Genomic DNA, 57,671 nt, shown 5'->3' on the forward strand with positions numbered 1-57,671 from the left:
TCGGCCTGACGTAAACCACGAATTTGTGTTCGTAGTTTTTCCGAAACAGCAAGACCAGAAGCATCGTCACCGGCAAGGTTAATCCTTTGCCCAGTGGAGAGGTTCCTCATGGTCTTATCTACATCCCATTGTGTAAACTTGAGAGCACGATGTGATTGAATCGCACTCATGTTGTGATTGATAATCATTGGCCTACACTCCTTTGTGTATAACCAAGAACGGTATATGTTTCGTTCTTAGCCGGACAATCCCTGTCCGGTGTCAAGGATGAGCTTTCATATTGCCACCTGGCAGGGGAAAGCCGGCTGATTATCTAATTACAACTCTTCAGTTACACTAACCACTCACTTCGTTAACTTTTGTTAACGGAGGAGAGAAAGAACTCCTTGTGGACGAACATTCGCCTGAGCTAACATAGCAGTTCCAGATTGAACTAAAATCTGGTTCTTTGTGAAAGCCACAGTTTCTTCTGCCATATCCGCATCACGGATCCTAGACTCGGAGGCTTGGGTATTCTCATAAGCGTTCATGAGCCCTTTTGCAGCATGCTCAAGACGGTTAAAGTAAGCACCTAAGTTTGCTCTTTGTTTGCTAATGCGTGTTAACGCAGCATCCAAAGTTCCGATCGCATCGTTTGACTTGTCAGCAGTTGACAAAGACAAGAGTTCTCCACTTTGACCTTTAAGATTAAGTGCGCGTGCAGTCATTGTTGCAATGAACACTCTTTCTCTTTGGTGTTGGTTTGGTCCAATATGGAACCACATGGAGGTTGCTCTAGATCCACGAGCAAAATCACCTTGAAGCAAATTCATTTTATTGAATTCAGCTTGTGAAGCAATTCTATCCACTTCGTCGATAAGTTGTGAAACTTCGACTTGGATCATTTGTCTGTCTTCTTCAGTATAAATACCGTTAGACGACTGAATTGCAAGTGTTCGAATTCTTTGAATGATATCATTCGACTCTTGCAAAAACCCTTCCGTTGTTTGGATTAGGCTCATACCGTCTTCGGTATTTCTTTCTGCTTGTCTAAGACCATTCACCTGCGTTCTCATCTTTTCCGAAACGGCAAGGCCTGATGCATCATCACCTGCACGGTTGATTCGCATACCAGAGGATAGTTTCTCCATATTTTTGGAGACTTCCTCGTTTTGGAACTTGAGGACGCGATGTGAGTTGATCGCGGCTAAATTGTGGTTTATGATCATTGGTTTCCTCCTTGAAACTTGATCTGGCAAAAGAGAGAATCCCTTCTCTCTTTGGTTTTTTTGTGTCTGGCTTTCAGGCCCCTATGGTGCCTAAAATCTCTATTTGTTCCCTTTGTATGTCGGTGATCGGATAGAAGAAATTAATTTCAAGAAATCGAATGATTTTTGGAGTTTTTTGCGGTTTATTGCGGTTTTTTGGCGTGTTTTAACGACTTTAGCGTTTTATTTTTTTTAAAAAAAGTTCTAACTTCCCCCATACGATGATCGGCAAATCCCCATTTTCCATAAGTAAATTTTGAAAAATGGGAAAATAAATAGGGATTATCCTAGTTTTTGAGGCAAGAGGGTTATAAAGCGGAAACACCCAAAACAAAAATGTTACGGGCGGCTTGCTTGTGGTGATAAAGTTTCCCAGTGGTAAACAGGACTTGTTTCCCCGGAAAATTGATGTTCGATTGTTTTTAAGTCTTTAAAGTTTTCAAATAAACTTGCATTTAATGCACGTATTGTGGACTCCATGGCAAGGATCCTACGTTTGTTCACAACCTCTTCTGGTTCTTTAGGGCCAGTTTCTGATCCAGCCGAGTAATAGGTAATGGTATCAACAGGAGCATTGGGGTTTTCATCTTCAGAATCCCCAGTTTCTTCCGATTTGGTGCGAGGCAGTCTGTATTTTTCCATCACATCTTGTAAAATTTCTACATTCCAATCGATCACAAGTTTTGAATTTTTTTCTAAAAACCAGGACTGCTTTAATGCAAATCGAATGTCCAAAAGTTTTTTCGGAGAAAAAAGTTTACCATCTTTAGCCAATGCTTCCACAGAATCAAAGTAAGGTGGTGATCCCACTTCACCCACAATTTGATAAATCAAATCGCCTGGTTCATCCCTTTTCAATACCTTTCTGTGGATGGGAATTTGTTCCCCTTCACCATTCGAAATATAAATTACAATTGGTTCTCTGTGATCAAAAGAAGGATAAGAATAGAGTTGGAAAGGAACAAGAAGTCTAAATGGATTTTGTTCTGCTAATATAAAAAAACTAAAAAAGATCAGTAGAGAAAACCAAGAGGCAAACAAAAAGATAAAATCACGAGTTAGTTTGGTTTCTCCCGTTCCGATTTTGTAAAATCGAATGATTAGGTCTTTTATGATTTCTTTTAGAGAACGAAGATATTCTTTAATCTTTTGAAGATGCGTATTCATGGATTCCTTTGATGACACTGCGAGCAATTTTCTTTTGGTAGTTTTTGTCCCGCAAACGTTTGCTTTCCTCAGGGTTTGTCAGATACCCCATTTCCACAAGTACCGCAGGCATAAGGCTTCCTCGCAAGACGGAAAAATCTGCCTTTTTCACACCCCGAGAGGGAATCTCTGGGCTTAAGGCCTTTTCATACTGGAGAGCCACAGCACTTGCCAATTTTTTTGACCGCCTTTGCGTGACACTGGACAACATCTGGGATTGGATCTGGGAGACAACTGGGTTCTTATGTTTTCCCACATACCTGTTTTCCAAAATGGCCGTTTCACGAGCGGCCTCCGTACTTGGACTTTGGGAAAGGTAATAGACTTCAAAACCTGCTGCCTTATCGGAAAGGGAAGCATTACAATGGAAACTAATAAAGACCACATCCCTTGTATCATGCAACATTTGGTTTGCCATTTTGGACCGGTCTTCTAACTCCACAAAGGAATCATTTTTTCGAATCATCTGCACCCGAATTTCTGGATAGTACTTCCGTAAGTACAAATAAGTATAACGAGCCACACCAAGACTTACATCCTTTTCAAAATATCCAGAGGGATCCGAAGTTCCTGGGTCCTTTCCTCCGTGGCCTGCATCAATGACGATGGCTTTTACATTGAGGTTTCGTTTGGGAGTTGGTTCTTTGGGAATGAGAACCCAAAGTTCCGTTTCTTTGAATTGATACCGCACATCATAAGAGATTAGATTGAGTAAAACGGCTTCCACAAGATCCAAAGGAAGATACACATCTTCTTCTTTTTTTAAAATGGCTTTGGGGATTTTGTAAATTTTTCCATCCAGGGTATAAAAACTAGATCCTAGGCGAAATTGTATGTTCCCTTGGGGGGTGTAAATGGAACCAACTCTTGTGAACTTTTTTAATTTGGTGGAAAGTTCGGGCAGAATCGATTTTAAATCAGAAAATGCCACGTAGTTCCCTTTTCCGTAGAGCGGAAGTTTGGCGACTTCAGCAAATACGGAATTGGAAAAAATACAGAAACAAAGAAGGACTAATCTTTTTTGAAGATAGAAAGAATTCGCTGCCAAATCGATAGTTTCTGTTTTTTAGATTTTTTCACTTCGTTGATATCGAAGAGATTTCTTCTTGGATCATTCTTTTGGTAAGATTTCCCTGGCTGGTTTTTCTTATGTTGGCCTTTGCCCTTTCCATCCTTAGGATGATGGCCATGTTTGAATTCATGGTGGGTCATTTTGGCCGGGTGTTTATGATCACCTTCTCCCTCATGTTGGTGCGGGTGTGACATCTTTGCTGGCGGGTGGTGTTTTTCCCCTTTTCCTTTCCCACGTCCACGGTCTCCTGAACGGTTTTGATTTCTATCACCTGACCTGTGTTCGCCGCCTCTTTGTTCTCCCCCTCGTCTTGGTTTCCCACCACGACCACCGCGGTCTCCCCTTTCCCGATCTTGGTATTTTTTTTCACCAGGGATGGCTTCATCGGCAAATACAGGAGTGAACTCTCCCTTAGGAAATTCCAAATACTCTTCACGAATTTCCCCGATCGGAATTTTGGAATTTAGGTAACGTTCAATTCGTTCGAGTTCGGTATAATCTGTTTCGGAACAAAATCCAATGGACATACCCTTTCTTCCCGCACGGGCAGTACGTCCAATTCTATGTACATAGTTTTCTGCATCTTGTGGTAGATCATAATTATAAACTACATCGATATTTTCGATATCGATCCCACGAGAAGCAACATCTGTCGCAATGAGATACTTATACTTTCCTTCTTTAAAATCTCTTAGGAGACGAATTCGTTTTTTTTGGTCGAGTTCAGAAGAAAGCCCTGTGGCCGTGATTCCAAATTTTCGAAGAACCGAAACGATCTTTGGAATGTTCATTTTGTAATTGGTAAAAATGATTCCAAGTCCTTCGATCTCATTGTGTAACAGAGAGTTTACGAGGTAAGGGAGTTTTTCTTCCCGTCCCAAGTGGAGCAAATTTTGGTCGATTCTTTCGGTGATGACTTTTTCTGGATTGATATGGACTTCAATCGGATCATTCAAATACTTACTGGCAAGTCTTACCACTTCGTAACTTAAAGTAGCACTAAAAAGAAGAGACTGTTTTCTATTTTTACATTTGTGAAAAATGTATTTGAGATCTTGGACAAATCCCATATCGAACATTCTGTCTGCTTCATCCAAAATCACTACTTTGATATTTTCCAAAGAAAGGCCATGATTTTTGACAAAGTCAATGAGGCGTCCGGGTGTTGCGACAATGAGACAAGCTTTGTTCCCTAACGCCTGTTCTTGGGAGCGGTAATCCGTTCCCCCGATGATGGTAGCCACACCAAAGTCAGTGAACTCTAAAAGTTTTTTAGCTTCTTCTGCAATTTGAATGGTAAGTTCTCTTGTGGGTGCAAGGACAAGGGCATAAGGCAAAGGTTCTTCTTCTGTCGCAGACAAAAGTCTGTGGAGAGTCGGAAGTAGGAATGCCATAGTCTTTCCAGTTCCGGTTTGGGCAAGGCCTGTGAGATCATTTCCCTCCATGGCAAAAGGAATGGATTTGGCTTGGATGGGAGTGAGGTCTGTGTAGCCTATTTTATCTAGTGCTTTTACAAGAGACTCGTGAAAGGGTAATTCGTTAAATTTCATAATGGATTTCAGTGTTTTAATTTTCTGGCGATTAGTTCGATGGTATCACCATAGGCAAATTGGTTTGCATACAGTCGATACAGCCATTCGGGGAGTTTGCCACGAAGGCCTAAATCCCGGTAGGAGTGATACGACATAGGTCTAACATAGTTCACTTCAAAGCCAAGGATTGACAAGAGTTTTTTCAAAGAGTGGACAGAGTAGTCAAAAAAGTGGTCAGAGGGATGAGTCAAAAACCATTCCTTGGGATTTGTCTGGAAACTGGGGCCAAAACTAGAAGGAACGGCAAGATAAAGATACCCACCGGGTCTTGTCCAAGAGTTGATTCGTTTCCAAATCCCTTCGATGTCTTCGATATGTTCGATGACAAAAAAAGCAGCGATTAGATCAAACGAATCTTTCCAATCCCCTTCTTCCACCGACAAAACCGAAGTTTGGTCTACATCCAGGCCCAGAGTGGATTTTGCATATTCTACTTCTTTCGGAGAAAGTTCGAGGCCCCGTGCGTGGTAACCAGCAGTCCTTGCCTCATCCAAAAAAAATCCGGCAGCCGATCCAATTTCCAAAAGGGACTTATCCGTTGGTTTTGCCCCCACCGATTCCAGATTTTTTAACCTACGTTTTGCCATACCCCGTAAGTTTGGTTCATCTTCGTAATAGGATTTTTTGTATTGGGATTTGTATTCTTCCATAAAGTAACTATCCCCATACTCTCTCTGTTTTGCAGGAAGATACCGAAGAACACCCGTAAGTCGGCATTCTTCGTAATGTTCTGGGAATTCTTTATGGGGTGAAAATTCGAATAAACTCAAAAATACGTTCTCTTTTTGGATTCGAGAGATTTTTCATACTGAGCCCGAGTTGCCCTTTTGTTTTCATAGGCTTCGGTAAGGCTTGGGTTAAGGTCAATGGCTGTTTGGAAACTAGAGAGTGCTCTTTTAAATTCCCCATTTTTAAAATAACAAACTCCCAAATAATTGTGAGCCTTAGAAGAAATGGTAGGCGTCACATCAGAGCGAGTGATGACCGTTAGTTCCTCGATGGCTTTTTCCCGGTCGACGAGAGAACCCGAATCAATTAAAATTTTAGAAAGAACTAACCTTGATTCCATATCTTCGGGATCGATATGAGTGGCACGAAAGGCTTCTTCTTTGGCTTTTTTAGAAAGCCCAGAGTTTCCGCTACTTGCATAATTCAGTGCCAGTTTTCGATGAGCCAATTTAATTTCTTTTGGGTCTTTGGAATTTTCCAAAACATAAACGAGCATCTTTTCTGCGGCCGGATAGTTTTTAGTTTGGATGTACACATCGGCAAGTTTCAATCTTGCTTCATACAGTTCCGGTTTCCAAGCGATGGCTTCTTCATATTCGGCAATGGCTTCTGAATAAAAACGGTTCTCTAAATAATAATCGGCAATGGCAAGTCGTGATGGCACATGGTTCGGATCCAGGGCCTGTGACTTACGTAGGGACTCAATGGCCATCGTTGGTTTTCCCGCATGTAAATAGGTTAGGCCCAAATTATAATAAGCCGATTGGTTTTTAGGATTTAAGGACAGTGCCCCTTCAAAAGCAGTAATACTTTCCGAATACCGTTCCATCTCATCTAAGATGATCCCAAGATTTACATAAGCGGTTTCCGAATATGTATCCCCTGGGGTGAGACGAATGATCCTACGAAACAAACTTTCTGCTTCGACAAGTTCTCCTTTTTTATAATAGAGTTCCGACAAAGCAAAAAGGGAATCCACATCACTGGGTTTGAGTAACAAAGCTTTTTTTAAAGCCGTGATGGCCATATTGGTTTGGCCCATCGATAGGAAGGCGTCTGCAATATAACGATACACTTCTGGTTCGTTGGCATTGGAATCGAGGGCTTTTTGAAAGTATTTGGCCGCTTCTTCTGGCACTTTCTTTTTTAAATACACCAAACCTAGGTTATAGTAAGATTTGGCATCGTTTGTTTTCAAACGAATCACTTCTCTGAAATAAAACTCGGCCCTATCATAATCTTCTCTTTGGTAGAAGATGGTACCAAGATGGCCATAAGATAAAACGGCTGTTTGGGAATTGGGTGCTGTTTGTACTACCTTTTGGAATTCAGAAATGGCCTCTGCAATATTTCCTTGTTTTAAATAACTAATGGCTAAGTTGTAAGTAAGGGTGACATCTGCCGGTGCCAAAGACTGTCCTTCTTTGTAGGCTTCAATGGCACTGGCCGGATCCCCAATCTCTTGGAATAAATTTCCTTGGAGGAGTGCCACACGGTAATCATTCGGAGCAATTTCTTTGGCTCTTTCCGCAGCACGCCTTGCTTCTTCAAATTTCCCTGCATGTTTGAATGCGAGGGATAAATTATAAAATGCAAAATAGTTTTTGGAATCGTATTGGATGGCTTTTTCTAATCGTTCAATGGCATTGATATAACGACCGGCTTCATCATACATCACCCCAAGAACGGTGAGGGCAATGGATTTGTCTTCGTCTGAGCCTGGTGAATTTAAAAACTCTTCACAAACATTTCCCACTCGGTTCACATAACGGTTGTGATAGGCATTGAGACATGCCGCCAGTTTGGGATTTACCGAATCATCTGGAAGGTAAGGTTTATCCACAAGAAGGTTTAAAGCTTTTTTATCAGTGGGGAGGTTCTTTAAGGCTTTTGCGATTTCTTCTGGATTCTTTTTTTTCTCCAGATACCACCAGTACCCGGCGGTCAAAAATCCAAGGACTAGGGCAACAAGGAAGGACCAAAACAGAAAAGATAAAACAGGACGGCGGGCGGTGGTTTCTGATTCGTAAGTGGTTTCTTTTTCACGACCCAGGTTCCGTAAGTATGGATCTTCCTGGTAATAACTTGGCTGTGAAGACTGCTCTTCAATGCGAAACCGGTTTTTTTGGATGGGATCCATTCTTTTTATTATTTGGGATTTTTCGCTACGATCTCCTTCTTATAGAAGGCATCCAGTAGACCGTTGATGAACTGGGCTGATTCATCCGTTTCAAATTCTTTCGTGAGTTCCACCGCTTCATTGATGACAACGGGGGCCGCAAGGAAAGGTTCCTTTTGCAAACTAAGGATTGATAAACGTAAAATACAGCGGTTGACCACGGAAATACGCGAAAGTTCCCAATTCTCCGAATACTTCTTGATTAGAGTATCGATGCTTTTTCGATTTTCGACCACTCCTTTCACAAGAAAGACAGCATAATCCTTTTCTTCACGAGTGATTTTTTTGTCATACCAATCGAATTTCATAGCTCGGTCCGGATCGGTTCCGACGAGGTCAATTTGGTAGAGGCACATTAGGGCAAGACTTCGCCCGCGGTGTCTAGAACTCATCCGATCTCTTTGAAAAGATTTGCCATTTCAATGGCTGTGGTGGCTGCTTCGTATCCTTTGTTTCCCGCTTTGGTACCGGCTCTTTCAATGGCTTGTTCAATGGATTCTGTGGTGATGACACCAAAAATCACAGGAACAGATCCGTCCGCTACCGATCCTACTTTTGCTGCTTCCCCAGAAACCAAATCATAATGCGAAGTGGCCCCACGAATCACAGCGCCCAGGCAAACGATGGCAGAGAATTGGTATTTTTTGGACCCAAGGACACGTTTTACGGTTTGTGGGAGTTCGAAGGCACCGGGAACATAGATGACAGTGACATCGGAATCTGCGATTCCATGTTGTCTGTATGCATCTTTTGCCCCTTTGAGTAGAGACTCAGTAATGAATTCATTAAACTTTGAAACGATGACACAATGTTTTTGTCCGTTTCCGATGCGGGTGCCTTCCAGAGTAGCTGTCATGTATCCAAAATCCTAGGGGGGTGTTATTTCGCAAGACGAATGACAAGGGTAATCTTTCCGTCAGGATTTTCTACTACTTCAAACCCGTCTCGTTCGAGAGCTTTTTTGGCTCGGTAGATCGCTAGATTCACAACATTGGTTTTTTCTTCCTGCAGTTTTTCTGATTCCCGGTTCATAGATCCCCTCTCCCCTTAAAGTTCGGAAGCCCGACCATCCAATCTTAAATACCAATGGCTTTACAAGGTAGAATTGTTTTCCTCTTATGTCATATAGGAAGAAAATGAAGAAAAAGAAATCTATAAAGAAGGCCAAAAAAAGGAAACCGGTAGTGTATACCGAAAGTGACTTTATCGTAAAACCTTCTTCTGTTCCCAATATTGGAATGGGACTATTCACCAAACAAACATTATACAAGGGAGATACCGTTGGTTATTACATGGGTAAAATCATTACCGATGAACAAGCGGAATCAAACAAATACGTAGACTCTAAATACCTACTTTGGATCTGTAAAGACTGGTGGATTTATGGGGAAGGACGTGAATCCAATTACACCCGTTATATCAACCACTCCTCAAAACCCAATGCGGAACTCATCACTTCTGTCAGATGGAAAACGGCTAGGTTCAAAGTGTTAAAAACAATCCCGGAAGGTGGAGAAATATTTTTTGATTATGGAAAAGACTACTGGGACAATGTGGACTTCAAACCGAAGTAAAGGGATGTTTTGACCAAAACGAATCGTTTGGTCAAAAGAGAAAATAAACAAACGGTCTAAAGAAGACCGTTATTTCCAAAAGAAGTTTTAGTGGAGGTTTTGAGAGCATCAGAAGCTTCCAAAGCTTCCGTATAACGGATGACAGAATCATCCATCCGAAACACTCCTTCCGTTGTTTCTTTGTGCACAAAGCGGCAAACCAAAAGATTAGCAGCAAAGAAAAGGACTGCAAGAACCAAGGGGAAACGATACGAATTCGACATAAAACCCTCCGATTTAAGTTAAGCCTCTTACCCGGCCCTTCCCAGGCAAGAAATTTTTAGAAGAATTCTAATAGAAATCTTCGATCCGGATGTCGGGAAAGGCATTGTTTTCTGTTTCTGCTGCCGTAAGGATCCCCTCATCCACCTGGCCGATTAGCATTTCCTCCAAAGAGAGAAAGAGATTGGTGTGCACATTGGTACGTCGTACTGCATAATCCACCATCGTTCCTGTTTTCATGATAAAGGCCCAGTCGCTACTTTGTAAAAGTAAGAGTTCCCTTCCCATTTGTTTTAAAATTCGTTTTTGTAAATCCGTTCCAGTGGAACCGAATTCATGAGCCCGCTTGTGCATCCGAATGCTTAAAGAATGGATGAGTGGATAAATCCAATCATTGGTTGGATTGAGCCATACCTCTCCATAACCATTTTCCCCCCAACTGGACATTTTCATTTCCACTGATTGGACCCTTGGGAGGGCACGAGCCGCTTCTAAAGGATGAGACAGTTGGATGGTGTTTTGGTTGAAGTGGATTTTTTTAAATAAAAATTCAATGAACTGCGGACCTTCATACCACCAGTGGCCGTACAACTCGGCGTCGTATGGAGAAACAATGACAGCTTGTTGTTTGTTTGATTCAAATAAATGTTCCGCTTGGCGGATGCGGTTTCTTAAAAAATCTTCTGCATGATTTCCTGCCGCTTCCATCGCCCAGTCCGGATGGTAGTATCCTTTTTCCTGGGTTTTGCCTGTGATCCGATAGTATTTGATACTGGTATTGATCCTGACTCCATTGGAATTTAAATAAGGAGAAATATCCTCCCAAGGAAGGTCATGGCCAATGTCCCGATAGTACTCTCTGTACCGAAAGTCGCCCGGGTAACCGTCAATGGAGCTCCAAACTTGTTTGCTACTTTCCGGATCTCGTCCAAAAGCAAAAACCCCATACCCAACTTCCACCGGAGCATAAACACCAAATTTTGGTCTGGGACTTGCATGTGTGATTCCATGAGTGTCGACAAAAAAATACCGAAACCCTTCCCGGTCCAGTTCCTCTTCTAGTTTTTGCGTGTACCCACATTCCGAAAGCCAAATCCCTTTGGGATCTCTTCCCCAAATGCGCCGGAATGTCCTTCGTCCATTTTTCAATTGAGAACGAAAGATAGAAGGTTCCGAATCATAAAAAGGAAGGAAGGCATGAGTGGCTGGACTTGTCATCAGTTCCAATTCCCCCGATTCCACAAAGGGAAGAAAACATTTGGTGAGGTCGCCATCCTCTTCTTCAAAGATGGATTCTGTATCCAAAAAATGTTCCAAGTATCGGGAAGCTAAGTAATGGAGGTGCGGGTCTTTTGCATTTCGTTTGGTTTCCTCTTTGGCAAGTGCGATTAGGTTTTTTATGTATTTACGAAATCCATTTTGTAAATAGGGATCTGTCAACATCAGAGAAAGGGTAGGAGTAAACGACATGGTGATCCGGAAACGAACGGATTCTTTTTTTAGATTCCGAAACACTCGGATGAGAGGAATATAGGTTTCGAGGATGGCTTCGTTTAACCAGTTTTCTTCGATAAAAGGTGTGTCGTATCCTGGGTGTCTAACAAATGGTAGGTGGGCATGCAAAACAAAAACCAAATGCCCTTTTAAAAAATGATTCATTACAAAAGTCCTTTTCCAGATCCAGAACCATTTCCAAAACTTGATGAGGGTCGGTTTGGGTCTCGATTGGGATCACCTTGGTCACTATTTCTCGGATTCACATAGAACTCAGAGGCATTCCCATCTTTAAAATAATACTCTTCACTTCCGGCAGATTTTGCCACAAGTCCCATGCTGATCCATTGGGGATGGATCCATTCTTTATCCAATCGAAATGATTCTGTTCCCCCAGGAAGATCCTTTCCCGATGAATGGAGAGTGGAAACTTCCTTTTGGTGAAAAGAAACAATGATAGAAGTTTGAATCTCTCGTACTGGAAACATAAATTTTAAGTAGTACGATTCGGTAAAGGGTAGAAGATCGTAAAATTCTGTTCGTTCACTTCCAAAGATATTTTTGTATTCAACCTTCAATCGAAATCGAAGTCCATCGGTAGAGGGAGAATCCAAATCAGTTAAAAGATTCTTCAAAGTTTTTTCAGAGAACTTCCAAAAAACAAAGGCTTCTTTTGGGGTACGCACAAGAACACGAATGAGATCTTCCTGCAAAAATTCAGGGTGTTTGGTAAATCTGGAATCGTTGTAAATGGATGGAACAGGCGACTTTAGAGGAGAATTCTCTATTTTTTTCGCTGTTTTTTTAGGAGCGGCTTTTACCGTTTTTTTAGCTGCAGTGACACTCGTCTTTTTCTTTTTGGCTGCAGTTTTATTTACCTTCCCATCCTTTTGATCTTCACTTCCCATCCTCCAAGCTTAAAGACGAGAAACACTCACCTTCAATTCTTTTTTATTTGACGTTTGCTTTTTTTCTAAAATACAATCAATCCATACCAAATTGGGACAAACTATGAAAATCAATTATACCTGGAAACATCTAGATCGATCCGAAGCCGCTGAAAAATACGCGGACGAAAAATTAGAACGAGTATCAAAATACGTTCAAAAAATTGTATCCTGTGAAGTATCATTTGAAGCAATTCATGGAGAAATCCACTCTAACATGAAGTTACATGCTGATGGCAATAATTTCAACGCACACAACCAAGACAAAGATGTATATGTTTGTATCGATGGATTGGAAGATAAAATTCTTTCCCAAACAAGCAAACACCACGATAAAAAAAGCCAACACTAACTCTTTTATGATTCAGAAGTCGGAAGAAGCACTCACCTATCTTTCTAATGGTGAGTTTGAAACTGCAAAATCTCTTTATTCCGTACTTCTGGACAGGGACCCACTTGATTTAGCCTCCATCAGCGGTTTTTACATTGCCAGTTTTTGGGACCATAGACTTGATCTAATTCTAAAAACAAGAGAAGGAAAAGATAGAGGAAAACTTCTGCTCGGGTTATTTGCCGATTTTGAATCCGAAATTCGAAAACGTGGGTATCATACCACTGATAGTTTTTTTGCCACCCAAGACTGCATCTTAAAAGAAGCACGAGACCACCTAAAACTTGCCTACCAATGGGAAGGAGCCAATGCTCTCGACAAAGATCTGTTACGTGACCTTGCGGCTTGTCTCATCAAAATACAAGATTATGGAATGGCTTTGGAAGTATTACTATACGGCGGAAACAAACAATCACCAGTCCTCCACTACTACCTTGCCGAAACACAAGTGATGACGGGAAATGAAAGAGAGGGAATGGAAACCTACCGAACCGCATTTTTAAATGACCCCCAACTTTTTCCCTATACCATCGTTCGTTGGCCACCCCTTCTTTCTCTCATCCAAAAGGCAAGTGAGATCACCTCAAAAGAAGAAGAGATGAAGGAACTCGTCCCTGTCCTTGCATGGAGAGAAGGACTCTTTCACCCTCCTTTGAAAAAGGATGAAACAACCATTCAAATTTGGTTTTCTGAATTAAAGAGGCTTGCTGATAGTAAGGAAAGAAGTGGAGGGAGTTTTCGTCTGGAAGCGAGGATGGAACAGTTCGCTTTGGCCATCCTCCATTCGGCTGACGACATCCGTTCCCGCGATGCCGTCCAATTTGCCAAAGGATTTGTTTAGAAGTTTATCTTTCTACAGATTCGATGAGAAGTCTTAACTCATCTGCCGAAGACTCTCTTCCTGTTTTTTCATAATACAATTCCAATTCCCTAAGTCCATACACTGCTCCCGGAGCAGATCGCAAACGATCGAGTAACACACGTTTTTGATAGGATTCATTTAGATCAAGGCTTGTTGGTTCGTATTGGTAGTTGTTTTGTTCGATCACAACTCCCGCTGTATCTTGATTTCCCGGAAGATTTGGTTCTTGGGAAGTCCGGTTGGCAAGGACAAAGACAAGGCTTAAGGCCATAACAGCAGAGAAGGAATATTGAACCGTTCGGTTTTCGATTAAGTCTCGGAAGGTGAAGGAGATCTTTTGGTTGGGTTTGTCGATGGTGACAGATTCGAGGAGGTTGAAAAGGCGGGTGTCAAAGTCTTTTGACATTCGGGGAAGGATGGTGTCTTCCTTTTCCTTCACCTTTTGGAAAAGAGAACAAATCTTATTTTCCAAAACCACATTGTCTGTATCCTCAGGAAATAGACCCGGATATTGTGAACGAAACCAATCTTTTAAATTCATAAACTTATTTTTCAAAGAACCCTTCTCCCTTTTCGTCTTTCTGGATGAGGTGCTTTAAAAACTCCTTCGCCTTGAAGAGACGACTCTTAACAGTACCTACATTACATTCCATGATCTCGGCAATTTCATTATACGAAAGATTTTCGAAATAACGAAGTTCCAAAACCTGTTTGTAGGAATCTTCTAAGAGTGCAATCTTATCCATTAGATAACGAGACTCCTCAGAAAGTTCCAATTTTTTTTCATATCCGACACGAGAATCCACAAATTGGTTATCTCCCGAGTCATCCATGGGTTTTTCCCGACCCCGTTTCTTCTTGGCGAGCAAATCTTTTGACTTATTCACCACAATGCGGTAGAGCCAGGTATAAACCCCAGCCTCTGCACGGAAGTTTTGGATGGATTTATAACCAGAAATCAGGGCGTCTTGGACAATATCCTCCGCATCGTCTCCATCTTTTACCATGGAAACAGCTTTGCGGAACAATCGTTCTCGGAAAGGGGACACTAAGGTCATGTAGGCAGTCGGATCCCCTGCTTTGATCTTTTGGAGGAGGATTTTTTCCTTCTCCCGCAGGGTCATATTTTTGCCTTCTAGGGGGCGTGGCATGAGGCCTAGAATTTCGAATCCGAGAATTCTATCAATGTTTTTCGGTTCTTTCCTCTAGGTCTAGATCCGGTGAAACATGGTTTCCAAATCTTTTCTTGTGAGTTTGATGAGAGTGGGCCGACCATGAGGACAAAGGGAAGGGTTTTCACAATACGACAATCGTTGTAAAAGTTCCCCAATGATGGGATCAGAGACCTGGTCCCCTTTTTTAATGGCCGAACGACAAGCCACACATTTGGCCATTTCATCGTAGAGTTCTTTGTCTTCCGGGTCTTTGTGTTTGAACCTTTCCCATAAATCCAAAATGGTTTCGGTTTCTTTTCCTGGATCAATATAAGAAGGGACTTCCCGGATGAGAATGGTGCCTCCTGAAAATGGTTCGAGAGTGATTCCCAGTTCAGAAAACCGATGTTTTTCTTCTAACATCTCTTCGGCTTCTTCTTTTGTGAGTTCCAACCGAATGGGTGTGAGTAGGCTTTGGGATTTATAGGCTTTGGACTTTAGGTCTCGCAAAACTTCTTCGTAACGAATCCTTTCATGAGCCGTATGTTGGTCGATGATATAGAGCCCGTCTTCGGCTTCGGCTAAGATAAAGGTTTCAAATAAAACCCCATAGTGTTTTTTCGGGACAAACAAATTGTGTTTGGTAAGATTCTCACCTAATAAGTGTAAATTGGTCCCAGCACCGATGCCTTCTAGAGAATACCCTTGTCTTCCTTCAATGGAACTTGGCCCAATCAGTGTTTCCCCTTCGGTTTGGAGATTGCCAAACATTCCTTGGCCGACACCAAACCCAAAACCAGGGCCACCGAATCCAGACCCAAACGTTGATTCCCCTCCTCGGTTTTCATAAGGAATGGGCATGGAAAGCCTTCGGCGCATTTCTAAAAATTCCACAGGGGTCGAGGTTCGTAGAACTTCTGTAATCCCTTGGAAAAGAATTCCTGTAATGGTTTCTTCTGATAAAAACCGAACTTCCTTTTTCTGTGGGTGGACATTCACATCCACAAATTCACGAGGGAGATCAAAGAATAAAAAGGCATAAGGAAAGGCACCACTGGGAAGGAGTTCCCCATAACAACGTTTGAGAATTTGTGCTGAAAACTTTAATTCCACGGAACGGTTGTTCACAAAGAAAAATTGTCCCGTGCGGGATGATTTATAAAAATCAGGATGGGAGATCCAACCACGAAGGGTCATACCGTTGCGACTGGAATTCACTGGCAAAAGATGGTCTCGGAGATTTTCGCCGTACACAGATAACACGCGTTCGAGGCCGTCTTCGGGAACTACATTCAAAACTTCCTTTCCATTCTGCAAATACCGAAACCCAATACTCGGTTCAGAGACTGCCATGGTTTGGACGCGTGCCCTATTTTTTTTCTCTTCTCCTGTTTCCGTTTTTAAAAATTTCCGCCTAACAGGCGTATTATAAAACAAATCTTTGATTTCGATTTTGGTTCCGAGAAAAAAAGGAATTTCTTCTTCTTTTACGATTTTTCCTTCATCCACTGTCACACGGTAAGCGGTGCGATTTCCCTCAGTTCCCGATTCCAAAACCATCCGAGAAACAGAGGCAATTGAAGCCAGAGCTTCGCCTCGAAATCCAAAAGTGAAAAGATGTTCTAAGTCATGGAAGTCTTGGATTTTGGAAGTGGCATAACGTTTGATGGCAAGAGGCAAATCCTCTTTTTGGATTCCATGTCCGTTGTCGGAAACAAGGATACGACCAAACCCAGCAGAATCGGTTGCAATTTCGATTTTGGTGGCACCGGCATCGATGGAATTTTCGATGAGTTCTTTTAAGATGGAATGTGTGGACTCAATCACCTCACCGGCGGCAATTTGGTTGATTAAGTCCGCCGAGAGTGAATGAATGATGCCCATAGGACAATCATGGGATAGGGAACCTCCCTATCCAGAAAAAATTACTAGGAATGGCAGGAAGAACAGGTGCCGGAAACCACGATGTCCACGTGTTTCACCTGAAAACCCAAACCTTGCCAATCTGTGTCTGCACTGAGTTTCAAAGGAGGAACATCCAAAATTTTTCCGCAGTCACTGCAAAGCAAATGAGAGTGGTCATCCAAAAAGGCATCATAACGAACCGAATCCGATTCGATATTGAGTTTGTTTACCATCTTGTGTTCCACTAAATATTCTAAGGAATTGTAAACGGTGGCAAAACTAATTTTGTCAGCTTTTCCCCGAACGGATTCAAAAACCATCTTTGCTGTCGGGTGGTCTTTTCTTTCTTTTAGGTCATTAAAAATTAGTTCTCTGTGTTTTGTGAGTGCTTTCATACTATTGCCTTACCCCTAAATCATTCGCAAATTATCAAAGGGTCAAATGGAATTTGGTTTTTAGAATCCTTCCAGAAATTGATATTTGTCAATACGGAGGCTTTATGCCCGCATCCATCGACCAGTTTAAATCTTCACTTTCGCGTTGGGCCAGTGGAGTTTGTGTGATCACTTATGAATCCACAGAGAAAAAAGGAGGAATCACTGTTTCTAGTTTTTCTTCTGTTTCCCTCGAACCGCCGTTAGTTTTATTCTGTTTGGCCAAAGATTCCAGTGCCAAAGAACCTATCGAAAAAGCTGGAAACTTCGTGGTGAATATTCTTTCTTCCGAACAAAAACAAATTTCCGCTGATTTTGCTTCTGGTTCCCTGGACAAAGCGGTTGTTTTGGAAGGACTAAAACCAGGAACCCTCTCCACCGGAGCCCCAGTTTTACCGGATTCGTTGGCCTCACTTGACTGTACAGTGAACCAAACCATCGATGCTGGGGACCACTGGATTTTCATTGGTCTTGTGGAAGCAGTAGTGACGAGAGATGGATCTCCCCTCCTCTATTTCAATCGCAATTATAGAGAACTTGTTTAAGGAATCAGTATGGAAAAAGAGAAAGTTAGTCTGGAAGATGCAAAAGAACACGGACTTACGGAAACTGAATTTGTAGAGATCCAAAAGATCTTAGGAAGAATGCCCAACTCCACAGAGCTTGGAATCTTCTCCGCCATGTGGTCGGAACACTGCTCTTATAAAAATTCAATTTTAAAATTAAAAACCCTTCCCACTAAATCGGATAAACTCCTCGCCCAAGCGGGGGAAGAAAATGCCGGAGCTATGGACATCGGGGATGGACTTGCGGTAGTCTTCAAAATCGAAAGCCACAACCACCCAACCGCCGTAGAACCTTACCAAGGTGCCGCCACTGGTGTTGGTGGGATCATGCGAGATATTTTCACTATGGGAGCTCGTCCCATCACATCACTCAACTCACTTAGGTTTGGTGATCCAAAAGAACCACGTAACAAGTATTTACTCACTCGTGCCGTCAAAGGAATCGGTGACTATGGCAACTCTCTTGGGATTGCTGTGGGAGGTGGCGAACTATTCCTCCATCCTACATTCACTAAAAATCCACTGGTGAATGCTATGACTGTGGGAATTGCTCGCCACGACCAAATGGCCTCTGCTTCTACCAAAGGAATGGTAGGAAACAAAGTTTATATCGTGGGTGCCACCACTGGCCGCGATGGAATCCACGGAGCGAGCTTCGCTTCCAAGGACCTCACCAAAGAATCGGAAGAAAAAAGATCCGCCGTGCAAGTCGGTGATCCCTTTATGGAAAAACTTCTGATGGAAGCATCCCTCGAAGCCATCCAAAAGAACCTCCTTGTGGGAATCCAAGACATGGGTGCTGCGGGAATTTCTTGTGCGACTTCGGAGATGAGTGCCAAAGGAAAAACCGGAATGGATGTGGACTTAAACAAAGTCCCTCTCCGTGAATCGGATATGAACGCTTATGAAATTATGCTCTCCGAATCCCAAGAACGAATGTTAGTCATTCCGGAAACCGGAAAGGAAGAAGAACTTGTTTCTATCTTTCACAAATGGGGACTGAATGCCGTAGAGATTGGAACGGTAACCGGTGACGGAATCCTTCGCATTCGAAAGGACGGAAAACTCAAAGCCGAAATCCCTGCTGACTCACTGGTCCTTGGTGGCGGTGCCCCAAGATATGTGAGAGAAGAAAAAAGACCGGCTTACCTGGATGAGGTGACAAAGTTTGATCCAACAAAAATTAATGACTTATCTAAAGACACGGTTTCCCAAACTCTAAACACCCTCCTTGCTTCTTTAAATATCAGCTCCAGAAGACCTCTCTATGAACAGTATGATACGGAAGTAGGACTTGTGAAAGTGGTAGAACCTGGGGAAGACGGGGGCCTTGTACGCATCCCTGGAACTAAAAAAGGAATTGCTGTCGCCACAGACTGTAACTCGCGTTACACTTACTTAAACCCATACGAAGGGGCTCAAATTGCCGTTTGCGAATCCGCTAGAAACGTTGCCTCTACGGGTGCAGAACCTTACGGGGTCACAAACAACCTAAACTTCGGAAATCCATACATCCCAGAAAACTATTATATCTTTAGTGAATGTGTGAGAGGACTTGGGGATGCCTGTCGTTTCCTTGGACTTCCCGTCACTGGTGGAAACGTATCTTTCTATAATGAATCGCCAGAGGGCCCTGTGTTCCCAACACCTACCATTGGTATGGTGGGAGTGATCGATGATGTAGCAAAAGGACTTCATACCTACCCTCGCACAGAAAATGAAGTTTTGTATGCCCTTGTGGGAGAATTCCAACCTACCATCTCCGCTTCCGAATACCTTTACCGGTTTCATGGCCTTGATACAGGTAAAATTCCAACTGTTTCTCTTGTTAAAGAAAAAGCAAGTATTGACACACTCATTTCTTGTCGCAAAGAAGGACTTCTCACTTCCGCCAAAGATCTGTCACTCGGTGGCCTCCTTGTGGCACTTGCAAAAATTGTGATTTCTGGAAATCGAGGACTGGAAGTAAACCTTGAAGAACTTCAAAAAAGATTCAAACGTCTCGACGAACTTTGTTTTGGTGAAACGGGAGCATCCTTTGTTGTCAGTTTCCTTCCCGCAGACGAAGAAAAAGTCAAAGCGAAATATACCCAAGCGGGACTTGGTTTTACTACGTTAGGTAAATCCAATTCCAAATCTTCCCTTTCTGTCAAAGGAAATGGATTCCAATGGGAATGGACTTCCAAATCGTTAGAAACAGAATTTGAATCCGGCCTGAAAGCTTATTTCGAATAGAAGCCCGCAAAGGGTTTTTGGTTTTTACGAGTTTGGTAAGGATGGTTTGTGCGAATATAGTATCCCCGCCCGATCTGAGGGTGGGGAACTAGACCCGCCACCCAATGGTTCTCCTCTACCACGAACGACCAAAACTTTCCACCCCAATCGACATCTAAAAAAAAATATTTTCTAAAAAGTTCATACTTTCACTCTCTCTGGTTTTCTTTCCTTGGGTGCGCCTCCACTTTGTTAGTGGAGTGAACTCCCATCAAAATGGACCGGGCTACTCCGGGGTCCGCTTTTCGCTCCCGTCCTTTGTCGGTTCCCGCCAAAGGACCAAGCCCTCCGGATCCCTGGCGCGGGAAGAACCCAATCCAATTCAGAAAATTGTCGCTCCCCACCCTAAATATTGTCTTGAAACTTTCCTTTCTCTATCCAAACTTCTGGATTAACTTATGGGTAAATTTTTAATTCGTTTCAGTTTTTTTCTCATCCTCCTCGCCATACTTTTTGCGGGTTATACTTGGCTCACTCTCCAGTGGAGTTACTCCGAGGGAGATCGTGCGGGCTACATCCAAAAACTTTCTAAAAAAGGTTGGATTTGCAAAACTTGGGAAGGGGAAATGGCCCTCGTCACAATGCCAGGGACGATGACGGAAAAATTCTACTTTAGCATTCGGGATGAAGCCATAGCAGAACAACTCAATGGTTCTATTGGCAAACGAGTCGTTTTGGAATATGAAGAACATGTAGGTGTTCCTTTTAGCTGTTTTGCCGAAACTAGCTATTTTGTGACTGGGGTCAAAACCGTCCAAGAGGTTCCTCCCCTATAAGTTTTTCCTCTTGTTTTCTCTAGGGATTACACAAGATCACTAGAGAAAGTAAACCTCTCCCCTAAAACCAAACTCCGATACAAAAAGCCCTCTCACCTCTCTAGGTTTTTCATTACCACCAAAAGCAATTTCTAAATCGACCTCCTTAAGGCCCAGAAACCCCTGGTGTGGCAAATCGAATCAAAATGAAAAAGGTAAGTGACTTACTTTTTCTAACCAATGAAAAAAGAAACTCGCAAACAAATTACACTTTACATATTTTTACTATACATATAAATAGTATACATGAATCTCACGGAATATTCCCAAGTTTCAACCAATGTCTACGAACCCATTCAGAACTGGAACCAGAGAGACCTCGGATTACTGACCGGAGAAAGAGGGATGTACCGGCTGGCACATTTTTGGCAGTATGCCTTGGTTTGTTCCGGGTTTCAGGTTTTTAACCTAGACTGCGCCATTCGATTCAACCCCTTCACCATCGCCGAAGAAACCAGAAAACAAAACCTACAACCAGAACCATTTTTAGAACAAATTAGAGTCCAAAGGGCCTTCACCCCCTATCAGATATTAGATGCAATCCAAATCATATTAAATACAAAAGAGGAGAATACCATTTACTTTCTGTTAGCTCCTTGCAAACAATTTTTAGATGGAGATGTCAAAGAAGATGAAGGTTTATTTTTATTAAACTTAATGTTACAATTAATAAAAAAATTTCCTGGTGAAAATGTTCCACTCCTCATCATCGAATCTTGGACTTACTCGCATAAAAACTTTCAAAATTTTTTCCCAAAACTATTACGCACCACACAAAACCTATGGGAATTAAAAACAGAAGAAGGCCTTTCTCGCATTCGTACAAGAAAAACTTCAATTACAGGAGTATAATATGGGAAGAACCATTGCCCCCTATTCTCGTCAGATGTTACAAATAGAAGAGAACTTATCAGACTTCCGAAGATCTCTTCGCAAACAAGACCAAGATATTTTTGATGATCTCATCAGAACTGCCAAATTACAGGTACAAGCTGGTGTTATGGCATCATTGCCATATCCCATTGATTCCATGATTCTGTCCATGCTCATCGATCTAAAAAAAGAGATGAATGAAATAAAAAAAGGCCTACAAAAAATCCCAGACAAGTGACTACACATTAAAGCCAAAAGACTATGGAAACATTCAAAGGTTATTTGTTTGATATCTACCACTCCGAACAAAAAATCTACCTTTGGCTCAGGTCTGAGGAAGGGGAACTTCGGTTATTTTCTGATGAGTTTTTACCAACAATCTACATTGATGCACCCCAAAACATACTCCAGAAACTAGTCAAACGTTTCTATGAATTAGATGCCTTAGCCGAAATTCCAAGCTACACAGAGAAAACACTTTTTTATGAAAACAGAAGCATTCATGTGCTCAAATTAGTGATCTCGAAACCACAACTCTTACCCAAAATCACAAATAAACTTTTTCATCTCTACGGAAAATACGATATCTATCACTCAGATATCGAAATCACCACAGGTTATATGGTCGAAAAAGACATCTACCCGCTGGCCTATTTAGAAGTAAGTTACGAAACAAAAAATTCCTTAAATCAAATCAAAAGCATTCAATGTTTCACAAATATCACAGACTTAGACTATGAAGTTCCAAACTTTAGAACGGTTTCTCTTTATTTAGAAAAAAGCCATAGAATTCCTCTTGAGAAAAACACACTCATAGTAGAAACACATTCCGACCAGTACAAACTAGACACAAACGATTCAAAAAACTTAATCCAAAAACTAAATCAAATTTTCCAAAAACATGACCCTGATATTGTCCTCACTTCCTATGGTGACCAAATCCTATTTCCTTACCTATTCAAAACCGCGCAAGACAATCACCTAACAACAGAATTCGACAGAGACAAAACAAGCACAATCAGACGTTCGATACAAACGCGAGGAACCAGCTTCAATACCTATGGAACCATTGTCTATAGAGCACCCTCCTATCCACTTTTCGGTCGTTGGCACATTGACTCAAAAAATGGTTTTGTTTATAAAGAAGCCGATCTAATGGGCATCATTGAACTTGCTCGTATTTCTCGTTTACCCATTCAAAAAATGGCAAGAGCTTCTACAGGGAAGGCACTTACCTATATTGAAGTGGATGTAGCATTAAGAATGAACTATCTTGTTCCTTGGCAAAAAAGTGCCTTAGAAGCACCGAAAACAGCCTTAGATTTGTTAAATGCAGACAAAGGTGGATTAGTTTTTCAAGCAGACATTCAAAATGGATTTGTATTAGAAAATGTTGCTCAATTGGATTTTTCCCAAATGTATCCCAAAGTAATGGTCACACACAATATCTCCCCAGAAACAATCAATTGTTTATGCTGCAAAAATGATTCCGAAGTAGAACAAGTCCCTTCTCTTGGATACCGAGTCTGTAGTAAAAGAAAAGGTGTTGTTTCTGAAGCTCTAGCACATGTCATAGAACGCAGAACTCATTACAAAAAACAAATAAAAGATAAAAATCAACCTAACAAAAACTATATAGAACAAAAACAATCAAGTCTAAAATGGATGTTGGTTACATCTTTCGGTTATTTAGGTTACAGAAATGCAAAATTCGGGAAACTAGAAAGCCACGAAGCAGTCACAGCTTTCGGAAGAGAAAAATTACTAATGGCAAAAGAAATTGCGGAAGCCTACGATTACAACTTAGTACATGCCATTACCGACTGCATCTTCATTCAAAAAAAAGATAAATCACCAATCTCAGAAAGTAATCTTTTAGAAATATGTGAAACGATAAAGCTAAAAACAAAAATCACAATGGATGTGGAGGGCATCTTCTCTTGGTTATATTTTCCACCATCGACACAAGATGAAAAAATGCCAGTTGCCAACCGTTATATGGGAAGATTTATCGATGGCAATTTCAAAGGGAGAGGAATTGCCGTGAGGCGAAAAGATTATCCTCGTTACATAAAAGCTGCACAAAATGAAATGATTCAATGGATGTGTCAATTTGAAACAATAACAGAGATGAGATCACGAGAAGATGAAATTTTGGAAATTTTTAAAAAATATGATGTCCCTCTCTCGAAAGGAGACGTCTTTTGGAAGGATCTCCTGATTTTAAGATCTACATCTCAAGATCCAGAAGGTTATCGAGTCGACGCACCGAGTGCAGTGGCAGTCAAAGATTTGTTAGAAATGGGAATTCATGTACAAGCAGGAGAAAAAATACGCTATTTGGTGGTGAATAAAAAATCAGAGCGAAAAGGAGAAAGATACAAAACAGAAGAAAGAATAGAAACCCGAAACTCAGGAAACATCTTAATCTACGACAAAAAATACTACCGCAAACTACTACTCGCTTCATTCAAAGAGATATGGATTGGAATCGCAAACTTCCAAAACTTCAGCGAGCTCATTAGCGATGAACAACTATTACCCTTCAAATTTTAGAACCAAACAAAAGTAAAACAAATCCATTACAATATGCAAATTTACTTTTATTGCATAAATTGAAAAAAAATACTAAAAAACTAAAGATAAAAATAGCCTGTTAGATGAGAATTTCGATAACTTATTTAAAAAACGTTTGCACTCACTCAATTACAAAAAAGACTCAGATTCGTTTTTCCCTCTATGGGACTCAGGGGGCGAAGCTATGCCCTCACCAAACTGAAGACAAAATAACCACTAATCGCCATAAGGCAAAAATAAATTATGTCTCATTAAGGCAAACATTCTACTTAATAGTAGAATGTGGAAAATAAACGAACAACAAATACCAAACTAAATAGCCGGAATATACGAAGAACAAATACCAAAATAATAGTGGATATAAACGTGATACAAAGAACACGTTTATATCAGCTTTAATCGACACGCGATAACACAACAAGATTAAACCACTTCCAGACCAGCAATTACAGTTCGTTATGCGCAAGAGGCTAAAAAATTCATTAAAGAAATAACAAAAATCAAATAGTATTTTCGCTTTTCAGCAGAATGATAATAAGATTATAAGTATCTATGTATTTTGAATGGGACGAAGAGAAAGAAAAAATCAATATAGAAAAGCATGGTCTTTCTTTTTCCAAAGCTTCCCTTGTTTTTGGTGACCCTAGAACAATATATTTACCCGACCCAGACCATTCTGAAGGTGAATATAGAGAAATAGCTTTAGGAAAAATTGAAAATATCACAATTGCCGTTGTTATTTTTGTTGAAAGATCTACAAATTCACAAGAAATTATGAGAATAGTCTCAGCAAGAAGAGCTACCAAGAATGAGGAAGCTCAATACTTTTCCGAAGAGATATAAAATATGAGAGAAGAATATGATTTTTCAAAAGGAAAAAGAGGTCTCTATTCACGAGATATTAATGATTTACATTTCCCTGTATATTTAGAGCCTGATTTAGAAAAATACTACAAAAACATAGCTTCGCAAAAAAATACTGACCTTAGTGTTATTATAAACTCAATCTTAGAAAAAGAAAAAGAGTTACTCGAAAAAATCATTTAAAACAATTTACGTTTTAAACGCCTCCAGCGCATAACAGCGTCTTCCCGCTTCGTTTCGGGACAAGCCCTCACTCGGCCTACGGCAAATTGTCCTCCTGTCACTCGCTCGCATACGCAAGCTACGTGCCAGTCCCTAACGTCCCTTTCAGGGACTCAGGGTCGGACAACTTCGGGAAGACTAGTTCGTTATACGAAATCGCAAAAAACTTATGAACAAAACAAGAATTTCTTTATTACTTATCTTTACACTTTCATGCACACAAAATAGTTCTCTAAAAAATGATACATTAATTAGCCAAGCTGACGCAGATGCTGAATTTTCTCTAATTGTCTACGCAAAACAGCTCGAATACTTCCCTTCACATACCTATTTTGATATGGCGGCAACTATTGATGGAGATTTCGGATGGTGTAAGCGATCAATTCAATATGATAAAAGTGACTTTCGATATTGTATGAGCCGAATTTCCGCTACTTATTTCCCACAAAAGCATCCTTTTGAAATTTACCATGCAATAAAGGGATTTGTAACAGAAAACTGCAAGCTCAGAAAAATAATTCTATTTAAAGATTCTTTAATCAAAGGCGAACTAAATGCATGTAGTGTCCACAAATGGTAATTAAAGTATTTTATATAAAACAACAATTCTAAAAACAACATTATCAACTGATTAAAAAAATTTAATCCTATATAGCGTTTATTTAATAACTTCATTCAAATATATATTATTATTACTTTCACTATCCTTATTACGCTAAATTGTCATCTAACAATAAATGTGAGAGAAAAAAGCTTAAGGAGAGATTAGCAATTGAGGACTTACCTACTACAATTTAAGCTAATATTAAAAAAGTGAGAATCTCAGAGAACTTATTGGATAATAACCTCTTTCTGAAGATTTGCGACTTCGTATAACAGCGTCTTCCCGCTACGTTTCGGGACAAGCCCTCACTCGGCCTACGGCAAATTCCCTTCCGTCACGCTTCTTGCTTCGCAAGAAGACGCGCCGACGCCAACACCTACTTCGTAGGTTCGGCTACAGGGAACTTCGGGAAGTCTAGTTCGTTATGCGCAAATATTCAAAATCAAACTATAATGTTAAGTAAAGCAATAAAATTTCTTAGAAAGAACTCTCAATCACAGTATGTCTTTATTAAATTTATTATTAACCCAATTTTAGGAATTATACTTACTTTACTAATTCTAATTCTATTCTCTCCGTTAGTTTATAAAAAAAATATTCTTAATTTTACTAAATATAAAACTTATACCCCGAAATTAAATATTGAAAACAAATGTGAGAGAAATTTCCCAAATTCTGATTCTAAAAGGATTCAATCTTTTCTAAATTACTTTCAATGTGAGGATCTTTATGATTTTAGATCCCAAACGACTCAATTTTATTACTGTAAGAAAAATATACTAGAAAATATAAATCTGACCGTCACTAATTTCAATAATCATACGAATTTAGAATTTCCAACAGAGTTTGAAAAAAGTTTAAAAATGGAATACTCAATTGTAGATTTTTTCAACAATAAACAAGAATACTTAACACTTAAACTTAGTCTTCTTAATGAACTCGAATCTTCAAAAAACTATCATATAACCGGTTATGACCAAATATATTTCATAGAAGAATTACAAAATAAACACAAAATCGGTTCATTTTTTTATGACTTCGGAAGTAGTTATTACATTAATTACCATAAAAAATTTAATAATAAAAATGAGGCGCAAGAGTTTGTGCAAATAATTGAAAACTATTGTATACAGTGAATATCTGCGCATAACAGCGACTTAACGCTTCGCCTCGGGACTTTCGCCCTCGCTCGGTCTGCGACACATTCCCCTCTGGAACTCCTCTTGCCTCTGGAACTCCTCTTGCCTCTGGAACTCCTCTTGCCTCTGGAACTCCTCTTGCCTCCGCAAGCCTCGTTCCAGTCCCTAACGTCCCTTTCAGGGACTCAGGGTCGGGGAACGTCGTTAAGTCTAATTCGTTATGCGTAACTCCCAAACAAAAGGAAACTAAATGATTTTTGAAATAGAGAATGAAAAATTTAAATCCATGGAATCTTACTCAATAGATCGTGAATTAAGATTAGAAAATCTTATTTCTGACAATGAAAATTCGAATTTAATAAATTACCGGATTTTTGCAGAAGATTTATTGATAATTGGAACTGAAATAAGAACAAAAGAAAAAAAAAGGGCAGATATTGTTTGCCTAGATAAATTTGGAAATATCGTAATCGTGGAACTTAAGAAGGATCAAGCCAAGTTAGGAGTTGAAACACAAGCTCTACAATATTTATCTGATTTATCAAAATATAGAGGCCAGCAATTAATAAATAGATTTTCCACTTCATTTAAAAACCGCACAAATGAAAATTTAGAGGATTGCATAAACTCGTTTTTAGAAAACAGCATTGAAATAAATTCTCTAAATCAATCTCAATCAATAATCCTTGTAGCTAGATCATTTGATCAATCGCTATTTTCAATGGGAGAATGGTTATCTTCAAAAGGAATTCCTTTTAAGTGCATAAAATATCAAATTTATCAAATCAATGATAAAGAATATATTTCATTCTCAGTTGCATTTGATCAGTTGTCAGACAAAAGCAGAAAGTTAAAATTCCTAGATCAGGACTTTAGGAATCCAAATGCATATTGGTTTAATATAGGTTCTTCGGATCAAATTAATTGGGATTTAATGATACAGAAAGAATTCATTTCTGCTGGTTTCGATGGTAGACTCGATGATAGAGGGTATCAAATTTTAAATTCATTTATACCAGGCGACATTATAGTAGGATTTTCTAGTCAGAAAGGAATTGTAGGACTCGCATCAATAACGGAAAAAAGCAAATACAAACTCGTAGAGAGAAATTCCTCAGAGGATTATTGGAATGGAAATCACCTACATAGACTAAGTGTAAAATGGGAACTTGTAAAACCAAATCTTTCAGATGCGATAAAAACATCAGAAATAAAATTGAATCTTGGATTATTTCATCCTATGCAAACTAAACAAAACTTTCCAATAAATAAAATTAATGATCTAAAAAAATTATTTTGATTATGGGAGCTACGCATAACAGCGACTTACCGCTACGCTTCGGCACAAGGCCTCGCTCGGCCTACGGCAAATTCCCTTTCTGTCACTCGTTTGCATCCGCAAACTCCGTGCCAGTCCCTAACGTCCCGTTCCGGGACTCAGGGTCAGGGAACTTCGGTAAGTCTAGTTCGTTATGCGCCATACCTTAACTATTTTTAAGAAATAAAAATAAACTGAATCAATGAACGAAGAATCAAAATCATCCATCTTATTTCATTTTTTTATTTTTTGGACATTTTGCTTTCTAAATGGTTTTTTCAATCCCGCTCTTTCAAAGAATCTTTTCTTGTTCTATATAGTTGAAATTATCTTCTGGGTACTTCTGCCTATATTTACTATCACATACTTTATTTTCTTTTTAAACGTTTTTTCATTTTCAGACTTGGGATTTCATTCCAAACTATTTAAAAGGGAAAGTTACTCTTTCGTAATTATTTTCTCTTTATTTTTCAGCTTCTTTGTTCAAAAATTTTACTTTATTACTTACTCAGTACTTTCTAAAATTTTTACTACAAATTATTTGCAAAACTTTGAATTCCAATCTACAATTCCAAATAATTTTGAAACTGGCATTTTATTAACAATATATTATTCCTTTACTGCTGGATTCGTTGAAGAAATTTACTATCGTGGATTTTTAGCTCAACTTTTTCATATAGACCATAAATTTAATGTTAATTACATTCTAATTTCATCTACTCTCTTCTCTATGAATCATTGGGAAGGCGGAATTATAAACATAATTGATACTTTTCTATACGGATTACTTTTTTCTATTTTCTACAACAAATTCAGGAATATATGGCCTCTTATTATAGCACACATAATTACTGATATAATTGCTTTTTATCCAAAGTAATGAACGATACCAAAGGTACGGCGCATAACAGCGACTTAACGCTTCGCTTCGGGACTAGCCCTCGCTCGGTCTACGACACATTCCTCTCTGGAACTTCTCTTGCCTCCGCAAGCGTCGTTCCAGTCCCTAACGTCCCTTCCGGGACTCAGGGCCGAGGAACGTCGTTAAGTCTAGTTCGTTATACGCCATATTGCATTACTCTTTCCATCAAATGACTATTTTGTTTAACTGAATAAGCAAAAATCTCGTTAAAAAAAGTATCATGAAAGCATTAATTCTCTTTTCGATCCTATTTATAAATATCGATCTCTCAAGTAAACCAATACTAATTGATGGATTAAATAACGATAAAGAATTTATAGAAACTAACTTCATTAGCAGACTGCTTGATTGTATAGCATCTGGTGATAGAAATTGTTTAGATAAAATCACAGCCCAAACTATCTATATTGGCTTTGAAGATATATTATTCAGATTTAATAAGAAAATCACTACCCGACCTAAGTGGAAACGCAGTGACAATCTTTATAATAAAATTGGATTGTTTGAGGATTTTTACCAAATAATTATTACTAAAACTTACGCTCGTGAATATTTTTCAGATACAGGTTTTTTTGAATACGAAATAGAAAATTCGATAAAAGATCTTGCTACCATAAATAGAAAAAATTACTATTGGACACCTAACTGCGGCTTTAACTTAATATTACTAGTCAAAGAAAATAAGAAAAAAGTAGCTTGTGTAGACCTTAACAATCTAGATATAAACCCTAAATCTACAATAGTCTACCAATGTAAAAATTACGAAAAGGAAATAGATTGCAAGATCGTTGGTTTACAATTTTTATAAAAGTTTAACAAACATAAATTTAGTTTACTATTGATAAAAACTTAGACAAAAAGCTGACCAAACTAATTAAATTTTCGATTAAAAAATATATACTATTACAATACGGCGTATAACTTCCGCTAACCACTTCGCGTCGGGACTTGCGCCCTCGCTCGGTCTACGACACATTCCCCTCTGGCACTCCTCTTGCCTTCGCAAGCGTCGTTCCAGTCCCTAACGTCCCCTCCAGGGACTCAGGGTCGGGAAACGTCGGTTAGCTAGTTCGTTATGCGAAATTGGATAAACATTAAGTTATAAAATGAAATTTGTTGAACCAATATGGAATTGTATACTTCAGGATGTAAAGCGACTCAATGTAGGTATGCAAAAATCCTTCAATTTCTTTGAAGAAGGCTCCGGAGCCCAAAGCATACTTTCACTTTCTGAAGATCAAATCGTTAACATAATACAAAAGAACAAAAACTATCTAAATTTACTTTTAACAGAAGCTGGAATTCAACATTATTCTAAAGCGATTAAACACATACCAAAGTATGAAGTCTTTGGATATGGTACAGGTGATTTCGATCTTGTTATCTATGGTCCAACTTACCCATATGAATTAATTTCATTTGAATTTAAAAGAATTAAGGTAGAAGCCTTAGACTATAACAATGATAAAGTCAATAAAATTGGTGGTATCGAAACCCTTTTTAACCAATTGGAAGAAAGAGTAAAAATGGGCTTCCATGCAGTTTATGGTATTATTATAATACACTCAGATTTGAGGGAAAGAAGAACTGCCAATACAATCTTGCGTTCACATACTTTAGAAACTAATCAAAAACTTTTTTATGAAATAAATAGTCTAAAATCATTTCCAACGGAGGCAGGATTGATTCTAATGAAATACGAACAACCAACTGGAAAAGAATCTGCTATTAACTTCAAAGTAGGTAGAGTAAAATTTGCCGAAAAACTTCGACAAAATGACGAAACAAGAGTCAAATTTCAAAATTACCTCAACCAATCCAACTTCGCATAACAGCGACTTAACGCTTCGTTTCGGGACTTGCGCCCTCACTCGGTCTGCGACACATTCCTCTCTGGAACTCCTCTTGCCTACGCAAGCCTCGTTCCAGTCCCTAACGTCCCCTCCAGGGACTCAGGGTCGAGGAACGTCGTTAAGTCTAGTTCGTTATACGCAATAGGTCATAAATTATATCTAAATGAAATGCTACGCAAATTCAAAAGGCAATTGTTCATCAAAATTCTCAAGAGAACATATAATCTCCGATTCTTTACTTCAATCAAAAGTAGGAGTCAGCGGATTTGAGTGGTGCAAAGGTAAGGAAGTTTTTATAGGCAAAGGATCTTTTACTCAAAAAATTTTATGTACTACGCACAATTCTGCCCTTTCACCTTTTGATTCAGAGATGACAAAGTTATTCAAAATACTAAATACATATGATATTCAAAGTAAATCCGGTGAAATCGGATATAAAGAAGAAAATATCCAAGGTGAATTTTTGGAACGATGGGTATTGAAAACTTCAATAAATTTCATTCATTATTATTCTAATGAGGAAAAAGTATTTTTTCACGAAGATACTGTAATTCCATACTTATTTGGTGATAAATTATTTTCATTCCCTTTCGGATTATCGATTACTTTTTCAACAAAAATGAAAGCAGACTTTCAAGGAAAATCACATTTTCAAATCGGAAGCACCATAAGCGAAGGAAATAGATACTTAGATACGGCTATTTTAATTTTTAACGGATTTATCTTTACATTCTACTTACCAACAGAAACAAATTTAGGCCAAGTTGATCTACTAAAACTAAAATGCAGTGGCAAAGTTATAAGCAAGAATGGATTTCTTAATATCTGGCATATTCAAGGTATTGATCATGGCAAAAACAAAATTAAGATTAATTGGAAAGATACGAAATCGAATAGCAAATGACCTACTGCGTATAACAGCGACTAACCGCTTCGTTTCGGCACTTACGGCCTCACTCGGTCTACGACACATGGACTTCTGGCACTCCTCTTGCCTCTGCAAGCGTCGTTCCAGCCCTAACGTCCCCTTCGGGGGCTCAGGGTCAGTCCACGTCGGTTAGTCTAGTTCGTTATACGCAATGTTCATAAATTTAAACTATGAAAAAATATTATAGCTCAAGAAACAAATCATCAACTTTAACAGAAGAAGACTTATATCAAAAAGTTAAAAGTTTATATTCCTTATTTCTTGAAAAAGATTATTTCAAGAACCTTGCGAAGATTACCAAAAAAGGAATTCCACAAGATATAATCCTTGAAGCGGATCTCAAACTATCATTTCAACCATTCCCTATTGAAAAATGGGAAAACGAGAAAATCACAGAAACAAATCTTTTTGATTTAATTGAATATCTTTATGATTACATATCTAAACCGATAGGGTGGAACACACATTTTGATCCAGAATCAGATGAAATTTACGAAGATTATAATTCATACGACCCAGAAAAAGCAAAACGAGAATACTGCGAACTAGTAAATATGTTTCTTAACGACTATGGTAGTGGTTATGAATTATCAGATAAAGGTGAAATACTCTCATTAGGTAGCCCTGTCCTAGAAGGGCTTTTTAAAGCAGAAATAATCCCCTTTGACAAAGAAAATGTAGATAAAAAGATCGAAAATGCTATTTTGAAATGGAGAAGAAGAAATCAATCACTCGAAGATCGAAAGAATATTATACTAGAATTATCAGAAGTATTCGAATGGTTAAAAAAAACAAGTAAGCTCGAATTAGCGCTAGAAAACAAAGATGATTCTATGCTTTTTAATATAATTAATAATTTTGCCATACGCCATCATAATCCAAACCAAAAAAGTAATTATGACAAATCTATATGGTATTCTTGGATGTTTCATTTTTATTTGGCAACATACCATGCGACAATTCGCCTCATAATCAAACAAGATCAACAGCAAAAATGAACACTGCGTATAACAGCGGGGAAACGCTGCGCTTCGGGACTTACGCCCTCGCTTGGTCTACGACACATTTCCCTCTGGCACTCCTCTTGCCTCTGCAAGCGTCGTTCCAGTCCCTAACGTCCCATTCGGGACTCAGGGTCGGGAAACGTCGTCTCCCCTAGTTCGTTATACGAAATTTCGAAAAAAACGAATTATTCTGAAATAAATGTTACACTTGATATAGAAGACGACCTTATCGAATATATTGGGAAAACAATTGATCACTTAATCAGACTAGGGTTTAAATTTCCAACTCTAAGTAATTGGAAAGAAACAGAAATTGAGAAAATAAAAAGAAACAACGAACATTTAAAAACTCTAAATCTTCCCATTAAGGAAGAATTTCTTAAATATTCAAAATCTGATTGGAGAAGAAAATATAGAGAAGACCAAGTTTACTTATATTTCAACATACGAGAAAAAATCCCTTTTGATAAGCCAAGAAAAATAATCTTTTCTAGCAGATTCTCGTGTCCTCCAAATCATGAACTAGGTTTAAAAAATTTAATTTCAAGTATCGAAAACGGAAGAAATTTATTGCCTTTTATGAGTAGAGGAATACTAAAACCGACAGCTCAAGATGGTCTTCTATTCGAATTTGGTATAACGCACTTACATTTAGGTCTTGAACCTGATCAAAAACGACCAGTATTAATAAAAAGTACCAAAGAAGTTGTTTATTGCATTTTTAATGACATCGAAGTATACTTCCTTATCTTAGCAGGTCACGGTCTATGGGCTGATATTGCGTTATTAGAGCTAGTGCAATCGGAATTTCCCAATTTACTCAAGCGCTGGGAATACAATGGTTCTTCTGGATTTAAGAAGCCTTTAGATCCCAAAAAAAGATTAGAATTTCGCAAAGCTGGAGTAAACACTTTGATAGAAGTTAATGGAAAATCTTATTTTCCACTTGGCGGCGGTATAAATTCAGCCGGAACATCTAGCCAATCAATAATGAAAGCTGACCAAATGTTTCAGCATTACAAAGATATTGAAGCACAATTAAAGAATACAATTAAAGAAAACTCTCAGAAAATTCAGGAAGAAAACAAAAGAGCGATTCCAGAATTAAATTTAAAGATGACGGACCCAGATAAATATTTTTTTATAGATTCCAAACGTTCGTTGAAGCTACAAGCAATTGTAGACCCGGAAACTCTTCAAATATTATCTATCAAAAGTGTTTAAGTCTTTTCGAAACTTCGTATAACAGCGTCTTCCCGCTACGTTTCGGCACAAGGCCTCACTCGGCCTACGGCAAATTCCCTTCCGTCACGCTTCTTGCTCCGCAAGAAGTCGCGCCGACGCCAACACCTACTTCGTAGGCTCGGCTACAGGGAACTTCGGGAAGACTAGTTCGTTATTCGCCATATGCCAGAAAAAGGTTTTTTATCATAAGTAAAAGATATGTCAAAATTCCTAATTATAACGCTTTTTATTTCAATATCTATAGCCTATTTTGTTTTTAGGTATTTAAGATTTAAACGCAAACTGAAAAATGAAATTGAAAATTACAAGAAAAATAGAGAATATTTTTCTATCGAAAAATTATACGAAGAGCTAAATGATGAAATTTTTATTAAAAAGGATTTATTCTACAATATTATAAATTGCATTTATGAAGAATTTGATTTAGGAATAGCTGGATACTTAAGATTAGATGATAATCTCGCTACCGACTTATCCTTTATCTGGAAATTTTACGACGAAATGAAAGATATCGAGTTAATTGAGGCATTAGAATCAAATTTTAATATAAAAATTTCCAACATCGACGCAGAAAATGTAAAAACAGTTAGAGATTTAATATATTTGGTGAATAGAAAAATTGTTTAAGATCATTCTATTGCTAATTATTTTTAATTTACAATGCGCTACATCCCCTGGAGCAAAAAAATTTAACAAATATTTCAAAAATAAAAAAAATTGTAAGATAATATTGAACATTAACGGAGAATTAGCATATCATTTTCCTATTTCAGATAAATGCGGTCAGCAAGCTATGAAAATCGGATATTACTATTTTAATAGCTCATCCGAAACTGAGCCGTATTTAAATTTAATTTCAAGCGACTCTGGTATGTTTAAAATCATTTTTAGCCAAAATTACAATGAATTAATTTTAATAGATGCCAGAACAAATAAGCATGATATCTACCAATTGGCAAACGGCGAATAACAGCGACTTAACGCTTCGCTGCGGGACTTACGCCCTTGCTCGGTCTGCGACACATTCCTCTCTGGAACTCCTCTTGCCGCCGCAAGCCTCGTTCCAGTCCCTAACGTCCCTTCGGGACTCAGGGTCGAGGAACGTCGTTAAGTCTAGTTCGTTAGCCGAAATGGAATAAATTTCTAGAATAAAATGTTAAACTTATTCATCGACTCCAATATCTGGTTAGACTTATATCATTTTTCTAATGATGATCTAGTCCAATTTAACAAGCTTTCCGATATGCTTCCTAGTGACATCAAGTTATATTTAACACGACAAGTAGTAAATGAAGTAAAAAGAAATAGAGATTCAAAAATAAAGGATGCATTAAAACAATTTAAAGATATTAACATAAAAGTGCCTAATCTATGCAAAGGTTATGAAGAATTCTCAAATTTAATGGAAAATATCAAATCCTTTAATAAAATGCATAAAGATTTGTGCAATAAAATAGACGCTGATTTTCAAAATCAAAATCTACATGCTGACAAAGTCATTTTAAATATTTTTTCTTCAGCAACTGTTATAGAATACGACGCAACACAAATAAAGAGAGCAAAAGAAAGATATGAACTTGGCAATCCTCCCGGGAAAGATAATTCCTACGGAGATGCATTAAATTGGGAATTACTTTTAGAAATAGTCCCTGACGGTCAAGATATTTTCTTTGTAAGCTCCGATAAAGACTTTAAATCACAAATGAATGATTTTGAATTTAATAGTTTCCTCAAGGAGGAATGGGAAAAAACTAAAAAGTCTCAATTATTTTTTTATTCAAGCCTAAATAATTTCATAAACAAGCATGTAAAGGATATAGAATTAAAATCAGAAGTAGAAAAAAATCAACTTATAATTGCTTTAGCTGGCAGCAGATCATTCCAGAAAACACATCAAATGATAGCCAGTCTAAGCTCTTTCAATTCATTTACAGATGAACAAGTAGATATTATGTTAAATGCAGCTCTTAGTAATTCTCAAGTAAATAATATATTAAACGATGATGATGTTTATGATTTCTTTCGTACACTTATATCAGGAAAAATAACACAAGTTATTTTAGATAAATACAATTCTGTATTGGTAGATTTAAACTTAATTCCACCTAATTCCACTTCGGCTAACAGCAACTAACCGCTTCACTTCGGGACTTGCGCCCTCGTTCGGTCTCCGACACATAGGCTTTTGGCACTCCTCTTGCTTACGCAAGCGTCGTGCCAATCCCTAACGTCCCTTTCAGGGACTCAGGGCCAGCCTACGTCGGTTAGTCTAGTTCGTTATGCGACAAAGTCTAAAACTAGAAACATTAAATGAGAAAAATAATACTTAACCTACTGAATACCATGTTCGCGCTAATTTTATGGCACACATCTTTCTGGACTGAAGCAGGAGTAACACCATTTAACCAAGAAAATTTTCTTCTTAATAAATTCTATTCTATATATCTGTTCCCATATAAAATAGAACTTGGATTTATGTGTGGGATATTAATGATTCTACTCACAGTCCTCTTATCATTATTTCCCGTTGCAAATATAAAAGTAAGACTTACTGAACGAATTTTAGAATTACTAGAAAAACAAGAATTTCAAGCTCGAGGACAGCAATGCAGAATAACTATTTACACGAAATCAAGTTATTTCTCAGTTTTATGGTGTTATGTTTTTCATCTTCTAATTTTAAGATTTAGGCAAATGTGGAAAGATAATGCAATTTTGTATGGATTGCTTAAATTCCCATTCCCTTGGAATGATTATCTCGTAATTTATTCACGATATGGCAATCCTGGGTTTAAAAATAAGGGCACTTTTTTCAAATTCCAAACCACATAGATGAGATAAACGGAATTGTCCCTAATACCTGGTATAATAAAACTACAGTGAATGCCTCGTTGCCGAAATTAAAAAAGAAGCAAATAAGTGAAAAATGGAATAAATTAAGTCCCATTGATAAAAGCAAATTACAACAATATATAACGGAAGGTAAAATAAAAAAGTCAGTAGATATTAGATGTTTCGGTAGACCGTCATCTCATTTCTATTCAATTCCGATTTTGAATCTAGAGCAAGAAATAAATGGAGTTTTAATTTTGGACTCCGACCAAAATCAATCGCCATTTGCCTCAAATGGCAAATTTGCATCTAGAATTTCAACTTATACACGAATTATAGAAAGAATTATTAATAGCTAAGCCTGGGAGAAATCAAATGAGAATGCCGATTGTTTTAGATAAACAAGAAAACATAGAAAACAGTATCCTCGTCGATACAAAAGTTCCTACAAGCGATATACCAATTTACGCTAGGGTAACCTTGTCCGAAAACTTAAGCAAATTACATATACGAATTGAATATGATTCCGAGGAAAGCAAAATAGAAAACATTGATCATGGAAATGTTTCCTATTTAATAGGTAAAATTACAGGAAGGATCTATGGACTTCATATTATAGATTCTAGCAAAACCACCTCTATTGAAATATCAAATTTAATCTCACTATTATTTGAACAATTTAAAGAAGATACTCGAAAGAAAAATAATCTGACACTTTCAATTTCAATTATCACAGAGATACTATCAAAAATATCCGAAGATATTAATCCGTTAAATAAATAACCGACTTCGTCGCATAACAGCGACTTAACGCTTCACTTCGGGACTTACGCCCTCGCTCGGTCTACGACACATTCCCCTCTGGCACTCCTCTTGCCTCTGCAAGCGTCGTTCCAGTCCCTAACGTCCCTTACAGGGACTCAGGGTCGGGGAACGTCGTTAAGTCTAGTTCGTTATACGCAATTAGTCAAAATTCTTATGAAAACAAAAGCAAATAGCAGATTATACATATTCGGAGCAGGATTAAGTCATTCATATAACAAAGATATTTTCCCTCTTACCAATAATCTTATAAAAAAAGCTTTTGATTTAAAGTTATTAGAGAAAAAAGAAACTTTAAGAGCTTTCGTATCTGATATTTTCAATGAATCAATAGACAATATAAACTTTGAAAAAGTTGCATCTTTCTTATATAACAATCCTTTTTCGAGCGAAGGAGAACCTAAACAAACGTATGATCTCTTATATATAGAACTTATAAGTATAATATCATTAATTTATGGAAATCCAAATCTGGTTTCTGCAGATACTGAAAAATGGAAAATCGATACTTTAAATGCATTTTCAACTCATTTTCAAAAATCAGATTCAACTATAATTAGTTTTAATTATGATTTATTAATTGAACATTATTTGCAAAAAAATACTCAATGGAATCCAATATATGGATATCATATGCCATTTTATCCTCCATTTTCATACCAGCCTTACAATGACCATATTCAGCGTATTGGCGGTTCGATTTTAAAATTGCATGGATCTCTCAATTGGGGACTACCTCCAGAAGAAATTCTAAACGCTAAATATGAAAAATTAATATTAGATACTGAAAACTATTCTGAAACTATTTTTAGAACTAAATATGATTCCTTATATTTTACTAATAACAAACTATACCCATATTTAATACCTCCCGTTGCAGGTAAAATTTACGAAAATTTTATAATGAGGAACCTTTGGAGAAAAGCAAAAGCTGCAATGCAAATATATCCAGAGATTCATATAATTGGTTACTCGTTGCCAGAATCAGACACTTCAGTTGAATTTTTATTTCGATTGGGAAGTAAAGAAACAGCTCCATTTGGTGGGCAAAAAATAATACACATTGTTGATCCATGCATTCGTAATGATAAGGAAAGTGAATTTGAAACAATACTTAAAGCTGGAAATTCAAAAAATCTCGTCAAAATACATAAAATGGATGGAATGGAATATCTAAAAAGTTTGAATTATCAAACTGACTAACTGCGTATAACAGCGTCTTCCCGCTACGTTTCGGCACAAGGCCTCACTCGGCCTACGGCAAATTCCCTTTCTGTCACTCGTTTGCATCCGCAAACTCCGTGCCAGTCCCTAACGTCCCGTTCCGGGACTCAGGGTCAGGGAACTTCGGGAAGACTAGTTCGTTAGTTGCAATATCCGAAAAATCTTAATGAAGAAATTAGTTAAAGTGTTTTCCGCTGAATTTTGCAAATCGCTGAATAAGAAATTCAAGAAGAGAAAGACAAAAAGAAGTTAAGACAAGAAGATCAAAAGCAAACCAACGAACGTATTTTTCTTTATTTTTGTCTTTCTACGGGATTACGTTTATAAAAATACGGAAGGTTCTTAAGAAAGGTTTTAGAGGCCTCCATTGCTCTTGGAAGCGGAAAACAAAAGAATTAAATCTAAAGAAAGGAAAGAATTAAGAAATTTAAGAGAAGAATTAAATACGAAGATTAATAAGATTTTTCTTTTCCAATGGAGTTCCTAAGTAAAAATATACTCACGAATAGGCATAAAATTCATTTTCAAATGTAACAGGAGCTTTGTATCCAATTTTGGAGTGCAAACGCTTTCTGTTGTAAAAAACTTCAATATACTCAAATAGAGAAGTTCGAGCCTGTTCTAAAGAATGGAAGTTCTTATGGTTTGTAAACTCTCTTTTTAATGTAGCAAAAAAAGATTCCGCAGGAGCATTGTCCCAACAATTTCCTTTTCTACTCATACTTTGAATGAATCCTTTTGATGTTAGCTGTTCACGAAATTCTCTACTCGCATACTGGCTCCCTCTATCAGAATGGATGATAAGTCCCTCGTTTGGTTTTTGGTTCTCAACGGCATTTTCAAAAGCTCTCATAACGAGAGAAGTTTTCATATGAGTGTCAACAGCCCATCCAACAATCTTCTTTGTGCATATATCTTTGAATTTACATAGATATAGAAATCCAAACAAATAGGGAATGTAGGTAATATCACTCACATAAACTGTGTTTGGTGTTGATACTTCAAAGTTTTGTTCAAGCAAGTTTGGACTAATTGCTTCTTCATGATTTGAATCTGTCGTCACAGGAGGCTTGAATTTCCTAGTTGTAATGGCTTTAATCCCATTTTCCCGCATAATTTTTGCCACCGTGGGTATACTCACCTTAATTCCCCTTGCTTTTAGTTCTTTCTGAACTCTTGGACTTCCGTAAGAAAGTAGATCACCCTTATGGAATCTTCTAATTTCAGATAAGATTTCTACGCTTTTTTGATTTCGAATCAACTTCGATTTTTTCAACCAAGGATAAAATCCCTTGTGTTTTATATCTAATACTTCGGACATCACTTTGATAGAAAAACCACAGGTTTCCCTATGTTCTTTCATAAAAAGATATTTATCTTCTAAGGACTTAAAGTGATGCCCATTGCCTTTTTTAAAATATCCCTCTGCTGTTTTAAATTTTGAACTTCTCTTTCAAGTTCCTGGATCCTCTTGTCTCGAACATCTTGAAAAGATCCTGTCTCTGTTTGATTTTGATCTAGTTCCTTTTTCCATCTGCCTAGTATCCCATTGGGAAGTCCTAGTTCTTCGCATACCAAGTTTTGGGATTTCCCGCTTGATATTAAATATTGAACCGATTCTCTCTTAAACTCTGTTGTGTATTGTTTTCTCCGCTTCATGGCAACCTCTTGTAGTCGTTTGTTGCCTATTGTCGAGTATATAATCTGTTAGGAACTTCAATACGATCTTAGCAAAAATAAATGCACTTATAAGCAAATCCCAAATAATTATAATAGATCTTCAAGAATCCAATACTAATCTATTAAGTGAATTAGGAGTTGCGCTTAACCAAAAAAACAAAAAAATTATTATTATTAAAAACGAAGGCTTCAATAATATTGATAACCTTTTAAATATCCATGATGTAAATAATTTGATGAATGATATTGCAATTATAAGAAAATATAATAATGATTTTTACAATGATTATGAATTCGTTAACCAAATTTCAGATTGGCTTAAAAGATTTGCTGAATCTCTTGCTGAGTCTTTAGAGAAAGAACCAATAAGATTACTCAGCAAAAAAGAATTCAGGGCTGCAACAATTTCAGCATTCTCGGTTCTAGAAGCAGAAACAAACCAGATTATGAATACGCTAGTTAATGAATATCCATTTCATAAAAATACCTATACAAGAATATTTGATTTCCTCTACTCAAGAAAATATATTCAGCTAGAAGAATACACTAAGCTTAAAGAGTATTACAAAATTCGGAACAAATTAGTCCATGGCGATTCAAAAATCTCAAAGGAAGATGCTACAAATGTTGTCAATCTCATTATGAGTATTTTAGAAAAAATAAAAAAGAATTAACTTCGCATAACAGCGACTAACCGCTTCGCTTCGGGACTTGCGCCCTCGCTCGGTCTACGACACATAGGCTTTTGGCACTCCTCTTGCTTACTCAAGCGTCGTGCCAATCCCTAACGTCCCGTTCGGGACTCAGGGCCAGCCTACGTCGGTTAGTCTAATTCGTTATGCGCAAGCATATTTACATTAAATTAAAAATCCAAAGGATAAGAATTATAGAATGTTAAAACCACGATTATTTATAGGGTCATCTGTAGAAGGTTTGAGTGTAGCTTACGCAATCCAAGAAAATTTGAAATTTGTAGCAGAAACTACAGTGTGGGATCAAGGAATGTTTAATTTATCTGAATCTACTCTAGAATCTCTTCTTACAATTCTAGACACATGCGATTTTGGAACATTTGTATTCTCTCCTGACGACTATATAAAAATAAGAGGGAAAAAAGATTTAGCAGTAAGAGACAATGTGCTATTCGAACTTGGACTCTTTATTGGAAGATTAGGAAGGAAACGATGTTTCGTAATAATTCCTGATAATAGAGAATTTCATCTTCCAACTGATTTAATAGGTGTAACACCTGCAAAGTATGAAGCATCTCGATCGGACAACAATTTACAAGCTGGCACAGGAAGTGCCTCACATAAATTAAGAGATTCAATCCTAAAATTAGGCGTGATTGAAAAAACAAAACAAGAACCTGAAACTAAAAATCAAATTGATACACAAGACAAAAATAAAATTGAGAATTGGATCGAACTACTACACATAAAAAAAGATTATGATGCAGCAATTACAGAACTAAAGAAAAAAATACGATATGAAAAAGACCAAGACTCGAAAATACAACTTAAAGGTAGTTTATGTTATGCCGAATATCAAAAAAATACCGTAAAAGGTAGTCAAGAATATGAAAAATTAATTTCAGACAATAAAACGAACAATATTAGCTATTATAGTTATGCACGCACATTATATTGGTCAAACTCATTCAGCAAAGCTTTAAAAATTATTGATGAAGGTTTATTGAACTGTGAACGAAAAATAAATTTAACTTTGTTGAAGGCTGATTGCCTATGGGAAACTAATCAACAAGATCAAACTTTACAACTACTTGAAAAGTCATTGGAACAAATGAATGATCCTGAGATTTATATAAAACTTTCTACTTTCTTATCGAAAATTGACAAGAAAAAAGAAGCTATAAAAAATATATTTAAAGCCTTCAATGAATTCCCTAAAAACGAAAACATTCTCTATGAATTTGCTAAATTATCCTATGATTTAAATCACAAAGATTTAACCATATTACTGTACAAAGAGTTACTATCTACGTATAAAAATAATTCCACCTACCACTGCTTACTAGGGAATGCCTACCTAGACTTAGGATTCTATAATCTTGCTTTAGAATCATATGAAAAAGCTAATGAACTCACTAAAGGAGGTGAAGGATGGATACTTGCAAATATAGGAAATTTATACTATAATAAGAGTCTATATGATCTTTCTGAAAAATTCCTAATTCTTTCACAAAATATAGATAAAAAATCCGATTACACTCATAACAAACTTGGCATTGTCTATAAAGCGAAACAGGCTGAAATGACAAAACTTTTAGAAATACTTAAAACTGCAAAATCAAAAGCATCTGGAGAAATTCTAAACGATTTATCTCTCTAGAAATATGCCAGCGCATAACAGCGGCGAATCGCTTCGCTTCGGGACTTGCGCCCTCGCTCGGTCTGCGACACATAGGCTTCTGGCACTCCTCTTGCTTGCGCAAGCGTCGTTCCAGTCCCTAACGTCCCGTCGGGACTCAGGGTCAGCCTACGTCGATTAGCCTAGTTCGTTATAGGACATTTCGCAGCAACTGATTGTAATAAAAATAATGGATTATAAAAAGATCTTAAATAATAAAATACAGGAATATTTCCCTGACGTTAAAATTCAGGAGAAAGTATTTATTGAACTAGAAAAATGTAGATTCGAGGATTGGAAAATAGAAAAAGATCGAGTTTTTCTCTCTATCATTAAATGTTCTAATGGTAATATTGATAGAATCAAGCAACTTGTTACAGTGGCCAACAAAGATTATAGAGATGTTCTCGCTTGGGCAGAGAATCCAAATAAAATGAAACAAGGATTTACTACCAATAAAAAAGAATACTTAGAATTAGAAAAAAAAGATAAGGAACAATTTAACAATTGGCTTAAGTCATAAAATAGACGAACGATGAAAATATTGACAGTAACACAAAGTATACTTCTAGCCTTTATTGCATTACTTTCAATTAATTCATATTATATCACATTCACAAATATTCCTGGGTTTCTTAATATAACATTACTTGCAGTTATTTCTATTACTATATTTAATTTTTCAAAAGGTAAATTAGAATTACATCAAAAGACCCTATTTTTCTTAAGTCCGCTATTCCTTTTGAATGGAAACTTTACTAATATTTACTTCCTCTCTACCCTACTTTCCTTACATACAATTTCTATTCTGAAATTTGAATTCAATACTTACGAAATTTTATTAGAAATTATATTTATCACAATATTGATATTATTTTTATTCCTATTTTTTTGTTTTAAAAATACAAACAATCATATTGAAGAAATTGATATATTTTCACAAAATAAAGAACACATTCTCAAAAAGAAGTATATTGACGAAGGTGGTTTAGGCGCTTCCCAATACCTTATTTTAATAAAAAGTCATAACAGTTTAATGAAACAAGTAATCGAATTGTGTTATAATTCAAATTTAGATGAACTCAAATGGATTAATAACGAAGAAATCAAAATAACTGATTTTACTTTGGGAATTAAAAAAATAAACTTCATTTTAAAAAGACCAAATTCAGGAAAATGCTTAACTCATCTAAGTAGCAATTAAGTATGTGCGAAACGTCGTATAACAGCACCTTAACGCTTCGCTTCGGGACTTCGCCCTCGCTTGGGCTACGCCACATTCCCCTTCTGGCACTCGCTTGCATACGCAAGCTACGTGACCAGTCCCTAACGTCCCGTTGGGACTCAGGGTCGGGGAACGTCGTTAAGGCTAATTCGTTATGCGACATGTTCAAAAATATATATCCCAAGGAAACAAAAATGAGATTAATGAAAGAATACATTAATAATCCAGTAAATAACTTAAGAAAAGCCCTGAATGTTCTAAACGAAGGAATTTCAGAACCTGAAGTTTTTAAAAAATTTCCGGATTTAGAAGAACCCCTGAAAATCGGAATTCAAGCTAATTGTATTCTATTAATGTGCGATTTGAGTCCGTTCTCTGATATTACTAAAAATTGGGAACCAAAGCAGATTAAGGACTTTTTGGATATTTACTATGCAGAAATGGTAGAAATCATAACTAGTTATGGAGGGATTGTAGAGAAATATATAGGAGATGCAATACTTGCGGTATTTGGAGAACCTTTTGCTGAAAAAACAACAAAGGAAACTCTACTACGGACGTTTAATGCAGCCCAAGATTTAACGGTAGCTGTAGAAAGAGCATTTGGTGGTGAAGTAGAATTGAAAACAGCAATTACCTTTGGTTCTTGTTTTTTCGGTTACACTGGGCATCGCGAACACCGAGAACTTACAATTATTGGCACACCGCTTACAGAATTATTCCGACTAGAAAATGCATGTCCTTCTGGCGCAATCATAATGCCTGCAGTTCTATTTAATAACATCCGGTCTGAAATCAGAATTCTGCCTCCATATTCAAATTACCATGTTGAATGGTTCATTTCAAATGATACTCTTCAATTAAAAGGTGTTGGCTCAGTACCAGTAAATATCTTTATGAGGACAGATACTTTACCATGAAAAACGAATTTCGACAAAATCTAACAATTCAATCTGTAACTTGGATTAATTCAGCTGACACAAAAGCAACAGCTTTATTAACAATTTACGGTGCACTTGCAGCTTTAACACTAGCAACAAATTCATTTCCATCTGTAATTTCATGTAATGGAGAATTTATAGGTTTTCTAAGTTATTTTTCAGGAACTCTTTTGGGAATCATTTGTAGTATCTTTGCATTAAATCCAAGATTAAATCGCAAATCATATATAATGGAAAATCCAAGTGATTTATTTATATTTGATTTAGCTAAACTATCTTTTGAGAATTTTGAATCTAAACTAAATAGACTATCAAAAAAACAAATTATAAACGAAAACGAGCAACAACTGTATTCTCTTTGCAAAATCGCATCAATAAAAATGAAGTGGGTGAAACGAAGTATACTATTTTTCTCTCTAATTGCATTCGGATTTTTTCTGATAATTCTAAACAAAACCATCGAACACGTCGCATAACAGCGGGGAAACGCTTCGCTTCGGCACAAGGCCTCGCTTGGGCTACGCCACATTCCTCTCCGTCACGCTTCTCGCTCCGCAAGAAGACGCGCCGACGCTAACGCCTACTTTGTAGGCTCAGCTACGAGGAACGTCGTCTCCCCTAGTTCGTTATACGACATTTTTAAAAATGAACATTCCAAACGAAATTTTAATCAAAGTAGATTTTTATGACGAAGAGGAGGAGGATAAATTCCAAAAATATCCAAACTTTCAATCTCTAAAAGAGTTAACCGAAAAATTAGTTTCAATACCAAAAGAAGAATTTTTAACATACCTCCTATTCAAAGAAAAAAAAGATTTTCCAGGCTTTCAATCGTATTCAGATTTCAAATCAAAGCTAGAAAAAAGCTTCTACCTATTTGAAGGTTACCTTACATTTAATTCCCAATCAATTCAGGTAAATTTTACAGGGAACTCTATGGATTCAGATTTAGTCCAAAGAATGGGCGAATCTATTAGCTTATGCATAATTAATAAGCTATATAATTTGTCGGAAGCCGATTGGAATATCCTATCAATAAAAACGACTAAAGACTTTGACTATCATTTAAATATAGCATCCACAGGAGAAGAATATGCCCAAGTTTATATTGAATGCAAAGGAAATACAAACCAAGATAATAAGTTAAAAAATCCTTCATTATCTACTCAAAAAAAATCAATTAAAGAAAAAAAAGAATACTTACAAAATCAAAAAAAAGAATCTAAGTTTAAAAATTTTCTTTATGGAGTAATCATATCTTTCGATAACAAAATTCAATCTTACACCAAAGCCTGGCTAGTAGACCCAGTCCCCTTTCCATTCGAAATGGAACCTTTTAACTACAAACTACTAACCAGACTAGAATATTATTACAATATACTAAACGAATTGACTCCGAAGGCAAAAATCACTGTATTATTATTAAATCGAATTCGTTTTATAGAGGAAAATTCCAATAGGCAAATATTTAATAATTCAAAAGTACCATTCGAATCAAGCTATGGAAAAAATATCGTAATACACAAATCGCTATTCAATCGATTATCAGTAATCAAATCAAGTAAAAGAATAAACGATTACGAAAATGATGATGAAGTATTTGGAAATATCTCTGCTCCACTCATGGATGCGAATGGGAACTATTATTTATTCTTCACTGGATTAACCACAAATTCCTTACAAATAATTATAGATCAAAATTTAAATGAAATAATTCACTTTGAGGAAGAACGCAAAACTACCCGAAGAAGACTTATCTGCAGAATATTAAAAAGTAAAATGGACGATCAATATGAGATTATGAAAAATATATATCATCAAGAAAAAAAAGATTTATTAGAATTTTATTTCTATGGAGATTTCATTTTTAACTCAAGCGGAAGAGTATTCGGAATAATTCCATTAGAAATTAAAAACGTCGTATAACAGCACCTTCCCGCTACGCTTCGGCACAAGGCCTCGCTCGGGCTACGCCAAATTGTCCTCCTGTCACTCGTTTGCATCCGCAAACTCCGTGCCAGTCCCTAACGTCCCGTCGGGACTCAGGGTCGGACAACTTCGGGAAGGCTAGTTCGTTATGCGACATTAGATTTAAATTAATTGAATAAATAAAAAAAAGGATAGAAAATACGATGAACATAGAAAAGACAAATATACCAGAAGATTTAGAATTAGCATCATTAGGCAAACGAATTAAAGCACATTTAGTAGATTTTATAGTTATGCTACCATTTCTTTCAATAATGATTTATGCGATGTTCAAATCACAGAGTTTAGGATTAAAATACTATTTTATGTTAACGATTTTCTATTCCATAATTTTCATCGGATATAGAATTTTCTTTGCATTCAAATATGGCGGAACATTAGGAAAATTAGCCGTTAAAATTAAAATAATTGGAAAAAACCAAGACAGCTTAAGTATAAGAGATTCATTTTTAAGAGAGATACCGCATATTTTCATCTATATTATCTTCATTATTAATGTTTACTTGATGTTTAGTTATTACAATGATAATGCTGAAACCTTAATTGCTTACGATTTTTCTTCTTATTTTAAAGAATTAGAAAAACAAGAACTCTTTCCTAATCTTTCAACTTATTACTATATTCTTTCAATTCTATTTATTCTTTTTAACAAAATGAAGAAAACACCACATGATTTTCTTGCAAATTCAATTGTCATTCTCAATGCTAAAAAATCCAACGTCGCATAACAGCAGGGAAACGCTGCGCTTCGGCACTTCCGGCCTCGCTTGGGCTGCGCCACATTCCCTTTCTGTCACTCGTTTGCATCCGCAAACTACGTGCCAGTCCCTAACGTCCCGTCGGGACTCAGGGTCAGGGAACGTCGTCTCCCCTAGTTCGTTAATTGCAATGTCCAAGAAAAAAGAATTTAAGATATTTTTGTTTCAAATTTTCGCTGAATATTTTTATTCAAGGCTGGTGAAAAGATAAATGAGAAAGACGAAGAATTAAGAAAAAAAAATAAAAGATATTTATTAAGGCTTAGTTTCTTTTAACGTCTTTCTCATTATTTATATTCATTGACTATTTTCTAGCACAGTTCTGTTTTACCAAACTCTGTTTGGGATATTCACGCGAAAATTGATTTAAGAAAAAGTATTTTTAAGAGAATTGATTTAACTTCTTTACCTTCCTATACGAATTCTTTACTACTCATTGGACACTGCAATTAACAGCGACTAACCGCTTCACTTCGGGACTTACGCCCTCGTTCGGTCTACGACACATAGGCTTCTGGCACTCCTCTTGCTTACGCAAGCGTCGTTCCAGTCCCTAACGTCCCGTCGGGACTCAGGGCCAGCCTACGTCGGTTAGTCTAGTTCGTTATGCGAAATTGCAGGGCGAGACTCGATTCCTGTTTGGCATGTAAAAATAATGTACCAAAAATCTCCTTAAAATATATGAATAAATTACAAGTAAGAATAGCAAAAGTCAGCGAGCAAAAAACTCTTGAGGAAATTCAATGGGAGGCCTCTTTGAATAATCCGGGTGATCGAGAAGTTCTATTGATAAATCCAGATGCAATTGAACTTCCAATTAAACAAATCGAGGCCGGCGGGGTTTTTGTCGCGGAGGTAGAAGGTTCAATATTGGGATTCGCTGCAGTTCTTCCTCGCGACGATGGAAATTCCGAACTTGATGCTATATTCGTTAAACCAAATGTGTGGCGAAAAGGTGTTGGTCGGGCACTCATTAAACGATGTTGTACCCAGGCAAAATTTTCGGGTGCGGATTTTTTACATGTAGTTGGGAATCCTCATGCTGAAGGTTTCTACAAATCATGCGGGTTTGAGCTCTTAGGCACCACACAAACTCGCTTTGGAGTAGGATTAAATATGAAAAAAAGCCTGCTACTAATTTAATATGCGATACTCTGTTAGCTAAATATCAAAGATTATTTAATTGGCATCAAAATTCCCAATATTTAATCAATATTGAAAAAAAAGTCCAAAAAAAAATATCAATTAACGAAAAAAACAATAAGAAGCTCTTCCTGAGTAGCCCTGGAACTTCGCATAACAGCAACTAACCGCTTCACTTCGGGACTGGCGCCCTCGTTCGGTCTACGACACATAGGCTTTTGTCACTCCTCTTGCTTACGCAAGCGTCGTGCCAATCCCTAACGTCCCGTACGGGACTCAGGGTCAGCCTACGTCGGTTAGTCTAGTTCGTTATACGCAATGTGCAAAAATTAAATTAATAAAAATGTTTAAAATAAGATTATTAGCTTCTATAATTGATGTAATTCTGCTAATAGCAGTAACCTATCTCGTGTCATTCTTTAATATAGAAAGCTACAATGTTCAACTTTCAATTAATCTTTCGATAGCGTTCGCCTATTTTTCTATCTTTAATAGTAAAATATTCAAGGGAAAAACCATCGGAAAAGCGATTTGCCAAATATCTGTCCAAAACCAATTTTTCGGAAATTTAAGTTTAATCAGATCTTGCTTAAGAGCATTTATTTTAATATTACCATTTTACATCCTATTTTACGATATTGAATCTGGAAATTTTACAAAAGATCAATACAAAAACATTCTCTCTTTAAAAACTTATTTTTCTGTCCCACTTTTATCTTTTATAATTATATCGAGTATTTTTGATATTCCTCTGCATAGAGGATTACATGAAATCGTAAGTCAAAGTGTAGTTATAAAAAATAAATATACTTATTTAGCATTTCCATATCAACGTAAAGTAATTATCTCAGCTTTTATTGGCTCAGTAATTATAACTTTAATTTCCTTAATTTTGAATATCTTCTTCATTGAATCAAAATATCCATCAGCAGAATCAAAGGAACACCTTAGTTTATTACAAATAGTAAATAATTATCCAAGTATCGTTTTTTTAAAAATCAAAAAAAATGATAATGAAATAATCATGAAAATAAATGTTCCCATTAATGAATTTGAAAATAATCTTCCAAAAATACTCAAGGAATGGAGATCACAAAAACAATCATCCTTTGACTTATATAAATGTAAAATCAACCTAACCTATATTTCGAAACCAAATTTCCAACTTAACGATTATACTAAATATTCTCGAACAGATGAATTAAATTCAAAAAAAATTCTATGTTCTCTTTACTGAATACTTGCACACAGCGTATAACAACGGCGAATCGCTGCGCTTCGGCACTTGCGGCCTCGCTTGGTCTGCGACACATTCCTCTCCGTCACGCTTTCTTGCGCTCGCAAGAAGCGCGCCGACGCTAACGCCTACTCCGTAGGCTCAGCTACGAGGAACGTCGATTAGCCTAGTTCGTTATGCGCAATTTGCTATTCTATATATGATTAAATGTCAAAATTGTAATATTACTTTAGAAAATCTTAAAACCACTTATGGCAAAATACTAATTTGTCCAAAATGCTTTGGTCATTATTATTCAGAAAATTCTATAAAAAACTTACTCAAAATAGATTTTTGGATGAAAGTAAAGAATAAGTCCAAAATTAGGAAATCTAGACTTATTTGCGGAAATTGTAATTCAAAAATGAAATTGCATATTCTTCCTAAAATTTTCAACTCTATCGAAATTGACATATGTAATAATTGCGAACTAATTTGGTTAGATAAAAATGAAATTGAAAGTTTGAATATTAATAATTCAGAATTCAACATTGAAAAAAAAGCAAAAACAAATGCCGAAATTGAATTCCTTCTAACAATCAATAGAATTCAACACAAACATCAAAATATAAAAAATGATGAAATTTTACATAGCCTATATAATACAAATTCAGAGAAATCGTCAGGGCTACTTCATTTTTTAATGACGCATCCTAAAAATGTATCGAATTTACCAAAGGAAATTGTAAATTTTATTAAGAAGCATTTTCAATAAACAAGAACTATTCGAACAATATTTTTAAAAGAATCTGTTTCAGAAAATAATACCCATAAGCAAACTGCGCATAACAGCGACTAACCGCTTCACTTCGGGACTTGCGCCCTCGCTCGGTCTGCGACACATAGGCTTTTGTCACTCCTCTTGCTTACGCAAGCGTCGTGCCAATCCCTAACGTCCCGTCGGGACTCAGGGCCAGCCTACGTCGGTTAGTCTAATTCGTTATGCGAAATAAATTAAAATTATTTATATAGAAGGTAAGGCCTTGAATAAATCTATAATATCTTTTCTTTTTCTCATAAACCTTCAAATTTTGCCACAAAATCTAGATTTCAATAATGTTAATCAAATAAAATCCTTTCTCAAAAAATCAGAATGGTATGAATTTTTGCGTTTAACTACAAACATTCAGGCCACTCGTTTGGTATTTTATGAAAATAGTTATATAGTTGAAGATCCTATTGAAGGTAGACCTTGCTTTGAAGGGAAAAACGGAACGTTTTCAATTCAAGGATCACAAGTATTATTTTATCCATCAATTGGATCCAATTGTCACACAGGATTTCCAAACAAAACAAGATGCCAATTAAATATGGATTCATCACATCCTTTTTACTCAATTTCTATTGAATGTGATAATGGTAAAAAATTTCATGCTTTAAATAGTCTTAAAGAAAATGGTCGAGATATAACCGCATTTGACTTAGAAAATATAGAAGTTTTTAGAAAAGATTTCAAAGTTAAATCTAATCTAAAAAGAAGAAGATATCCAGATAAAAATGCAGAACAAATTCTCTGTATTAACATTCATGACCAAAGCATTATGAAATTCATACCTAAAGGCGCCACTTTTCATTCCTTTGCAAAAACCAAAAACAAAGATACGATTGATGGCGTAGAAGATTTTTGGTATTTCGGTTTTCCAGAATATGATAAATATCCAGGAATAACTGTTAGCATTGAATTCGTAAATTGGACAGGAATTATGTGTGGAGCAAATGATCCGTATTCACAAGATTCCTCAGGTGATTTATTTTTCAATTACTGGGTATTTGGCGGATTTCTAAATTAAGAATTCAAAGTTAAAACAAAATTTACTTCGCATAACAGCGCCTTAACGCTTCGCTTCGGCACAAGGCCTCGCTCGGTCTGCGACACATAGGCTTCTGGCACTCCCCTTGCCTACGCAAGTGTCGTGGCCAGTCCCTAACGTCCCGTCCGGGACTCAGGGTCAGCCTACGTCGTTAAGGCTAGTTCGTTATGCGTAATAGCCTAAAACCAATGAAACAAATATTAATTTTAATTCTAATTCATACTTCTTTATGTTCATGCATGACGATGCATTTAAACTATCGATTATATCCTCAAACTATTCAAACAACAATTTCAATTGATTCAATTACTGCTTTAGAAGAGATAGAAGAAAGTTTTCTAAGAATTCATTTTTCTAAGCTAAACAAAGAATATACTTATGACAGTTGCTATTCTCTAAAAATAAAACAATTTTTCGATTGTAAATTTGACTCAAAGATTTCTGATAAGCCTCTTGAATATGTAAATGATGCGGATTATTACATAAATGAAAAAAAGGGATTTATCTATTATGACAGAGATTATGCTTTTATACATTCCAATCTAAAAGAAAATTTCTATTCTAATAGCAATGGTCAATTTGGATTTCCAAAATCCATCTCTATTTCTGAAGATGGACTTTCCAGATTAATTACTTATTATAAACCCAGACCTGATCTTAATGATATTTGTTACCATCAAAAATTTAACCCTAATTCCAATTCATTTGAATCTAAGGAAGATTGCGATAAAGTTTCTACAAAAATCAAATTCTTTCCTATGAAAAAAATAAAATTACCTAAATCAATTTACATAAGTATTGTAGAAGATAGATTTTATAAAAAAATAAAAAACATGTATATTTCTCCTAATTATAAAACATCTATCTGGCTAAACTTGGATTATTTTACTGAAAAAAAATTAGAAAATCCAAACATTTTACTTTATTTACTTTATCCTCCTTTTATACTTTTTGATATAATAACATTCCCTATTCAAATCTTTGTCGTTCCTTTTGGTAAAACTGCACTTGGTTAATACATTCCGGCTACTACGCATAACAGCGGCTACTCACTTCGCTTCGGCACTTCGGCCTCGCTTGGGCTGCGCCACATTTCCCTTCTGGCATTCGTTTGCATCCGCAAACTACATGCCAGTCCCTAACGTCCCGTCGGGACTCAGGGCCAGCCTACGTCGGTTAGTCTAGTTCGTTATACGACATGACAAAAAATTGAATCAATAATATGAAAAAAAATATAAAAAAATTTATCCTGACTTTAATTTTAGCAAACTCTGCACTTTTTTCTCAAGGTTCAAAAGCAACTATAGAAACCGGAATTAAGGCGCAAAAAGCTGAATTCATTCCCTATGAATATAGTAGAGACAAAACCGATGCTGAACCTTATTGGGGATATAAAGTAAATGATTTAAGGAGCAATACTAAAACTATTAATCCTTTCTTCTTCATTTATAAAAATCTTGAAAATGGTTTTGGGTTTGAATTTGAATACTCCAAAATTCAAATGGAAAGAGCTAATTATGATATTGATAATGTATATAGAATAAACAATACTATACAATATGAACGTTATAAAGAATATTTAAGATATAATGAAAGAAATGATTATAAATTAAATTTCTTCTTTTATCTTTCTCCGGAATCAAAAGAGTATTTTGCGATTGGCGGTGGAATTAGAAAAATTGATAGAATCAGAAATATTTCAAAAGACAATTTTACTGCTGAAGAAAAAATAATTGCCCTAGGTCCTCAAATTGTTCTAAAATCAAAAATTCCTATTACTGATCAGCTTTCCCTTAATCTTGGATTAGATTTCTATCATACTCAAGGTAAAAGAGATTACTATTACCTTGATTCTAACCTTTATTACTTTCCATCTGGTACTTTTGCTGATTTTGCATTTATTAAAGGAAATGGAAAAACCAAAGGTGTATTTCAAGGATATGAAGCGAACATATCTTTGAAATACAATTTCCTAGAAAACTTCAACCTTGCTTTCGGCTACAATTACAATTATTCATATTTTAAATATGAAGACTTGAATGATACTTATTTCTCGTATTCTTCTTTTAGAAATTCTTATGGTTTCCAAAATAGCAAGCTCTCGAATGGAAAAGAAATTATTAGAGGATTTTATATATCAGCCTCTACCGTATTCTAATTGTCACGTCGTATAACAGCGTCTTCCCGCTACGTTTCGGCACAAGGCCTCACTCGGCCTCCGGCAAATTCCCTTCCGGCACGCTTCTTGCCCAGCAAGAAGGCGCGCCGACGCCAACGCCTCCTGCGGAGGCTCGGCTACAGGGAACTTCGGGAAGACTAGTTCGTTATGCGACATGACTAACTTAAAATATAAATTACGCTTTTTCAAATTCGAACTTTTCTTTTAAATTTAATTTTCCATATTTGATTTAATATTGAATTTCGGATAAGTAAAAATACAAATAACTCATGATTAAAATAAATAGTATAAAAATTATAAACGTTGGACCAATAAAAGAGATAGTGTTAAATTTTGATAAGTCTTTCAACATTATCTGTGGAGAGAATGGTATTGGAAAAACAACAATACTAAATTGCCTAGCTCAATCTTTCTCTAATAATCATCTATCTCTTAAAAAAAAAGCCAGTAGTGAAAAGGGATTCTGGCAAATAGATGTAAATATAAATGATAAAAAAATAGAAAATGAAATTACCATAGATGCATTTCATCCAAACGAATATAAAAGCACCAATAAATTTTATTTTTATGAAAATTCAATAGATGTAATAGTCTTCAAGACACATCGAGATATCGAATATATGCGACTTAATTCACTATCAACAGATCCAATAAAAAGTATTGGGAATTTTGCTCAAGAAACTTTGAGCGGTTCGTTGTCAGCTGACTTAAAAAATTGGTTTGTAAACAGATATTTATTTTCTGCACAAAAAGGAACCTTAGACGAAAACCAAATTAAGAATTTTGAAATAGCCAAGAAATGTTTTACATTCCTAAATCCCAGAATTTCTTTTAGTAAGGTAATACCAGATTCTTTTGATATTTTAATTCATGACGAAAAGGAGGAAATATACTTTGAATATTTATCATCTGGCTATAAATCATGCATTGCGCTGTTACTTGGACTTATAAAAGAAGTTGAATTTCGTTATAAAAACCCCAGCAAGTTTATTCGAGACTTTGACGGAATTGTATTTATAGATGAATTAGATTTACATTTACACCCAGAATGGCAAGCGATGATCTATAAAACCTTAAAAGTTATTTTACCAAATGCTCAAATTTTTACTTCTACACATAGTCCGCATATTATTCAAATTGCTAATCCTGAAGAAATAATCGCATTAACTCTCAATGAAAATAAGGAGATTACCTTTAATCCAATATTTAATTCCGAATTTGGATGTCAAGGTTGGACAGTCGAAGAAATTTTAGTTGGTGTAATGGGGATGACGGAGACAAGAACTGATCAATATTTGGAAATAATCGAAAAATTTAACTTAGCAATTGAAAGTGAAGACTATCTAAGCGCAAAATCTAACTATAATATACTTGATAGAATGCTTCATCCCGAAAATTCATTAAAAAAAATTTTCAGAATCCAATTAGCCGGCATGAGCAAAAATGATAAAGATTGAAAGAACGCAAAAGCCTCCAGAACTAACCGAATCATTGCAATCAGAACTAACCAAAGAATTTATACAGACTAATAAATCTGTCTGGAATATTGATTTTTTAAAGAAGAAACTTTTAGAATACTCCAACAATAAGTGCTGTTATTGTGAAACAAATATAACAGAAGAAAGCAAATACTTAGAAGTTGATCACTTCCATCCAAAAGAAAAGTATAAAAATGAAGTTTTAGAATGGAACAACCTATTACCATCGTGTAAAAAATGCAATGGTACTAAAAAAGATCATGATACAATATTAGAACCAATAATTGATCCTTCATTCATCGATCCAAAAGCTCACCTAAAATATTGGCATTACAGAATAAAAGGAAAAGATGACCTTGGAAAACTCACAATTTCAGTTTTGAATTTAAATAATCCAGACAGGCTCGTAAAAAAAAGATATCAAATAGGAAACGCAGTACAAGAAAAATTAGAAGAATTGAATGAATTAACGAATGAAGTTTTAACAGGGCTTAATACAAGCACAAGAAGAATAAATAGAATTACCAATGGTTTAAAAGATTTAATGAAAGAAGGATTACCCAATTCTGCTTATTCTGCAACTACAGCCGCTATCATCTTGACAAATGCCGATTTCATCGAACTTAAGAATTATTTCCAAACACTAAGGATATGGGATAGTGAATTGATTCAATTAGAGAATGATATTTCGAAAGCAGCTCTTGAAATTCAAGCATAATAAATAAAATAAAATTCATATAAATTACATATATAATATATAACAACAGAAAACTATTTTTTTGTTATTCGAATGAATCATTTTTTATGCCCATGAATTCAATATTTTGTATAACATTCTTTCTAACAACATTTCCTTATGGCAAGTCACGTCGCATAACAGCAACTAACCGCTTCGCTTCGGGACTTCGCCCTCGCTTGGTCTGCGACACATAGGCTTTCTGTCACTCGCTTGCATACGCGCCAGTCCCTAACGTCCCGTTCCGGGACTCAGGGTCAGCCTACGTCGGTTAGTCTAGTTCGTTATGCGTAATCACAAAACCAACATGAACAAAGAATACAGAACGATAATCATCCTAGAAAAAAAACAAGGCGTAACCAAGTTTGTATTTGGACATTCCATTCTCTGGGACAAAACAGAACTTGATTACCAAATTACAGATTGGAGAAAAATAGAAATTTCTAATTTCATAATATGGTTTGCTGATATTTCGGAAACTGAATTATCAGGAATCGAATCAGGATTTCAAGAGAATAATTTCAAATTCAAAGGAATACAACTGTGCAATGAATCTACATATTCATATGAAGACAATCAGTTTCTAGAACCAGATTCAACAAAATTCAACCCATTCATCACGCTTTGCACTAAAAGAAAAATTTACTATCGAAAACTTAACTACCTCTCCGGTCTTGACCAATATATACAAGAACGAGAAATTACCTTTAATAAATTAAAAGAAAACTTTGGCATAGACTTGATCGTATACCCATTTATGCTAGAAACTTTTTCTATTTATAGACCTACCAGATTATTCTTTCGATTACATGGAGATAAAGAGAAAAAAGATGCCTTAATCATTAAGGCGTATGATGAATTCGGCTATTACCATGAATCAAAAGTCGAAATTATACTATTTAACGATATGGAAGAACAGTTTTTTTATAAATTTGACCTAAATACGTTATATACAA

General features: G+C 36.6%; 60 protein-coding genes and 1 pseudogene (2 of these 61 running past the window's edge). 42 read left to right on the top strand and 19 right to left on the bottom strand.

Translation table 11 applies throughout. The features are described 5' to 3' along the window. From EHQ47_RS16515 to EHQ47_RS19715, 10 genes are all read right to left on the bottom strand, one after another. A protein-coding gene (locus tag EHQ47_RS16515) for a flagellin N-terminal helical domain-containing protein (RefSeq protein WP_002974287.1) crosses the window boundary here: on the bottom strand, positions 1–188 show its 5' portion. The gene continues 661 nt to the left of window position 1, outside the view; 188 of the gene's 849 nt are visible here — the first part of the coding sequence; it begins with the start codon at positions 186–188; the stop codon falls past the left edge of the window. Positions 189–362: 174 nt separating this feature from the next. Further along, complete coding sequence (locus tag EHQ47_RS16520) at positions 363–1,208, bottom strand: flagellin N-terminal helical domain-containing protein (protein ID WP_135777610.1); 846 nt, start codon at positions 1,206–1,208, stop codon at positions 363–365. Positions 1,209–1,586: 378 nt separating this feature from the next. Next, the gene (locus tag EHQ47_RS16525; protein WP_135777611.1) at positions 1,587–2,414 is read right to left on the bottom strand and encodes an LIC_10740 family protein; all 828 of its coding nucleotides are present in this window, start codon (positions 2,412–2,414) and stop codon (positions 1,587–1,589) included. Beyond that, positions 2,389–3,384 (bottom strand): N-acetylmuramoyl-L-alanine amidase family protein, encoded by a 996-nt coding sequence (locus EHQ47_RS16530; RefSeq protein WP_135777612.1) that lies wholly within the window; start codon positions 3,382–3,384, stop codon positions 2,389–2,391. The genes EHQ47_RS16525 and EHQ47_RS16530 overlap by 26 nt, the downstream gene beginning before the upstream one ends. A gap of 80 nt (positions 3,385–3,464) precedes the next feature. Next, positions 3,465–5,075 carry a DEAD/DEAH box helicase gene (locus EHQ47_RS16535; protein ID WP_135777613.1) on the bottom strand — a complete coding sequence of 537 codons (1,611 nt, stop codon included), beginning with the start codon at positions 5,073–5,075 and terminating at the stop codon, positions 3,465–3,467. An 8-nt stretch (positions 5,076–5,083) separates the two neighbouring features. Further along, positions 5,084–5,887: a class I SAM-dependent methyltransferase gene (locus EHQ47_RS16540; RefSeq protein WP_135777614.1), complete on the bottom strand. Its 804-nt coding sequence runs from the start codon at positions 5,885–5,887 to the stop codon at positions 5,084–5,086. Further along, positions 5,884–7,986 carry a tetratricopeptide repeat protein gene (locus tag EHQ47_RS16545; protein ID WP_135746982.1) on the bottom strand — a complete coding sequence of 701 codons (2,103 nt, stop codon included), beginning with the start codon at positions 7,984–7,986 and terminating at the stop codon, positions 5,884–5,886. The genes EHQ47_RS16540 and EHQ47_RS16545 overlap by 4 nt, the downstream gene beginning before the upstream one ends. A gap of 8 nt (positions 7,987–7,994) precedes the next feature. Continuing rightward, a complete protein-coding gene (gene nusB / locus EHQ47_RS16550) occupies positions 7,995–8,417 on the bottom strand; it encodes a transcription antitermination factor NusB (protein WP_135693802.1) in 423 nt (140 codons plus the stop codon). After that, positions 8,414–8,881: a 6,7-dimethyl-8-ribityllumazine synthase gene (ribH, locus tag EHQ47_RS16555; RefSeq protein ID WP_004783584.1), complete on the bottom strand. Its 468-nt coding sequence runs from the start codon at positions 8,879–8,881 to the stop codon at positions 8,414–8,416. Before ribH ends, nusB begins: the two co-directional genes overlap by 4 nt. Positions 8,882–8,904: 23 nt before the next feature. Next, on the bottom strand, positions 8,905–9,057 hold the full coding sequence (locus EHQ47_RS19715; protein WP_167482927.1) for a hypothetical protein: 153 nt from the start codon (positions 9,055–9,057) through the stop codon (positions 8,905–8,907). A gap of 104 nt (positions 9,058–9,161) precedes the next feature. On the opposite strand from EHQ47_RS19715, the gene EHQ47_RS16560 reads away from it, so the two are divergent. Beyond that, positions 9,162–9,599 (top strand): SET domain-containing protein, encoded by a 438-nt coding sequence (locus EHQ47_RS16560; RefSeq protein WP_004783551.1) that lies wholly within the window; start codon positions 9,162–9,164, stop codon positions 9,597–9,599. 56 nt (positions 9,600–9,655) lie between these two features. Here EHQ47_RS16560 and EHQ47_RS16565 read toward each other — a convergent pair whose 3' ends face one another. The 3 genes from EHQ47_RS16565 to EHQ47_RS16575 all read right to left on the bottom strand — a co-directional run bounded on the left by EHQ47_RS16565 (position 9,656) and on the right by EHQ47_RS16575 (position 12,262). Further along, positions 9,656–9,862 carry a hypothetical protein gene (locus tag EHQ47_RS16565; RefSeq protein WP_135746981.1) on the bottom strand — a complete coding sequence of 69 codons (207 nt, stop codon included), beginning with the start codon at positions 9,860–9,862 and terminating at the stop codon, positions 9,656–9,658. 67 nt (positions 9,863–9,929) lie between these two features. Then, the gene (locus EHQ47_RS16570) at positions 9,930–11,519 is read right to left on the bottom strand and encodes a glycoside hydrolase family 57 protein (RefSeq protein ID WP_135777615.1); all 1,590 of its coding nucleotides are present in this window, start codon (positions 11,517–11,519) and stop codon (positions 9,930–9,932) included. Then, a complete protein-coding gene (locus tag EHQ47_RS16575) occupies positions 11,519–12,262 on the bottom strand; it encodes a hypothetical protein (RefSeq protein WP_135777616.1) in 744 nt (247 codons plus the stop codon). Before EHQ47_RS16575 ends, EHQ47_RS16570 begins: the two co-directional genes overlap by 1 nt. A 103-nt stretch (positions 12,263–12,365) precedes the next feature. Between EHQ47_RS16575 and hpf the strand changes: the two genes are divergently transcribed. Continuing rightward, positions 12,366–12,653 carry a ribosome hibernation-promoting factor, HPF/YfiA family gene (gene hpf / locus EHQ47_RS16580; RefSeq protein ID WP_004783901.1) on the top strand — a complete coding sequence of 96 codons (288 nt, stop codon included), beginning with the start codon at positions 12,366–12,368 and terminating at the stop codon, positions 12,651–12,653. 7 nt (positions 12,654–12,660) lie between these two features. Next, on the top strand, positions 12,661–13,533 hold the full coding sequence (locus tag EHQ47_RS16585) for a hypothetical protein (RefSeq protein ID WP_135746978.1): 873 nt from the start codon (positions 12,661–12,663) through the stop codon (positions 13,531–13,533). A 4-nt stretch (positions 13,534–13,537) separates the two neighbouring features. Here EHQ47_RS16585 and EHQ47_RS16590 read toward each other — a convergent pair whose 3' ends face one another. From EHQ47_RS16590 to EHQ47_RS16605, 4 genes are read right to left on the bottom strand one after another with little or no spacing between them, the layout of a single operon-like run. Continuing rightward, complete coding sequence (locus EHQ47_RS16590; RefSeq protein WP_135777683.1) at positions 13,538–14,095, bottom strand: LIMLP_12425 family protein; 558 nt, start codon at positions 14,093–14,095, stop codon at positions 13,538–13,540. Positions 14,096–14,099: 4 nt separating this feature from the next. After that, complete coding sequence (locus tag EHQ47_RS16595; RefSeq protein WP_004784002.1) at positions 14,100–14,705, bottom strand: RNA polymerase sigma factor; 606 nt, start codon at positions 14,703–14,705, stop codon at positions 14,100–14,102. Between the two features lie 60 nt (positions 14,706–14,765). Next, complete coding sequence (gene mutL / locus EHQ47_RS16600; protein ID WP_135746977.1) at positions 14,766–16,592, bottom strand: DNA mismatch repair endonuclease MutL; 1,827 nt, start codon at positions 16,590–16,592, stop codon at positions 14,766–14,768. A gap of 44 nt (positions 16,593–16,636) precedes the next feature. Beyond that, complete coding sequence (locus EHQ47_RS16605; RefSeq protein ID WP_135746976.1) at positions 16,637–17,008, bottom strand: Fur family transcriptional regulator; 372 nt, start codon at positions 17,006–17,008, stop codon at positions 16,637–16,639. 104 nt (positions 17,009–17,112) lie between these two features. On the opposite strand from EHQ47_RS16605, the gene EHQ47_RS16610 reads away from it, so the two are divergent. The 22 genes from EHQ47_RS16610 to EHQ47_RS16730 all read left to right on the top strand — a co-directional run bounded on the left by EHQ47_RS16610 (position 17,113) and on the right by EHQ47_RS16730 (position 39,108). Continuing rightward, positions 17,113–17,592, top strand: a complete 480-nt coding sequence (locus EHQ47_RS16610) for a flavin reductase family protein (protein ID WP_135693810.1) — start codon at positions 17,113–17,115, stop codon at positions 17,590–17,592. Positions 17,593–17,601: 9 nt separating this feature from the next. Then, positions 17,602–19,848 carry a phosphoribosylformylglycinamidine synthase subunit PurL gene (purL, locus tag EHQ47_RS16615; protein WP_135746975.1) on the top strand — a complete coding sequence of 749 codons (2,247 nt, stop codon included), beginning with the start codon at positions 17,602–17,604 and terminating at the stop codon, positions 19,846–19,848. Between the two features lie 437 nt (positions 19,849–20,285). After that, the gene (locus tag EHQ47_RS16620) at positions 20,286–20,663 is read left to right on the top strand and encodes a hypothetical protein (protein ID WP_002982294.1); all 378 of its coding nucleotides are present in this window, start codon (positions 20,286–20,288) and stop codon (positions 20,661–20,663) included. A 285-nt stretch (positions 20,664–20,948) separates the two neighbouring features. Beyond that, the gene (locus tag EHQ47_RS16625; protein ID WP_135746974.1) at positions 20,949–21,554 is read left to right on the top strand and encodes a P-loop NTPase family protein; all 606 of its coding nucleotides are present in this window, start codon (positions 20,949–20,951) and stop codon (positions 21,552–21,554) included. Position 21,555: 1 nt separating this feature from the next. Then, complete coding sequence (locus EHQ47_RS16630) at positions 21,556–21,813, top strand: DUF8156 family protein (RefSeq protein WP_135693813.1); 258 nt, start codon at positions 21,556–21,558, stop codon at positions 21,811–21,813. 23 nt (positions 21,814–21,836) lie between these two features. Next, complete coding sequence (locus tag EHQ47_RS16635) at positions 21,837–24,131, top strand: DNA polymerase domain-containing protein (RefSeq protein ID WP_135777617.1); 2,295 nt, start codon at positions 21,837–21,839, stop codon at positions 24,129–24,131. Between the two features lie 573 nt (positions 24,132–24,704). Continuing rightward, positions 24,705–24,995, top strand: a complete 291-nt coding sequence (locus tag EHQ47_RS16640; RefSeq protein ID WP_135777618.1) for a BrnT family toxin — start codon at positions 24,705–24,707, stop codon at positions 24,993–24,995. A gap of 3 nt (positions 24,996–24,998) precedes the next feature. Next, positions 24,999–25,199 (top strand): toxin-antitoxin system, antitoxin component, encoded by a 201-nt coding sequence (locus EHQ47_RS16645; RefSeq protein WP_135777619.1) that lies wholly within the window; start codon positions 24,999–25,001, stop codon positions 25,197–25,199. Between the two features lie 208 nt (positions 25,200–25,407). After that, complete coding sequence (locus EHQ47_RS16650) at positions 25,408–25,818, top strand: hypothetical protein (RefSeq protein WP_135777620.1); 411 nt, start codon at positions 25,408–25,410, stop codon at positions 25,816–25,818. Positions 25,819–26,294: 476 nt separating this feature from the next. After that, the gene (locus EHQ47_RS16655) at positions 26,295–26,978 is read left to right on the top strand and encodes a hypothetical protein (protein ID WP_135777621.1); all 684 of its coding nucleotides are present in this window, start codon (positions 26,295–26,297) and stop codon (positions 26,976–26,978) included. Positions 26,979–27,231: 253 nt separating this feature from the next. After that, positions 27,232–28,281, top strand: a complete 1,050-nt coding sequence (locus tag EHQ47_RS16665; RefSeq protein WP_135777622.1) for a PDDEXK family nuclease — start codon at positions 27,232–27,234, stop codon at positions 28,279–28,281. Between the two features lie 220 nt (positions 28,282–28,501). Then, positions 28,502–29,179 carry a CPBP family intramembrane glutamic endopeptidase gene (locus EHQ47_RS19970; RefSeq protein ID WP_135777624.1) on the top strand — a complete coding sequence of 226 codons (678 nt, stop codon included), beginning with the start codon at positions 28,502–28,504 and terminating at the stop codon, positions 29,177–29,179. 262 nt (positions 29,180–29,441) lie between these two features. Beyond that, positions 29,442–30,029, top strand: a complete 588-nt coding sequence (locus EHQ47_RS16680) for a hypothetical protein (protein ID WP_135777625.1) — start codon at positions 29,442–29,444, stop codon at positions 30,027–30,029. A 298-nt stretch (positions 30,030–30,327) separates the two neighbouring features. Further along, a complete protein-coding gene (locus EHQ47_RS16685; protein WP_135777626.1) occupies positions 30,328–31,053 on the top strand; it encodes a hypothetical protein in 726 nt (241 codons plus the stop codon). Positions 31,054–31,237: 184 nt separating this feature from the next. Continuing rightward, positions 31,238–31,978: a hypothetical protein gene (locus EHQ47_RS16695; RefSeq protein ID WP_165779496.1), complete on the top strand. Its 741-nt coding sequence runs from the start codon at positions 31,238–31,240 to the stop codon at positions 31,976–31,978. A gap of 194 nt (positions 31,979–32,172) precedes the next feature. Then, positions 32,173–33,000, top strand: a complete 828-nt coding sequence (locus EHQ47_RS16700; protein ID WP_135777628.1) for a hypothetical protein — start codon at positions 32,173–32,175, stop codon at positions 32,998–33,000. Positions 33,001–33,585: 585 nt separating this feature from the next. After that, complete coding sequence (locus EHQ47_RS16705; RefSeq protein WP_135777629.1) at positions 33,586–34,230, top strand: hypothetical protein; 645 nt, start codon at positions 33,586–33,588, stop codon at positions 34,228–34,230. 219 nt (positions 34,231–34,449) lie between these two features. Beyond that, positions 34,450–34,878 carry an acyl carrier protein gene (locus EHQ47_RS16710; protein ID WP_135777630.1) on the top strand — a complete coding sequence of 143 codons (429 nt, stop codon included), beginning with the start codon at positions 34,450–34,452 and terminating at the stop codon, positions 34,876–34,878. Next, positions 34,871–35,221, top strand: coding sequence for a hypothetical protein (locus EHQ47_RS16715; RefSeq protein WP_135777631.1), 351 nt, complete (start codon positions 34,871–34,873; stop codon positions 35,219–35,221). The genes EHQ47_RS16710 and EHQ47_RS16715 overlap by 8 nt, the downstream gene beginning before the upstream one ends. 183 nt (positions 35,222–35,404) lie before the next feature. Beyond that, on the top strand, positions 35,405–36,385 hold the full coding sequence (locus EHQ47_RS16720) for a PIN domain-containing protein (RefSeq protein ID WP_135777632.1): 981 nt from the start codon (positions 35,405–35,407) through the stop codon (positions 36,383–36,385). Positions 36,386–37,458: 1,073 nt separating this feature from the next. Further along, on the top strand, positions 37,459–37,866 hold the full coding sequence (locus EHQ47_RS16725) for a hypothetical protein (protein ID WP_135777633.1): 408 nt from the start codon (positions 37,459–37,461) through the stop codon (positions 37,864–37,866). A gap of 195 nt (positions 37,867–38,061) precedes the next feature. Continuing rightward, entirely contained in the window at positions 38,062–39,108 is a 1,047-nt protein-coding gene (locus EHQ47_RS16730) for an SIR2 family protein (RefSeq protein WP_135777634.1), read from the top strand. A gap of 520 nt (positions 39,109–39,628) precedes the next feature. Here the strand turns inward: EHQ47_RS16730 and EHQ47_RS16735 are convergent. Beyond that, positions 39,629–40,498, bottom strand: a pseudogene (locus EHQ47_RS16735) (IS3 family transposase); the annotation flags it as partial. 11 nt (positions 40,499–40,509) lie between these two features. Continuing rightward, positions 40,510–40,788, bottom strand: coding sequence for a transposase (locus EHQ47_RS16740; RefSeq protein WP_100736198.1), 279 nt, complete (start codon positions 40,786–40,788; stop codon positions 40,510–40,512). Between the two features lie 257 nt (positions 40,789–41,045). Between EHQ47_RS16740 and EHQ47_RS16745 the strand changes: the two genes are divergently transcribed. The 17 genes from EHQ47_RS16745 to EHQ47_RS16830 all read left to right on the top strand — a co-directional run. After that, positions 41,046–41,483, top strand: a complete 438-nt coding sequence (locus EHQ47_RS16745; protein ID WP_135777635.1) for a HepT-like ribonuclease domain-containing protein — start codon at positions 41,046–41,048, stop codon at positions 41,481–41,483. A gap of 217 nt (positions 41,484–41,700) precedes the next feature. Further along, the gene (locus EHQ47_RS16750; RefSeq protein WP_135777636.1) at positions 41,701–43,161 is read left to right on the top strand and encodes a nucleotide-binding protein; all 1,461 of its coding nucleotides are present in this window, start codon (positions 41,701–41,703) and stop codon (positions 43,159–43,161) included. Positions 43,162–43,369: 208 nt separating this feature from the next. Then, positions 43,370–43,702: a hypothetical protein gene (locus tag EHQ47_RS16755; RefSeq protein ID WP_135777637.1), complete on the top strand. Its 333-nt coding sequence runs from the start codon at positions 43,370–43,372 to the stop codon at positions 43,700–43,702. A gap of 12 nt (positions 43,703–43,714) precedes the next feature. Then, positions 43,715–44,383: a hypothetical protein gene (locus EHQ47_RS16760; RefSeq protein ID WP_135777638.1), complete on the top strand. Its 669-nt coding sequence runs from the start codon at positions 43,715–43,717 to the stop codon at positions 44,381–44,383. 224 nt (positions 44,384–44,607) lie between these two features. Next, entirely contained in the window at positions 44,608–45,324 is a 717-nt protein-coding gene (locus EHQ47_RS16765; protein ID WP_167483308.1) for an adenylate/guanylate cyclase domain-containing protein, read from the top strand. Continuing rightward, positions 45,321–45,821, top strand: coding sequence for a Pycsar system effector family protein (locus tag EHQ47_RS16770; protein WP_135777640.1), 501 nt, complete (start codon positions 45,321–45,323; stop codon positions 45,819–45,821). Before EHQ47_RS16765 ends, EHQ47_RS16770 begins: the two co-directional genes overlap by 4 nt. 169 nt (positions 45,822–45,990) lie before the next feature. Further along, positions 45,991–47,271 carry a hypothetical protein gene (locus EHQ47_RS16775; RefSeq protein ID WP_135777641.1) on the top strand — a complete coding sequence of 427 codons (1,281 nt, stop codon included), beginning with the start codon at positions 45,991–45,993 and terminating at the stop codon, positions 47,269–47,271. Positions 47,272–47,477: 206 nt separating this feature from the next. After that, entirely contained in the window at positions 47,478–48,062 is a 585-nt protein-coding gene (locus EHQ47_RS16780; RefSeq protein WP_135777642.1) for an RDD family protein, read from the top strand. Positions 48,063–48,773: 711 nt separating this feature from the next. Further along, on the top strand, positions 48,774–49,235 hold the full coding sequence (locus EHQ47_RS16790) for a GNAT family N-acetyltransferase (protein WP_135693834.1): 462 nt from the start codon (positions 48,774–48,776) through the stop codon (positions 49,233–49,235). 343 nt (positions 49,236–49,578) lie between these two features. After that, positions 49,579–50,472 (top strand): RDD family protein, encoded by an 894-nt coding sequence (locus tag EHQ47_RS16795; protein WP_135777644.1) that lies wholly within the window; start codon positions 49,579–49,581, stop codon positions 50,470–50,472. Positions 50,473–50,809: 337 nt separating this feature from the next. Further along, entirely contained in the window at positions 50,810–51,226 is a 417-nt protein-coding gene (locus EHQ47_RS19720) for a TFIIB-type zinc ribbon-containing protein (RefSeq protein WP_279638208.1), read from the top strand. A gap of 268 nt (positions 51,227–51,494) precedes the next feature. Then, positions 51,495–52,301 (top strand): hypothetical protein, encoded by an 807-nt coding sequence (locus EHQ47_RS16805; RefSeq protein ID WP_135777646.1) that lies wholly within the window; start codon positions 51,495–51,497, stop codon positions 52,299–52,301. A 188-nt stretch (positions 52,302–52,489) separates the two neighbouring features. Beyond that, positions 52,490–53,338, top strand: a complete 849-nt coding sequence (locus EHQ47_RS16810) for a hypothetical protein (protein WP_167483310.1) — start codon at positions 52,490–52,492, stop codon at positions 53,336–53,338. A 206-nt stretch (positions 53,339–53,544) separates the two neighbouring features. Then, entirely contained in the window at positions 53,545–54,480 is a 936-nt protein-coding gene (locus EHQ47_RS16815; protein WP_135748216.1) for an LA_2444/LA_4059 family outer membrane protein, read from the top strand. 290 nt (positions 54,481–54,770) lie between these two features. Continuing rightward, positions 54,771–55,958, top strand: coding sequence for an AAA family ATPase (locus EHQ47_RS16820; RefSeq protein ID WP_135777648.1), 1,188 nt, complete (start codon positions 54,771–54,773; stop codon positions 55,956–55,958). Continuing rightward, positions 55,945–56,697 carry an HNH endonuclease gene (locus tag EHQ47_RS16825; RefSeq protein WP_135777649.1) on the top strand — a complete coding sequence of 251 codons (753 nt, stop codon included), beginning with the start codon at positions 55,945–55,947 and terminating at the stop codon, positions 56,695–56,697. The genes EHQ47_RS16820 and EHQ47_RS16825 overlap by 14 nt, the downstream gene beginning before the upstream one ends. Before the next feature lie 325 nt (positions 56,698–57,022). Next, a protein-coding gene (locus tag EHQ47_RS16830) for a hypothetical protein (RefSeq protein WP_135777650.1) crosses the window boundary here: on the top strand, positions 57,023–57,671 show its 5' portion. The gene runs 206 nt beyond the window's last position; the window shows 649 of its 855 coding nt (coding positions 1–649); it begins with the start codon at positions 57,023–57,025; its stop codon lies beyond the right edge, outside the window.

Source organism: Leptospira bourretii (genome assembly GCF_004770145.1).
GTDB lineage: Bacteria > Spirochaetota > Leptospiria > Leptospirales > Leptospiraceae > Leptospira_A > Leptospira_A bourretii.

Excerpts from the sequence above, each read along its gene's own strand:
- EHQ47_RS16520 (WP_135777610.1), bottom strand. The coding sequence starts at position 1,208 with ATGATCATAAACCACAATTTAGCCGCGATCAACTCACATCGCGTCCTC.
- EHQ47_RS16525 (WP_135777611.1), bottom strand. The coding sequence starts at position 2,414 with ATGAATACGCATCTTCAAAAGATTAAAGAATATCTTCGTTCTCTAAAA.
- EHQ47_RS16535 (WP_135777613.1), bottom strand. The coding sequence starts at position 5,075 with ATGAAATTTAACGAATTACCCTTTCACGAGTCTCTTGTAAAAGCACTA.
- EHQ47_RS16545 (WP_135746982.1), bottom strand. The coding sequence starts at position 7,986 with ATGGATCCCATCCAAAAAAACCGGTTTCGCATTGAAGAGCAGTCTTCA.
- nusB (WP_135693802.1), bottom strand. The coding sequence starts at position 8,417 with ATGAGTTCTAGACACCGCGGGCGAAGTCTTGCCCTAATGTGCCTCTAC.
- ribH (WP_004783584.1), bottom strand. The coding sequence starts at position 8,881 with ATGACAGCTACTCTGGAAGGCACCCGCATCGGAAACGGACAAAAACAT.
- EHQ47_RS19715 (WP_167482927.1), bottom strand. The coding sequence starts at position 9,057 with ATGAACCGGGAATCAGAAAAACTGCAGGAAGAAAAAACCAATGTTGTG.
- EHQ47_RS16560 (WP_004783551.1), top strand. The coding sequence starts at position 9,162 with ATGAAGAAAAAGAAATCTATAAAGAAGGCCAAAAAAAGGAAACCGGTA.
- EHQ47_RS16565 (WP_135746981.1), bottom strand. The coding sequence starts at position 9,862 with ATGTCGAATTCGTATCGTTTCCCCTTGGTTCTTGCAGTCCTTTTCTTT.
- EHQ47_RS16570 (WP_135777615.1), bottom strand. The coding sequence starts at position 11,519 with ATGAATCATTTTTTAAAAGGGCATTTGGTTTTTGTTTTGCATGCCCAC.
- EHQ47_RS16575 (WP_135777616.1), bottom strand. The coding sequence starts at position 12,262 with ATGGGAAGTGAAGATCAAAAGGATGGGAAGGTAAATAAAACTGCAGCC.
- hpf (WP_004783901.1), top strand. The coding sequence starts at position 12,366 with ATGAAAATCAATTATACCTGGAAACATCTAGATCGATCCGAAGCCGCT.
- EHQ47_RS16585 (WP_135746978.1), top strand. The coding sequence starts at position 12,661 with ATGATTCAGAAGTCGGAAGAAGCACTCACCTATCTTTCTAATGGTGAG.
- EHQ47_RS16590 (WP_135777683.1), bottom strand. The coding sequence starts at position 14,095 with ATGAATTTAAAAGATTGGTTTCGTTCACAATATCCGGGTCTATTTCCT.
- EHQ47_RS16595 (WP_004784002.1), bottom strand. The coding sequence starts at position 14,705 with ATGCCACGCCCCCTAGAAGGCAAAAATATGACCCTGCGGGAGAAGGAA.
- mutL (WP_135746977.1), bottom strand. The coding sequence starts at position 16,592 with ATGGGCATCATTCATTCACTCTCGGCGGACTTAATCAACCAAATTGCC.
- EHQ47_RS16605 (WP_135746976.1), bottom strand. The coding sequence starts at position 17,008 with ATGAAAGCACTCACAAAACACAGAGAACTAATTTTTAATGACCTAAAA.
- EHQ47_RS16610 (WP_135693810.1), top strand. The coding sequence starts at position 17,113 with ATGCCCGCATCCATCGACCAGTTTAAATCTTCACTTTCGCGTTGGGCC.
- purL (WP_135746975.1), top strand. The coding sequence starts at position 17,602 with ATGGAAAAAGAGAAAGTTAGTCTGGAAGATGCAAAAGAACACGGACTT.
- EHQ47_RS16620 (WP_002982294.1), top strand. The coding sequence starts at position 20,286 with ATGGGTAAATTTTTAATTCGTTTCAGTTTTTTTCTCATCCTCCTCGCC.
- EHQ47_RS16625 (WP_135746974.1), top strand. The coding sequence starts at position 20,949 with ATGAATCTCACGGAATATTCCCAAGTTTCAACCAATGTCTACGAACCC.
- EHQ47_RS16630 (WP_135693813.1), top strand. The coding sequence starts at position 21,556 with ATGGGAAGAACCATTGCCCCCTATTCTCGTCAGATGTTACAAATAGAA.
- EHQ47_RS16635 (WP_135777617.1), top strand. The coding sequence starts at position 21,837 with ATGGAAACATTCAAAGGTTATTTGTTTGATATCTACCACTCCGAACAA.
- EHQ47_RS16640 (WP_135777618.1), top strand. The coding sequence starts at position 24,705 with ATGTATTTTGAATGGGACGAAGAGAAAGAAAAAATCAATATAGAAAAG.
- EHQ47_RS16645 (WP_135777619.1), top strand. The coding sequence starts at position 24,999 with ATGAGAGAAGAATATGATTTTTCAAAAGGAAAAAGAGGTCTCTATTCA.
- EHQ47_RS16650 (WP_135777620.1), top strand. The coding sequence starts at position 25,408 with ATGAACAAAACAAGAATTTCTTTATTACTTATCTTTACACTTTCATGC.
- EHQ47_RS16655 (WP_135777621.1), top strand. The coding sequence starts at position 26,295 with ATGTTAAGTAAAGCAATAAAATTTCTTAGAAAGAACTCTCAATCACAG.
- EHQ47_RS16665 (WP_135777622.1), top strand. The coding sequence starts at position 27,232 with ATGATTTTTGAAATAGAGAATGAAAAATTTAAATCCATGGAATCTTAC.
- EHQ47_RS19970 (WP_135777624.1), top strand. The coding sequence starts at position 28,502 with ATGAACGAAGAATCAAAATCATCCATCTTATTTCATTTTTTTATTTTT.
- EHQ47_RS16680 (WP_135777625.1), top strand. The coding sequence starts at position 29,442 with ATGAAAGCATTAATTCTCTTTTCGATCCTATTTATAAATATCGATCTC.
- EHQ47_RS16685 (WP_135777626.1), top strand. The coding sequence starts at position 30,328 with ATGAAATTTGTTGAACCAATATGGAATTGTATACTTCAGGATGTAAAG.
- EHQ47_RS16695 (WP_165779496.1), top strand. The coding sequence starts at position 31,238 with ATGAAATGCTACGCAAATTCAAAAGGCAATTGTTCATCAAAATTCTCA.
- EHQ47_RS16700 (WP_135777628.1), top strand. The coding sequence starts at position 32,173 with ATGAAAAAATATTATAGCTCAAGAAACAAATCATCAACTTTAACAGAA.
- EHQ47_RS16705 (WP_135777629.1), top strand. The coding sequence starts at position 33,586 with ATGAGTAGAGGAATACTAAAACCGACAGCTCAAGATGGTCTTCTATTC.
- EHQ47_RS16710 (WP_135777630.1), top strand. The coding sequence starts at position 34,450 with ATGTCAAAATTCCTAATTATAACGCTTTTTATTTCAATATCTATAGCC.
- EHQ47_RS16720 (WP_135777632.1), top strand. The coding sequence starts at position 35,405 with ATGTTAAACTTATTCATCGACTCCAATATCTGGTTAGACTTATATCAT.
- EHQ47_RS16725 (WP_135777633.1), top strand. The coding sequence starts at position 37,459 with ATGAGAATGCCGATTGTTTTAGATAAACAAGAAAACATAGAAAACAGT.
- EHQ47_RS16730 (WP_135777634.1), top strand. The coding sequence starts at position 38,062 with ATGAAAACAAAAGCAAATAGCAGATTATACATATTCGGAGCAGGATTA.
- EHQ47_RS16740 (WP_100736198.1), bottom strand. The coding sequence starts at position 40,788 with ATGAAGCGGAGAAAACAATACACAACAGAGTTTAAGAGAGAATCGGTT.
- EHQ47_RS16745 (WP_135777635.1), top strand. The coding sequence starts at position 41,046 with ATGAATGATATTGCAATTATAAGAAAATATAATAATGATTTTTACAAT.
- EHQ47_RS16750 (WP_135777636.1), top strand. The coding sequence starts at position 41,701 with ATGTTAAAACCACGATTATTTATAGGGTCATCTGTAGAAGGTTTGAGT.
- EHQ47_RS16755 (WP_135777637.1), top strand. The coding sequence starts at position 43,370 with ATGGATTATAAAAAGATCTTAAATAATAAAATACAGGAATATTTCCCT.
- EHQ47_RS16760 (WP_135777638.1), top strand. The coding sequence starts at position 43,715 with ATGAAAATATTGACAGTAACACAAAGTATACTTCTAGCCTTTATTGCA.
- EHQ47_RS16765 (WP_167483308.1), top strand. The coding sequence starts at position 44,608 with ATGAAAGAATACATTAATAATCCAGTAAATAACTTAAGAAAAGCCCTG.
- EHQ47_RS16770 (WP_135777640.1), top strand. The coding sequence starts at position 45,321 with ATGAAAAACGAATTTCGACAAAATCTAACAATTCAATCTGTAACTTGG.
- EHQ47_RS16775 (WP_135777641.1), top strand. The coding sequence starts at position 45,991 with ATGAACATTCCAAACGAAATTTTAATCAAAGTAGATTTTTATGACGAA.
- EHQ47_RS16780 (WP_135777642.1), top strand. The coding sequence starts at position 47,478 with ATGAACATAGAAAAGACAAATATACCAGAAGATTTAGAATTAGCATCA.
- EHQ47_RS16790 (WP_135693834.1), top strand. The coding sequence starts at position 48,774 with ATGAATAAATTACAAGTAAGAATAGCAAAAGTCAGCGAGCAAAAAACT.
- EHQ47_RS16795 (WP_135777644.1), top strand. The coding sequence starts at position 49,579 with ATGTTTAAAATAAGATTATTAGCTTCTATAATTGATGTAATTCTGCTA.
- EHQ47_RS19720 (WP_279638208.1), top strand. The coding sequence starts at position 50,810 with ATGAAAGTAAAGAATAAGTCCAAAATTAGGAAATCTAGACTTATTTGC.
- EHQ47_RS16810 (WP_167483310.1), top strand. The coding sequence starts at position 52,490 with ATGCGTAATAGCCTAAAACCAATGAAACAAATATTAATTTTAATTCTA.
- EHQ47_RS16815 (WP_135748216.1), top strand. The coding sequence starts at position 53,545 with ATGAAAAAAAATATAAAAAAATTTATCCTGACTTTAATTTTAGCAAAC.
- EHQ47_RS16820 (WP_135777648.1), top strand. The coding sequence starts at position 54,771 with ATGATTAAAATAAATAGTATAAAAATTATAAACGTTGGACCAATAAAA.
- EHQ47_RS16825 (WP_135777649.1), top strand. The coding sequence starts at position 55,945 with ATGATAAAGATTGAAAGAACGCAAAAGCCTCCAGAACTAACCGAATCA.